We start from the raw sequence: 56,058 nt of genomic DNA, 5'->3' as shown, positions 1-56,058 counted from the left end.
ATCAATCCGGGATCGAATTCCACGGCGACCTCGCGGCCCGCTCCGGCGTTGTGTTGGGAACCGCTGGCGGCGGCGTTTCCACCTGGGATGACAATTACCGTTCCGTTTATGAGGACGGCAAAAACCGGGTGCACCCGTTTGTCGTACCAAAACTGATGAACAACGCGGCGGCCAGTCACGTTTCGATGGAGCATAATCTCAAAGGGCCAAGTTTTACGGTGTCGACAGCCTGTGCCTCGTCCAACCACGCAATGGCGCTGGCGTTCCAGATGGTACGCAGCGGTGCTGCTCCGGCGATGCTGACCGGTGGGTCAGAGTCGATGTTGTGTTTTGGTGGTGTCAAAGCCTGGGAAGGGCTGCGTGTCATGTCCAAGGACGCCTGCCGCCCGTTCAGCGCGAATCGCAATGGCATGGTGCAAGGCGAAGGCGCAGGTGTCTTCGTGTTCGAAGAATACGAGCACGCCCGCGCCCGTGGGGCTGATATCCTGTGTGAGGTCGTGGGTTTTGCGATGTCGTCAGATGCGTCGGACATTGTCATGCCCAGCAAACAGGGCGCTGCGCGTGCCATGTCGGGCGCGCTTGTGGATGCAGGGTTAAGCGCGGACAGTGTTGGATATATCAACGCGCATGGAACCGGCACCGCGGCCAATGATAAGACGGAATGCGCTGCCGTGGCCGGTGTCTTTGGTCCTCATGCGGACGAACTGATGATATCTTCGACCAAGTCGATGCACGGCCACCTTATCGGTGGCACCGGCGCGGTCGAACTGCTGGCCTGTATCATGGCACTGCGGGATGGCGTGATCGCTCCGACCATCGGCTATGAAGAGCCGGACCCCGAATGCGCGCTGGATGTCGTGCCAAACGAAGCCCGCGAGGCGAAAGTGGACGTAGCACTGAGTAACGCCTTTGCATTTGGCGGGCTGAATGCGGTAATTGCCTTAAAACGCATATAAATGCTGATTTCAAACAAAGACGCCGCCGGTAAAACCCGGCGGCGGTCTTAGCTTAGCGAAACCTCAGTTCTGCAGAACTTTCAAGCCTTCAAAACCTGCTGTAAAGCCTGACAGCGATACTTCAAGTTGCAGCAGTTGGTTTGGTGCGAGAACTGACACAAGCGACAAGGTCGCTTTGGTTCCGACCTTCATTGCCTCCACGTCGCCCTCGGTAAAGCCCATCTGCGCGACACAGCCAACGGGGTTACAGTGGTGGTAGTCATAGCGCTTGCCCGGAGCACCATCGATCGAAAGCGCCAGCTGCGCCTGTAGCATCGTTTCCAGCGGGACAACCACAGTTGCTCCGGCAACCGCGGCCACGCCTTCGGGCAGTTTTTCCAGAGTGATTTCCGCTATCGGTTGACCTTGCTCGCCGGTCAGGATCTGACGCATCGCGCAGGGGTCTTCGTCGGCATCGGTCTTGATGCACAGGATCGCCCAGTCGCCTTTTTCTTCCTTGACGTATTGTTCGCCGTTACGCGGACCGGTTTCACCCAGGTCCAGATCGTTGCCGATCTGAGTTTGCGAGGTCTGGGGTTGCTGTTCGGTTTCCTGCGTCGTTTCCTGAGCGTATGCGACTCCGCACCACAAAGAAGCGGTCACCAGGCTGACTGAAAGGGTGTTCTTGATCATGATTGCCTCGGTCTTATGTTGGACTTTTTCACTCGTCTATCACCCTTGTCCCACACTGTCAGGGGCTAAGGTGGGTCATTTCAACATGTGAACGGTTTTTCGCCGGGTTATCGGAAATCTAGCGCGACGGCAAAAAGAACAAAGGGAGCCGGTGGAGCGGCTCCCTTCTAAAAATTTTCTCCCCGTCGGACTGGCCGACTTATTTATGCGCAGACGTTACGAAAGGCAGGGGCATCGGTCAACTGAAAACCTAAAATTTTAATGTAACGGCCATGATTTGTGAAAAAAAACCGCGCCCGAAGGCGCGGTCAGTCGACAGGGAGGAAATATGCCGCCCCGTTACCTTAGCGACGTGGGCAGCAATTAGACTTTCGCAGTTAAAGGTTAACTTTGTATGCTGGCCGCAGATCGGTGGAAATAAGGCCTTACATTCATGGACCAAAACATATTCTTGGGCGGCGGTGGCAACGACTACGGCCAGCCGCAGTCGCTGACGCTGAAATATGCCAACCGCCACGGCATGATCGCGGGGGCGACGGGAACAGGTAAAACGGTGACACTGCAAATTCTGGCCGAGGGGTTTTCCCAGGCCGGTGTTCCGGTATTCCTGTCTGACGTCAAAGGGGACCTGTCCGGTCTGGCCAAGGCGGGGAGCGAAAGCCACAAGCTTCACCAAGCGTTTCAGGATCGCGCCCAGCGGATCGGCTTTGCCGACTATGCGTATGGCGCGTGCCCGGTTACGTTCTGGGATCTGTTCGGGCAACAGGGACATCCCGTTCGTACAACAGTAACCGAGATGGGACCTCTGCTGCTGTCGCGCCTGATGGATCTTAGCGAAGCACAAGAGGGCATTCTGAACATCGCGTTCCGGGTGGCAGACGAAGAGGGCTTACCGCTATTAGACCTCAAAGACCTTCAGTCCTTGCTGGTCTGGATTGGGGAGAATAGGGCTCAGTTGTCTTTGCGCTATGGCAATGTTTCAACCGCTTCGATCGGGGCTATTCAACGTCGCCTGCTGGTTCTGGAAAACCAGGGCGGGACCAAATTGTTCGGGGAACCCGCGCTGGAACTAGCCGATCTGATGCGCGTCGATGAAAACGGTCAGGGCGTTGTGAACATACTTGCCGCCGACAAGCTGATGGGGTCACCGCGTCTATACGCAACATTCCTGCTGTGGCTGCTAAGCGAGCTGTTCGAAGAACTGCCCGAAGTTGGCGACCCGGACAAACCCAAACTGGTGTTCTTCTTCGACGAGGCGCATTTGCTTTTCGATGATGCGCCCAAGGTTCTGGTGGACAAGGTCGAACAGGTCGCCCGCCTCATTCGCTCCAAGGGTGTGGGCGTTTATTTCATTTCGCAGAATCCGGCGGACGTTCCGGAAGACATTCTGGGACAACTTGGCAACCGGGTACAGCATGCCTTGCGCGCATTCACGGCGCGGGATCGAAAAAACCTGCGGCTTGCGGCAGAAACCTATCGGGAAAACCCGGCCTTCGATACCGAGGAGGCGATCCGTGAGGTTGGTGTCGGTGAAGCCGTGACCTCAATGCTTCAGAAAAAAGGCGTGCCAGGGATCGTCGAACGCACTCTGATCCGCCCGCCCGGAACGCAACTGGGGCCAATCACCAAGGCCGAGCGGAAAGCGCTGATGGATGCCTCAGCGATGAACGTGAAATACGGGCAGTTGAAGGACCGGAAATCGGCTTTTGAAATCCTTCAGTCCCGCGCAGATGCAGCAGCGCAAGCGGCGGCAGAGGCCGAGGAACAGTTGGAAACCCAATCCACGGCCGAGCGTGAATTTGCGACAGCAAGACGCTATTCCGGCAGCCGGGTCGGGCGGTCATCCTCTCGCGTGATGCGCAAGAAAGACACGTTCGCAACCGCGATGAGCGAGGCCGTGATCAAGGAACTGAAAGGAACAACCGGACGCCGCATTGTTCGCGGCATTCTGGGCGGTTTGTTCAAAGCCAGATAAGGGTTGTGCCGGGCAGAAACCTTCTACCCGGCGCGCGTTCTGTTACTTCAGACGGCGCTGGCCTTCTTGTTTACAATAGGCGTCCGCTTCGGAGACCGACATTTTGGTGGCAGGGAAGTTGGTCGCCCGATCCCATATCACACGGTCTGGACGATATAGTTGGCAGGTAACTTCACCCTTAGGTGTCTGCACCTTTACCGGGGCCGTTTCCAATTCTTCCGGCGACGGGATACATCCAGCCAGCGTTACGAACAGCGGGACGATTAGGGCAATTTTAGTGAAGGAAGTATTCATGTGCACTCTTCTTATACTCGTATGTTTCCCGAATGATCGCGGGACAAGCATCAATTTAGCGTAAATACTGGCCAAAAAGACGGCTGGATCAAGGCGGTACTGGGATTCGTCTAATCCGTATACCGTATTAAATCAAGAAACCGCACCAGTCAGTTGGTGCGGTTTCAAGAATTGATGGATTGTGAGCTTACTTTTCCGGAATCAAACCCCTAGGGCTGAATCTGAGAACAATCAACAGGATAAGGCCCATGGTGAAAAGACGCATATGCGCGGCGCTGTCGATCAAATGAGATTTGAGCGCGCTGCCATCCGGCATGCTGGATGTGATCAGGCTCATGAACCACAACCCCATTGGTTCGACCTGAACCCACAGGAACCAGATCAGGAATGCGCCCAGAACAGCACCGAAATTGTTGCCTGAACCGCCCACAATGACCATCACCCAGACAAGGAACGTAAACCGCAGCGGATTGTATGTGCCCGGCGTAAGTTGCCCGTCCAGAGTTGTCATCATCGCACCGGCGATGCCACAGATGGCCGAGCCGAGCACGAATATCTGCAGGTGGCGGCGGGTGACATCTTTGCCCATAGCCTCTGCCGCGACCTCATTGTCGCGGATGGCGCGCATCATGCGGCCCCACGGGCTTTTCAACGCCATTTGGGCCATCCACAGCAAAGCAAGCAGAACGATCATGAACAGCAGCGAATAGCCCAGTTTGACCGAAAGCGTCGATGCGATGACGGGGTCCAACCCGAACCAATCGGCGCGCGCGACAAAGCCGGGATCGTTCTGCAGTTCGACCTCGTAGCCTACCACGGGGGCAGGGCGCGGGATGCCGTAGACATTCTTGACGCCCCGGGCCAGCCAGTCTTCGTTCTTCATGATCGCAATGATGATCTCGGCAATGCCAAGCGTTGCAATTGCCAGGTAGTCCGAGCGGAGACCCAGCGCCGTTTTTCCGATCAGCCACGCCGCACCAGCAGCCAACAGACCACCCGCAGGCCAGGCCACAAGGACCGGCAGGTTCAAACCGCCGAGGTTGCCGGCAACTGCCGGATCGATTGCTTCAACACCAGCCACGCTGGGATCGAATACCGCGCGGTAAACAAAGAAGCCTACAATAAGAATGGCGACAATCGTCAAGGTTTGGGCACGGCCCTTCGGCATCCGGGTCGCCACCAGCACCGCCGCCACAACGGTCGCAGCCCCCAAAAGCAAGGAAAGAACGATGCCGTACCCGCCCGAAGACCACGCACCGGGTGTTGGAGCGGTCGATACCAACACAACAGCCAGACCACCCAGCGCCACAAAACCCATGACACCGACATTAAAGAGGCCAGCAAATCCCCACTGCAGGTTCACCCCAATCGCCATGATGGCTGAGATCAACCCCATGTTCAGGATCAGGATCGCGGAGTTCCAGCTTTGTGTGAAACCGGTCAGCAGGATCAAGCCGCCAACGACAACAAAAAGCAGCGTGTTTTTGACAGACTCGGTCATACCGCTTTCCCTTTAAACAGGCCGGTAGGCTTGAACAGAAGCACGATCAGCAAGATGGCAAAGCTGACGGCGAATTTGTAATCGGTGGATAGGAATTGCACTAGTCCCGAAGGCGCCAGGCTTTCTGGCGCGACGTAAGTCAGCACCTTTTTCCACGCATAAGTTACGGTGACCTCGGAAAACGCGATAATGAACCCGCCCGCGATGGCGCCCAGCGGGTTGCCAAGACCGCCGACAATGGCCGAGGCGAAGATCGGCAGCAGAAGTTGGAAATAGACAAACGGCTTAAAGCTTTTATCCAACCCATAAAGAACACCAGCGGTGGTCGCCAATGCTGCCACGATAATCCAGGTGATCATCACAACGCGCTCGGGGTTGATACCCGAGAGCAGTGCCAGATCCTCGTTGTCGGAATAGGCCCGCATCGATTTGCCCGTGCGGGTCTTGTTGAGAAACCAGAACAGCATCGCCACCGCGATAACGGCAACTACCAGAGTGATGCCCTGAGAGGTCTTGATCGCAAGCCCTTCACGTAATCCGGTCATCGCTTTAAAGTCACGGGCGGATATGATAAATCGCGCGCCGTCTGAAAACCTTTGGTCATCCGGTCCGATGACAAAGCGAACAAGCCCGTTCATGATGAACATGACGCCCATCGAGACGATCACAAGGATCACCGGTTTGGCCTTTTGCTCCCGATAGAACCGATAGACCAACCGATCGGTTATCAGAACAAGTACGATACAGCCCAGGATCGCAAAGGGCAGGGCCAGCAGCGCGGTGGGTAGTGGGCCAAAACTCACTCCGGCGGCTTGCAGGCCCCAGGTGGCCAGCACGGCAATCATCGCGCCAAAGGCCATCGTGTCGCCATGGGCAAAATTCGAAAACCGCAGGATGCCGTAGATAAGCGTGACCCCCAGCGCCCCCAGAGCCAACTGGCTGCCGTAAGCAACCGCAGGCACGATCACAAAGTTCGAAAGCGCAACAAGCGCGTTTAGTAAGTCCATCAATTCTTCTCACTGTCCGGGTGCGGCTTTATGGCACGACGCTTATGTCAGACACAACAATTTGCGCTCCCTTTTTTGGGCTGAAAGGGCCGGAATGTGAGAGAGTTATCGCTTTGTCAGCTTACGGGGTCATCGCAAATGCCACGGTCGTTTGCAGTGTGCTGCCCCTTGATGGACATGTCATATTTTAGGTCGTCGAAATCGACGACAAAAGTGACCACGTCTTTGTCCATGATGTGGAGAAACGTCAGCGAGTTAACACCCGATAGAATTTTGGCCTCACCTCGAATTGTGTCCGTTACGATGAAGCCAGTGTCGGTGGCACCCGAACGGGCCAGCGTAACGCTGCCACCATCGGTGTCGGAAACGCAGGTCACGACAAAATCAGCGCCGTCCAGCGGTCCGGAACCAGCAGCCAAACCAAATGAGGGGGTGAGAAGGGCGAGTGTGAGTGCAGTCAGATTTTTCATGGTGTCCCTTGGTGGTTTGCTCCGCCTTCCAGATTGGGGTTTCTGCTGGAATGCGGGTGGTTGAGAATGAAGAGCGAACGGAGATCCGCGACGCCCTCATCTGACCTAGACAATATCATTCGAAAAAAAGAGGAGTGAGCATGTGCTCACATCCTCTTGATATTTATTGAGATATTAACCTCGATAGCCCCGATTTGTTTCGGGGCTCTCTGAGAGAGCACTTAGACTTCTTTACATGTCCCGTGATCGGTACCGGCATGCGGGCCTTTGACTGAAAGATCATAAGACATGTCGTCATAGTGGACGACAAAGGTCATAACATCTTCGCCTTCGATATAGACAAACGTCATGTTGCCAACGCCTTTTAGCACCATGGCATCGCCGGAAATGTTCGCAGTCTCGATGTTGCCCTTGTCTCCCTCCGGTGCCCTGTTGAGGCGCACTTCGCTGCCGTCGCGGTCTGAGACGCAGACAAAGTGGCGCTCTTCCGCCGTTGCGGCGGTTGCGCACAAGGTGGCGACGGCCACACACATCCATTTTTTCATTTATGGGTCCTGAATAGAGTTTTTCATTCAGAAGGTTCGCTTGATTTCACGGAACTAACATTGGGTGGCCGGGAAACCGTTTCCTTCACAAAGCCCGGCGCTAAACTCACAATGTGACCGGATTGTAGCCGACGCGTGGAAATCTTGGGATGGTAGGGGGATTACAGGAAACTTCGGATATTCAAATCAATTGATTTGAAAAAATTTTGGGAACAAGGATGACGTTGGAGAGCGCGACAAAGGCGCTGAGGAATTCCCATAAAACTCCTGCTCACATTTTCCGGAGAATGCGCGTCTTGCCTTGCCGATTTTCGCATAATCGACTTAGCGCATTGGCACCGTGAACAGTGTCACGGCCATTTCGCTGTCTGAGGTTTTCGTCACATGCATGTTTATGTGTTTGTCTTCCTGTGTCCGAGATGCGGTCAGCACGTCGTTTTCCGTGGTGGCGGTCCATTCTTGTCCATTTGATAAACGGATTTTCGAAGTGATTTCGCCCGCCCTTGCGATCTGCCCCACAGAAAAGTCACCAAAGTTGCTTTGAACAAGCTCTGGTGGAGTACCCAAAAGTTCGAGCGTGAGTTCAGCGCCCTCGCAGTCCTCCACATACGCGCAGGTTTCTTGCAAGGCGCAGGGAGATGAAAGCGCTGTACTGCCAATTGCGGTAAACGCGAGCGTCGCCACGGCCTTCAACTCACCCCCCCAAGAAACTCTTTCGCACCTCAGGATCGGCCAACAGTTCCTTGCCTGTACCGGTATAAGCATTTCGACCTTGAACCAGAACGTAACCCTTGTCGGCAATCTCCAGGGCCTGACGAGCATTCTGCTCCACCATCAGGATTGGCAAACCAGTGCGGGAAACCTCGATGATCCGGTCGAACAGCTCGTCCATCACGATGGGCGATACACCTGCGGTTGGTTCGTCCAGCATCAGCACCTTAGGCTGGGTCATCAGCGCGCGGCCGACGGCAACCTGCTGGCGTTGGCCGCCCGAAAGCTCTCCAGCCGGCTGGTTGCGTTTGTCACGCAGGATGGGGAAGAGGTCATAAACCTGCTCCATCGTCTGGCTGATATCGTCCCGGCGAATGAAGGCACCCATCTCAAGGTTTTCTTCGACTGTCATTGACGTGAAGATGTTGGAGGTTTGCGGCACAAAACCCATACCGCGGATTACGCGATCCTGCGGGGTGAGGTTGGTGATATCCTCCCCATCCAGCCGGACAGAGCCCGCACGCACCTCCAGCATCCCAAACACGGCCTTCATGGCGGTCGACTTTCCGGCACCGTTGGGTCCAACGATGACTGCGATCTCACCCTTGTCGACCGCGATAGTACAGTCGTGCAGGATGTCCGGCCCTTTGCCGTAACCGCCGGTCATGGTGTCGCCGATCAGAAAGGGACCGCCTTCAACCTTGGAAACGGGACCGCTTTTCGCATGCGCGGGCGTCATGGTGCCAACGCCGCGAGTATTGGTGATCGAGGCGTCTTTGTTGCCGTGATCGTCCTGATAGGGATTATCGCCTGCACCCGCGGTCATGTTTGGGCCTCCAGCTTGTCTTTGTTCTTGAGGCCGGTCCCCAGATAGGCTTCGATCACGTGCTCATTGGCCTTGATCTCGTCCAGTGTACCCTCAGCCAGAACCTTGCCCTCGGCCATACAGATGACCGGGTCACAGATCTTACCGATGAAATCCATGTCGTGCTCGATGACGACGAAAGTATAGCCGCGTTCCTTGTTCAGGCGCAGAATTGTGTCGGCGATGGTCATGAGAAGGGTGCGGTTCACACCCGCGCCGACCTCGTCCAGAAAAACGATCTTGGCGTCGACCATCATAGTGCGGCCGAGTTCCAGCAGCTTCTTTTGCCCGCCCGAGACCTGACCCGCCTTGTGGTCGGCCAGGTGCTCAATGGTCAGAAACTCCAGAACCTCATCCGCTTTAGCCTTTAGGGCACGTTCTTCGTCGGCGATGCGCTTGCGACCAAACCAGGTGTTCCACAGCGATTCACCAGATTGCGCGCCGGGCACCATCATCAGGTTTTCGCGGCAGGACATCGAAGAGAATTCGTGCGCGATCTGGAAGGTGCGCAGTAAACCCTTGTGAAACAAGTCATGCGGAGGCAGGCCGGTGATCTCTTCGCCGTCCATGAACACTCTGCCGCTTGTCGGAGGCAGAACGCCCGCGATCACGTTGAAAAGGGTGGTCTTTCCCGCCCCGTTTGGCCCGATCAGGCCTGTGATCGAACCTTTTTGGATTTCCAGCGACGCCCCATCCACCGCGTGAAACCCGCCGAAATGCTTGTGCACGTCCTCGACGACGATCATCTTTTCCCCTAGCCACCCTTGTCGGTGTTTCTGCTTCCTCGACCCCAAAAGGTGAGGTGCGGCCTTTTTTCATTGAAACAGCCCGGACACAAGGCCCGGGCTGTTTGATTTTATGACGTTTAAGACCGGTTCAACGGAAGTTGACGGTCTTGTTTTCGCCGTCGGTTACTTCGATCTCGCGATAAGAACCCGCGCTTTCACCGGGGCCGATCAGCTCAACACCCGACGCGCCGACATAGTCGATGTCCTGACCAGCGGCGAGAAGCTCCAGACCTTTGGCCAGTTCACCCGGATAGATCTTCTCACCCGGGGCGTTGGCGACATCCAATATCTTGGCGCCGTACTCAGCAGGGTTAGTGGAACCTGCCGCCTGCATGGCCAGCATGAACAGCGCGGCAGCGTCATAGGATTCAGGCGAATAGGGCGACGAACCGTCAAAGCCTGCGGCTTCAGCCATGGCAAAGTACTTTTCAGCACCTTCACCGCCCGAACCGGCGATCTGACCGAACGAGCCGTTCAGGTCAGGACCGACGTTGGAAGGCAACGAGTCACCGATCATGCCGCCCGGCAGACCGAATGTGTCAAACGCACCGCTGTCCAACGAGGACTGAATGATGCCCAGACCGCCCTGGTCCAGATAGCCTGCGACAACCAGAATATCGCCACCAGCCGATGCCAGCGCACCAACTTCAGCCGAGTAGTCAGCCTTGCCGTCTTCGTGCGCGGCAACGATGGTTACTTCACCACCGGCTGCTTCGAACGAGGATTGGATCGCGTCTGCCAGACCCTTGCCGTAGTCGTTGTTGGTGTAGGTCAGGGCGATCGAGTTGATGCCGCGATCCTTCAGGATGTCAGCCATCACTTCGCCTTCACGTGCATCCGACGGGGCAGTGCGGAAGAACAGACCATTGTCTTCCATGGTCGACAGACCGGGCGACGTTGCCGACGGCGAGATCATGACCATGCCGTTCGGGATCGCAACGTTTTGCAGGATCGCGCCGGTCACACCCGAGCAGTCGCCGCCGACAATACCGGCAACGCCGTCCGCGATCATACGTTCGCCGTTCGAGGTCGCCAGACCGTTGTCGATACAACCGGTGTCAGCGCGCGACGCGGTGACCTTTGAGCCGTCCAGCAGTTTGCCGGATTCGGTGACTTCGGCCATCGCCATTTCAGCGCCGGAACCCATTGCAGGTGCAAGCGATTCAATAGGGCCGGTAAAGCCGAAGAGGACGCCCAAAGTGACGTCTTCGGCCAGTGCCGGACCAGCCAGCAGAGCGGATGCTGCAGTTGCAGTAAGCAGCTTTTTCATATGGTTACTCCCTTATTGGAACGTATTCGTTCTGGGCAAGACCCTAGGCAAGCTGTCTGGAAAAGAAAAGTCCTAACGCAAATGTGTTTTTGCCAATAATAAACCTATTTGTTTTGATGCGCTTGTCACATTTTACCAGAGTTGGAGATTCTCATGTTTAGGGCTGCCGCGATTCTGGTCCTGTCGGTTTTTGCTGGCCCCATCAGCGCCGATACCCTTCAAACCTCTGCCGGGACGGTTCAGGTCACGGCGATGGTTACCGGGCTGGATGCACCTTGGGCCATCGGGCTATTGCCTGGGGGCGGTACATTGGTGACCGAACGGGACGGCGAGCTTTTGTTTGTCTCGCAAGGCAAGGTCAAACGCATTGCCGGGGTGCCCAAGGTGGCTGCGAACGGGCAGGGTGGGTTGCTCGATATCTCCGTGGCACGGGATTTTGCGCAGACCCGCGAGGTGTTTCTGACCTTTTCCAAACCCCAAAGGGGCAGGGCGGGAACGGCGGTGGCCGTGGCGCGCCTGTCGGAAAACGGGGGCCGTTTGGACAACGTGCGGATCATATTCGAAGCGGTTCCCGGAGGTTCGACCGGCCGACATTTTGGTTCGCGCGTGGTCGAGGCGCAGGACGGAACGCTGTTTGTAACGATTGGGGATCGCGGCGACCGTCCGTCAGCGCAGGACAGGTCAAACCACATGGGCACCGTTATTCGCATCAATCGCGATGGCACGGTACCTGCCGACAATCCTTTTGTCGGACAGGCTGGAATTCGCCCTGAGATCTGGTCATTTGGTCATCGCAACCCGCAGGGCGCTGGGTTGGACAGGCAAGGACGCTTGTGGATTTCAGAGCATGGTGCGCAGGGCGGAGATGAAGTGAACCTGATCCAACCGGGGCGGAATTACGGCTGGCCAGTGATCTCCTATGGCGTTCATTACTCGGGCCAAAAAATCGGAGAGGGGACCTCAAAACCGGGTATGGAACAGCCTGAACATTATTGGGATCCGTCCATCGCCCCGTCCGGTTTGCTGGTCTATTCCGGCAAGCTATGGCCAGAGTGGCGGGGCGATATCTTGGCCGGGTCGCTCAAGTTTGACTACATCTCGCGCCTTGAAGGAACACCGCTGCGCGAGGTCGAACAGATCAAGGGACCGGAAACCGAGCGTGTTCGGGACATCGTCGAAGCCCAGGATGGGGCGATCTGGTTCATTTCGGTGGGACAGGGAGCCATCTATCGCATGACCCCCAAATAGGCGCGGATCAGACCGAAAGCCGTCCGCTTTGAGCACCACGCTCACGGTAAGGCGTGGTGTTGTAATGAGCCCGGTAGCATTTTGAAAAATGGCTGGGCGAGGCAAAGCCGCAAGCCAGAGCTACGTTGATCACGCTCATATCTGTCTGCATCAGCAGGTTGCGCGCTTTGTGCAGGCGCAGTTCCATATAGTATCGCTTTGGCGAGCGGCTGAGGTAGCGCCGGAACAGGCGTTCCAGCTGGCGCGTGGACATGCCGACATCCTTGGCCAAAATCGAGGGTGAGATCGGCTCTTCGATGTTCTTTTCCATCATCAGGATGACCTGGCTTAGCTTGGGGTGGCGTACACCAATCCGGGTCGGGGTCGACAGGCGCTGTGTGTCCTGATCGGTGCGGATCGAGGAATAGATCATCTGATCCGCTACGGCATTCGCCAGATCCTCACCATAATCATCGGCAATGATCTTGAGCATCAGGTCGATTGAGGACGTGCCGCCCGCAGTCGTCATCCGATTACCGTCGATCTGAAAAACCGATTTGGTAAGCTCGACCTCATCGAACTCTTCGATAAAACTGTCCGAATTCTCCCAGTGGATCGTGGCGCGTTTGCCGTCCAGCAACCCTGCTTTGGCCAACGTATATGCTGCTGTACACAGTCCGCCGATGCGCAAACCGCGCCGGGCCTCGCGCCGGACCCAATTCAGCACTTTCTTGGTTGTCGCCAATTGAACGTCTACGCCACCGCAGATCAGAATCACGTCGTCGCGTTGCAGTTCGACCAAGTCGGTTTCAACGTTAAAGGTAGTCCCGGCAGAACAGCTGACCGTATCACCACCTTCACCAGCAAGGGTCCACGTGTAGAGTTCTTTGTCTGCCATGCGGTTGGCAATCCGCAGGCTGTCCAGCGCCGAGGCAAAAGACAGCAGGGAAAACTTGTCCAAAAGGATAAATACGAAATGCCGAGGATTGGCCTCAGCGCCTTCCACTGTGACAACTTGGCGTTGCTCTTGCATGGCTTGGTGTCCTTGATTCGGCGCGTTGTTACGTCGCGTCCGGCGTCGTTGTTGCCAGCCACCATGATCAAAGCTTGTTTCCCCCGTCAAGAGGCGCAAATCGTATATGGTCACTCTTCAATGCATTTTGTATAGAGACGACCTGACTACTTCAGCGGAGATCAAAGCTATGACCGAATGGCAAAAAACGAACTGGCGCAACAAGCCCCGGGTTCAGATGCCAGAGTATATCGATGCGGCCGCGTTGGCCAAAGTCGAGGCTCAGCTTTCACAGTATCCCCCGCTGGTCTTTGCTGGCGAAGCACGGCGTCTCAAGCAACATCTGGGTGCGGCCGGTCGCGGCGAGGCTTTCCTGTTGCAGGGCGGGGACTGTGCTGAAAGCTTTGAACAATTCAGCGCGGATGCAATTCGTGACACCTTTAAGGTGATGCTGCAGATGGCGATGGTACTGACCTATGGTGCCAAGGTGCCTGTGGTCAAAGTGGGCCGCATGGCTGGCCAGTTTGCCAAGCCGCGCAGTGCGCCGACCGAAGTTCTGGACGGTGTGGAGCTGCCTAGCTACCGCGGTGACATCATCAACGAACTGGCCTTTACCCCCGAAGCCCGCATCCCGAATCCCAGCAAGATGCTGCAGGCCTACACACAGGCTGCCGCAACCTTGAACCTGTTGCGTGCATTCTCGACCGGCGGATTCGCCGATATGAGCATGGTGCATTCGTGGACATTGGGCTTCACGGATGAACAGGATGTTCAGAAATACTCGGAAATTGCGGACCGTATTCAAGACACGATCGACTTCATGGATGCCGCCGGAATCACGGCGGACACTACGCATGAGTTCTCAACCGTGGAGTTTTACACCAGCCATGAAAGCTTGCTTCTGGAATACGAAGAAGCTCTGACCCGTCTCGATTCGACGTCTGGCAACTGGTTGGCAGGGTCCGGTCACATGATCTGGATCGGCGACCGTACGCGTCAGCCAGACGGTGCGCATGTGGAATTCTGCAGCGGTGTACTGAACCCGATTGGTCTGAAATGTGGCCCGACCACGACAGCCGAGGACCTCAAGGTTCTGATGGCCAAGCTAAACCCGGAAAACGAAGAGGGTCGCCTGACCCTGATCGCAAGGTTTGGCGCAGGCAAGGCAGGCGAACACCTGCCGCGTCTGGTCAAGGCGGTTAAGGAAGAGGGCGCCAATGTCACTTGGGTCTGCGATCCTATGCATGGCAACACGATCAAGTCGGCAACCGGGTACAAAACCCGTCCGTTCGACTCGGTCCTGCGTGAGGTACGCGACTTCTTTGGCGTCCATCAGTCCGAAGGCACGGTTCCTGGCGGTGTGCATTTTGAGATGACCGGTCTGGACGTCACAGAATGCACTGGCGGCGTGCGTGCCGTGACCGAAGAGGACCTGTCAGATCGTTATCACACAGCGTGCGACCCACGCCTGAACGCATCACAGTCCTTGGAACTGGCATTCCTGGTCGCAGAAGAGCTGACCAACCTGCGCCGCGACCGCAAGAACCGCGAAGCCAGTTAAGGTTATAGACAAAAATCGGAAAAGGCGGGCTGCACACAAGGCCCTACAGGTAAATGTTGAAAGAGGCTGAGAGTTCAGCCTCTTTTGCAATTTTATTTTAGATGAGCGGATTTGACACTTTTAGTCCAAGGCAAGCATTGGGTTTTTTAAGTTCAAAAGTCTGCTCCCTGATGAAAGCTCGTTCTTTAGAGTGCACTTCACACCTCAGATTAAATTAGTGCTCCAAGAGCATTTCCTTCGGTCAGTCGGACCTGGAGATCTCAAGAGCTGCCTGCACCAGATTTTTCCAAATTGCCTCTACAGACGACCTCTCATTGTTCATTTTGCGAGCGATGCATATGTTCCAACTTGGAGCTCCTTTGACGTTCACCTGGACTAGCTTGCCAGCCTTGATGGCGTCGGAGAACAAGTCTTTTGTGCCGCCACTCAAGTATCCACCTGACCGAACCAAGTTCTCAATGAGCGAAAAGTCATCTGTCTCTATGGCAGGTATCTCTCTCCATCTTGGATCAATTCCGGCTTTGACCAAGATTGCTTCAAATTCAGATTTCCAGTGTTTGTGTAGGAATGGCGATGCAATGGGATAGTTGAATGCCTCTGCAAATAATACCGGCCCCTTTTTTGTGATGGGGTGTCCAGGGGGCGCCACAACGACCAATTCCTTTGATGATACTTTTACGATTTCTAACCCATCTGTGGACGCTGTATGAGTCAGATCTCCGACAAATATGTCGACACTGCCGCCTGACGACAGTTCCTCAGAGTCCGTATCTGCTGAAACTTTGACAGACACCTGAACTTTTTGGATATCCTCTTCAGCCATCTTTAGCGCCGGTGCAACAAGTGACAGGGTCGTTAAAGGCCCGCATACAATCTCTACGCGATCTACACCGCTTGCCGCCCGCGCGATATTCTTGCGAAACTGATCGTTCGAAATTTTCTGTTGCCTACAAAGTTCGACAACCTTCTGTCCGGCGTTAGTCAGCTCAATCCTTGCACCAGAACGCTTAAATATGACCAGGTCTGCATCCCGTTCGGCCTTCTGTATGAGCCTCGTCAACGTAGGTTGTGACAGGTCAAGTTCTCTTGCGGTGGATTTGAAGTTCAGTGTTCTGGAGAGGCTCAACAGTGCACTTATTGTTCGGTCGTCATACATCTTGCGTCCATTTCACAATTTGCAACAATTGTCAAAAAACTTGAAACGCGCGCAGTTGCCAATGATTTTTTTGCTCAGAACGCTAAGGTTGAAAGGAACGATGGCCAATCAACATCGATTTTATGGGTCGCTGACCACTTTTGCCAACGAAGGGAACATCAGATCATGACACGCTGTATGGCAAAGCTGATGCCACTTATTTTCACTGTGTTTTCAACGCAAATCGTAATGGCGGATGAGCGCCCCAATATTCTATTGATCTTAGGCGATGACATGGGTTTCGCAGATATTGGGCCCTTCGGCTCCGAGATTGAGACACCGACGCTGGATGAACTTGCTTCGGAAGGACTCAAGTTTACTAACTTTCGCGCGACTCCTGTTTGCTCCGTCTCGCGCTCTGAGATCCTGACAGGTGCAAACAACATTCAGGTTGGCTTGGCGGCCTTTGACTATGCCGTTTACCCGGATGCTGAAGGAAAGCCAGGCTATGAAGGCTATTTGACCGACAATGCTGTCACTATCGCTCAATTATTGCAGGACGCAGGATATAACACCTACACCACAGGTAAGTGGCACCTTGGGCATCCCACCCGAAACACCGGCAAAGGTCCGCAATCCTGGGGTTTTGATCGTAGCTACGGGATTTACGTCGGCGGCTCCAATCATTGGAACCAAGAGGTCATGCTTCCTGATGAAAAAGACCCTGCAACAGCAGAAGCAGTAGAGAAGGGGCAAATTCCCAAAATATCTCAAGAGGAATTCCATGAAGACGACCGTTTGGTAACTCGCCCTGACGGGGTGTACTCAAACGACCTATACACTTCAAAAATGATCGAATACTTGGAGGGTGGTCGCGGATCTGGCAAACCTTTCTTTGCCTATATGGCTTTCACAACGGCCCACTTCCCAATCCAAGCACCAGCAGAGCTTATCGATAAATACTACGAAATGTATCTGGAGCTGGGGTACGAAGGATTGAGGGAAAAACGTTATGACTCGCTTATAAAGCATGGCGTGATCTCTCCGTCCTCAAAGTACCATGATGGTAAAGAAGACAATTCTGATAATCTTGTTGTACCTTGGTCATCACTGTCGGATGAGCAGCAAAAATACCAAGCAAAGATCATGGCGACCTACGCCGCAATGATTGACTCGCAGGATCAGCACATCAAGAAACTATTCGATTACCTCGATTCCATCGGCGAGCTCGATAACACCCTGATCATTTACCTTACCGACAATGGACCGGAAGGGACGGACTTCCGCGGCAAGTTAAGCAATCCACTATTGAGCAAGTGGGTAGAAGCAAACTTTGACCAAAGTCTTAAGGCCATAGGATCGGCCGACGCACTTTGGCAAATCGGAACAACGTGGGCGAACTCTACGACGGGTGTTTTGACTTTCTGGAAAGCCTATGTTTCCGAAGGCGGAGTGCGAGTTCCTTTCATGATCAAACCACCTTTGGGCTATGAATTTGCCCACTTAGGTCAGAGCACAAATGCTGTTACGAGCATCAAGGACGTTCCTATGACAATCTTGGATTACGCCGGTGTTCAGGCTGATGGCCCAAGGTACGACGCCCCCAATATGGTGAAACCCTCTGGTGTCTCAATGAGGGACTTCGTTGAAGGCAAACAAAACTATGTTCGAAATGAAGATCAGTGGGTCGCCTTTGAGCTTTTTGGAAACACATATGTAATCAAAGGAAATCATAAAGCAGTTCGCATTCGCACTGGTATGTTTGGATCTGGCGAATGGCATCTTTACGACATCGTCGCTGATCCGGGTGAGACTACACCAATTGAGGAACAGTTTCCAGGAAAGCTCGAACAGTTGAAAAAAATCTATCAAGGCTATGCTGACGAGATGGGTATTGTTCCGGTGGCGGAGGATTGGAACCCGTGGACCGTCGTGGGTAAATAAACTGATTTGTTAGCGACCGCTGTCCTTGACATTGCTTTGGACGGCGGCTTTTTCCACAATGTCTGAGGTGTGCCTTGTCTCTCGCTCAATTACTGCTTCTCATATCGTCCGTCGGTCTAGTCCCTATAGCTCTAAGCTATGGCGCAAAACCCAAACTCACGATGAAGCTCCTGTATGGTGCCGACATTAACGACAATATTGCGCATATACTGCGTGCCGTAATGGGTCTTTATTTTGCGGTTATTGCCTCTTGGATAATAGGTATTGCTAATCCGGCATTCACCGATACGTCCCTGATCATTCTCGTGGTTTTTATGTTCGGTTTGGCCGGCGGGCGGGTGCTAAGCCTATTTGCGGAAGGCCGCGTGCACTTTCTTTTGCATGTCTATATGGCGCTTGAAATATTGATTGGCACCGCGGGCTATTACCTACTTTCAAAGTGAGTTCGGCAAGCGAAATCGGGCTCCCACAATGATGCGGAAATTTGGATTGGAGCTCGTCAATATTGCGGATCAAGGAGCGAAAATTGACAACCGTTGCTAACTTTTTTCATTCAGGATCGGATCCGAGTTGGGTACGCGCTGCTCGAAACTTTGCCAACTTGATCCTGACGCTTGTTGTTTTCGCGACCCTGGGCAATCCGGCTACTGCTCAAGATCAAGATGCCGCATCGTCCGCAGCGCAGGCGAATAATCCGCTTGCCAATTTCAAAGCAGTCAATGTCCAGAATTACTATATCGGCGAAATTACGGGAACACGCGAAACGGGCAATCAATTTTGGTTACGGTATGCGCAGCCGGTTAGTTTAGGTGACACGAACTGGATCTTGCGGGCTTCGTTACCGATAAACTCTTTCCCGAGGCCAGGCGGGAAAACTACGGGCGTTGGAGATCTCAATGTATTTGCGGCATATCTAATTGACATTGGAAATCCGGCGGTGAGCTTCGGTATTGGGCCTCAGTTAACCGCGCCAACTGGCTCTACTGACGGTTCGGGGTCTGAAAAATGGTCGGCAGGTATCGCAAATGTATTGTTCAATGCGTCTTCTCCCAAATTCCAATACGGTTACCTTTTGACTTGGCAAGCCAGTTTTGCCGGTGACAGTAATGCGAGCGACGTAAATACCGGAGCATTCCAACCGTTCCTGTTCTACCAGCTAGGAGGAGGTACTTACCTGAGATCAGCCCCGATCATGACCTACGATTTTGAAGCGGACAGCTTCAATGTGCCAATTGGCTTAGGCATCGGGCAGGTATTCAAGAAGAATGACATAACCTACAACGTCTTTGTCGAACCCCAATACTCAGTTGCGAGCAAGGGACCAGGACAAGCGAAGTGGCAAGTTTTTCTAGGCTTCAATACACAGTTTTGAGGGTGATTGTAGAGAAGTCATTTTGGACAGATTTTCTAAAAGCTAAATAAATCCCGATCATACACAAAGCCCTTTGCAATACCGAGCTTCATAGCTGGGCTCTTGTGTTCTTTTACCATGAGGTCGGTGTAGTTATGGGCAAACCTCAGGATATCCACCAGCTTCATGACCATAACCGGATTGTAGTACTGCTTGTAGTACCACAGGCTTTTGCGGCCCGAGGTTGACAAGCCACGCTCAAATCCCATGACCTTGGTCCGTGCCCGAGCGTGATACATGTCTACCGGATGCGTTCCCGCCCGAACTGCGAACTGGGCCATCTGGGCATAGTCTAATCGTGTCGGGTCAGTGCGGAAAATCACCCGCTTATGCGGCTCATTAATGAAGTGGAACGGATAGTGAATGCCGGCCGTTTCAGACTGACCGGTATGATCCATTAGGAGCTCCCTGATATCGGAGAGTGCCATATTGCCAAAGGAGGCTTCCAAAAGGTACTCCATGGCGCCGTCCTGTGGCCTGGAGACAGCCTGATCACCACCTCCAGGCAAGAACCCTGCCTGACGCATCAAATACTCCACGCGCTCTAATTCCCTGTTACCATCAGCCACAAACCCCAGGCGCCGCGGATGGCTTTCATTCTTTGCCATGGTGACGTCTGCAATCCGCACCACTCTCTTCTGCACTTCATTTTTGAACACAGCCAAAAAGGCTGAAGAGACACCCGTATCGCGGTCAACTGAAAAGTTCAGCAGCCGATACTTCCGACCCATCTTCTTCTTGAGCAGCATGATATGCGCAAACTCGGCCGCGTCTTGTCGAACCCTCGCGGCCATCTCAAGGAGCCTGATATCGTCATCAAGCTCTCTTGGCTTTTTGTTACGGTGCCACCTACTTGATTTTGGGTTGGTCGCCTCGTGTCGTTTGCAAATGTACTCGATGTACTCACTGGCAAACCAAATCCGAGCGTTCTCCCGCATAGAACGAGGCTTGTCTTTGTCACCGACAATGTCCATCGCCCTTTCGACGGCAAGCGGGTGAACGTCGGGATCAACATCTGTTGTAGATGCGATGACATACTTGCTATCACTGTGGACGGTGCACATGTGGCGCACTTCTACAAGTTTACGAATACCTTTGTCGGGCCAATTCACCTGAAGGATTTGTGTGTCCGTGGCGAAGTGAGGACAGTCACCTTCAAAAACTTCGGGCAGTCGCTTCTCCCGATCTGCTGCAAAGGCTTGGCATTGCTCATGGATGAAGTCGATCTTTGAATAGACTTCCGGAAGTGATGTATCGAGTAATCGTGAGATAGCTGAAAGTGTCACGCCATTAACCAGCGATCTAAAGACTTTACCATTTAGATCGCTACGCTTTTGTCGCCTCGTTGAGCGACCAATCGAAAAGGTCTTCTTACACGCTTTGCACTGATATCTTGGATCTCCTTTGGCCGTCGTACCGAACTTTCGATACCGGCTCGGCATGAGCCCAACGGTCGCTCCATGATTGCTACATGCAACACTCGGACAACTTTCACGTTTTGTTCTTCTATTCAGGCGGGAGAGCCTTGCGTATTCTTCCGCCAATGCCTTGTTGGATTTGAGGATGCTAGACCGTCCGCAACTTGGGCAAACATAGGTGCGCTGATCTCCGGATCCGGAGACCTTGCCCCGCGCCAAATTCGAACCAGGAGTAGCTGGTCGGCCGCGCCCATCTCGTGGGTCAGGTAATACGCCGTAAAGGTCACAAAGTGGATTGCGGCAAAAATTGACTGAGAAACCTCCAGGCAGGCGAGGAAGTCGAGTTCTCATTTTGTTCGCAGATTTTTGCGAAGCCTTCTTGGGTTCCGGCACGTCACAAGCTCATATTTCTAAACGAAAACGACCAGCAGCCTAACTGCTGGTCGGTAGCTCGTCAACATTTACCTATAGTGGCTTGGGCTGCACAGGCCCGCCTTTTTTGTTTGTGATTAGTCGTCGCGCGACACAACCAGCCTCAGATGTGAACCGGGACGGTCAAATTTTTGCTGATCTTCGGCGAAGCCAGTCTCGACCGTTTGCGACGGTTTGGGAACCTGCACATCCGAAACCGGGCGCAAGTTGGTTTCTGAGATTGTGAACCGAAGGGGTGTTGCACCGATTGCGCCGTCGCTGACAATCACGCCCAGAATGCGGCTGACATCACCCAGATCACTTTTCAGCGGCAACAGAAGCATGCGGGCCTGCAATTGCACACGCCCCAACCGGCCGGATGAGTCCAGCGTCAGATTCGCGACAGCTGGCTTTGCGAATACCTGTTCCGATACGGTTTTGATCTGGTCCCGCGCGCCGGGTTCAAAGAAAGAGGTCAGCGGCATACCGCGCACTTCCATCCCGGCCAGCTGGTTCAAATGCCTCCCGGCCAGACGGAACCGGGTAATTCCAGGGGCGATGCGTTCCAGAACGAAAGTGTATTCCAAAATGTTTTCAAGCCCGCGCGGGTCGATTTGCGACCGCATGGGAACCCCGTCACCTGTCAAAAGTGCCGTCCAATACGCCTCGGCCTGCCGGATGGGCGAAAGGCTGCGCCCGCTGTCAAAACGATCCATAGCGACGATCTTTCCAAAACTTGACCCGAAACCGTTCCCGAAAAAGGTTTTCACCATTATCACCCTGGCGCCTATCGACCGTCATTTTCCTAAAATGCGAAATACTGGGGACCTCTATCCGAGACCGGTGTTCGCAGGTGTAAGACTGACGCAGGTTGATTCAATTTTGGAGTAAATCTTTAACGAATGGTTAACGACTGGCGGACAAAGACAGAGTCAGCAAACTCTTGCCCTGTACGCGCAGTTCGCATTAGGTGCGCCCAGCAAACTGAAAACAGGCAGCTATGGAAAGGGCAGGAATGATTAAATCCATGACGGGTTTCGCCTCGGGCAAAGGGGCGTTTGGGCCGCATAGCTGGACGTGGGAGTTGCGCAGCGTGAACGGCAAGGGGCTGGACATGCGTCTGCGCGTGCCGGACTGGTTGACCGGGCTTGAGGCTGCGTTGCGCGCCGCCATGTCGAAACAACTCAGCCGGGGCAATGTGACATTGTCTTTGCGCCTCAGCAGAGATGAGACGCAGGCGGACCTGGTCCTGAACGAGACTGCCATGGGTGCCGTTCTTGAGGCTGTGGCGCGCACGCAGGAAATGGCCATTGCGCGGGACGTAACCCTTAGGCCCTCGACAGCCGCGGATCTGATCTCGCTCAAGGGTATGTTGGATGCGGGCAGTGATGGGGATGACCCCGGCCCGTTGGTTGGCCAATTGACGACGGAGTTCAGTGGCCTTTTGGGCGAATTCATAGAAATGCGCCAGTCCGAGGGGCGGGTGCTGGCGACTGTTCTCGAAGATCAACTAGGCCAGGTGGCTTCATTGACGGTCCAGGCAGCAGTGCTAGCAGAGCAGCGCAAGGACAAGATGGCCGAGGCGCTGCGGGATAATCTGGCGCGGGTGATGGACAACGCACAAGGGGCTGACCCGGACCGCGTAGCGCAGGAACTGGCGCTAATCACCGTCAAGGCGGACATCACCGAAGAGATTGATCGCCTGAAAGCGCATGTCGTGGCAGCCCGCGATCTGCTGGCGCAGGACGCGGCGGTCGGGCGCAAGCTGGATTTCCTGATGCAGGAGTTCAACCGCGAGGCCAATACTCTGTGCTCAAAGGCGCAAAGCGCCGATCTGACAGCAGTAGGGCTTGAGTTGAAGGCCGTAATAGATCAGATGCGCGAGCAAGTGCAGAACGTAGAATAACCACAGGAGCACCCAAATGGCGGATCGACGCGGCCTATTAATCATTCTGTCCTCGCCTTCGGGGGCCGGTAAATCGACCCTGGCGAAACGGCTAATGCAGTGGGATTCAGAGCTGGAGTTTTCGGTCTCGGCCACCACCCGCGCGCCACGTTCGGGGGAACAAGAAGGGCGCGAGTATTACTTCCTGAGTGAGGATGCGTTCCGGCAGCAGGTGTCTGAGGGGCAAATGCTGGAACATGCGCACGTGTTCGGGAATTTCTATGGCTCACCTGCGGGTCCGGTGCGCGAGTCCATTAACAGCGGCAAAGACGTTTTGTTTGACGTGGACTGGCAAGGTGAGGTGCAAATCCGCAATTCGGATCTGGGCAAGCACGCTTTGTCGATCTTTATCCTGCCGCCGTCTATCCCCGAATTGCGCCGAAGGCTGGAAAGCCGTGGTCAGGACAGTGAAGACGTGATCGCAAAACGTATGCTGAAAAGCTGGGATGAGATTAGCCACTGGGGCTATTATGACTATGTTCTGATCAATGACGATCTGGATGCCACCGAAGAGAAGCTGAAAACCATCGTCAGCGCCGAACGCATGCGCCGCATCCAGCAGCCGAGCCTGCAGAACCATGTCCGCACGTTGCAAAACGAATTTGAGGGCTTGGCATGACCATTTACGCTTTGGGTGACCACGCGCCGCAAATCCACGAAGACACCTGGGTTGCGCCGGACGCCAACCTGATTGGGAAAGTCGTTCTGGAACAGGGTGCCTCGGTCTGGTTCGGCTGCACGATCCGCGCCGACCACGAAGAGATCCGCGTGGGCGAGGGCAGCAACGTCCAGGAAAACTGCGTAATGCATATCGATGCCGGGTATCCGCTGACCATTGGTAAGAACTGCACCATCGGACACAAGGTCATGCTGCATGGCTGCACGATCGGGGAAAATACGTTGATCGGAATGGGCGCGATTGTCCTGAATGGGGCGAAGATCGGGAAAAACTGCCTGATCGGTGCCGGCGCCCTGATTACGGAAGGTAAAGAGATACCCGATAACTCTCTGGTCATGGGGTCGCCGGGCAAAGTTGTGCGGGAACTGGATGAGGCTGCGGCGCAAAAAATCACCTTCAGTGCGCTGCATTATCAACAGAATATGCGCGCGTTTCGCAAAACTTTGAAACCTGTGTCCTAGGTTGATTCCAAACGCATCAAGAGTGACGGAAATGCCAAACGACCTGCTTGCTGAAATTGTGTCGGCCATTCCGATACCCACGCTTATGGTTGATCAGACCGAGCGCATCATAGCGGCCAACACCGAAGCCAGAACAATGCTGGGTCAGAACATCGAAGGCCGTCATTTCGCGACGATCCTTCGGCAACCACAAGTTATCGACGCGATAGAGCAGAGCCTGCGCAACAAGGGTTCGTCCAAAACGCGCCATTTGTCCAATGATGGTGCCCAAGACACCACTTTCGAAGTGCAATGCCGTTACATGAACGGTGTGGGCGCGGTGGAGGGCGGTGCCGTGATGGTCGTTTTCCAGGACGTCACCTATCTGAAGCAGGCCGGACAAATGAGACGCGACTTCGTGGCAAATGTCAGCCACGAATTGCGCACGCCTCTGACCGCTCTGATGGGCTTTATTGAAACATTGCGTGGTCCAGCGCGAGACGATGCAGCTGCCCGTGAGCGGTTTCTGCAGATCATGACCGACGAAGCCAATCGAATGAACCGGCTGGTCGGCGATCTGCTATCCCTGAACCGGGTCGAGAGCGAAGAGCGGGTTCGCCCCAAAGAGCAGCTAGATCTGACGGGCTTGTTGCAATCAACGCTTACGACACTGCGTCCCCTTGCCGAGGCTGCAAATGTGGACCTGACACTTGATACGTCTTCGGGACCAATCTTGGTGGCCGGAGACAGAGACCAACTGCGCCAAGTGTTTACGAACCTCGTTGAGAACGCCATCAAATATGGTGGCAGCGGCGGTAGTGTTGATGTGCGCATTCAGGCATCCGACCGCGACACCGCCATGCGCGGTCCTGCGGTTCGGGTACAGATCGCAGACAAAGGCCCAGGCATTGATGCCGTACATCTGCCGCGCCTGACCGAGCGATTCTATCGCGCCGATAGTCACAGGTCCCGCGAATTGGGCGGTACAGGGTTGGGCCTGGCGATTGTAAAGCACATCGTCAACCGCCATAGGGGCCGGTTGCGTGTCGAAAGCACCCTGGGCAAAGGTTCTGTATTTACAGTGATTTTGCCACGCTGATCTCGGACTTCCAGCGCAGGTCCATTTCGAACGCGAACGGTGTTCCGTTGGGTCAAGTTAAGAAAACGTAAGAAAATCGTTACGTGTCATAAAACCGTTACGAACTTGTCACAAAAGGCTTACCGACGCCTCTTAGGGGTTCGCCCCAAGATCATCATGGGGGTGATCAGAATTTACCTTTCTCAAGGAGACTGTAATGTCCTTTGTTAAACTGTCGGCTTCGGCTCTCACCATCGCTGCTGTATCGGCCACCACGGCCGCCGCTCGTGATCAGGTTCAGGTTGCAGGGTCGTCGACCGTTCTGCCTTATGCCTCGATCGTGGCTGAAGCCTTCGGTGAAAACTTTGACTTCCCGACGCCAGTTGTTGAATCGGGTGGTTCCTCAGCGGGCCTGAAGCGTTTCTGTGAAGGTGTTGGCGAAAACACCATCGACGTTGCGAACGCCTCGCGCGCGATCCGTGAAAAAGAAATCAAAGCCTGTGCCGAAAACGGCGTGACCGACATCATCGAAGTTCAGATCGGTTATGACGGCATCGTTTTTGCATCCGACATCAACGGCAACTCGTTCGAGTTCACGCCGGAAGACTGGTACAAAGCGCTGGCCGCGAAAATCGTTGTAGACGGTGAAGTTGTCGACAACCCGAATAAAACCTGGGCCGACGTGAACCCGGATTTCCCGGCGCAACCGATCGCAACCTTCATTCCGGGCACCAAGCACGGCACACGTGAAGTGTTTGAAGACAAGGTGATCCTGGCGGGTTGTGAGCACCTGGGCGATTTCGAAGTGTTCAAGGCAGCCGCCGGCGACGACAAGAAAGCAGCTGAAAAGCAGTGCATCGCCATCCGCACCGACGGCGTTTCGGTCGACATCGACGGTGACTACACCGAAACTCTGGCCCGCATCGACAGCAACAAAGACGGCATCGGCGTCTTTGGTCTGGCGTTCTACGAGAACAACACGGACAAGCTGCAAGTCGCAACCATGTCCGACGTTGTTCCTTCGACCGAGTCGATCGCAACCGGCGAATACCCGGTTTCGCGCCCGCTGTTCTTCTACGTGAAGAAAGCCCATATCGGCGTGATCCCCGGCCTGAAAGAATACGCTGAGTTCTTCGTCGCTGACGAGATCGCAGGTCCCGACGGCCCGCTGGCAGAATACGGCCTGGTATCCGACCCTGAGCTGGTCAAGGTACAGGAAGCTGTTGCCAACGAAACCGTTCTGGGCGGCGGTTCCTAATCACACATACGAACGGAACCGGGGCGGTTTTTCTCGCCCCGGTTCTTTTTGACTCCATCTCTGCCATCCCCACGGAGTTCTCATGGCGTTATCCTGGCTGTTGCTTATCCTGCTTGCGCTGGCAGTGATCGGATTTTTTGCGGGTCGGTCCCGCGCTCTGGCAAGTGCGGGTGGTAACGTCCGCGATTTGCATTCTTTACCGTCTTACTACGGTTACAACGTTGCGCTGACGGCTCTGGTTCCTGCAGTTGGGGTGCTGATCGTCTGGCTCCTTGCCCAACCGATGATCGTGAACAGCACGGTATCCGAACTTATTCCCGATCATGCAGTGCCCGAAGGCTCGGATCGCGGCCTGATCATGAGCGAAGTGCGCCGTGTCGCCTACGGCCTGGACGGCGCTGTCGCCAGCGGTGCGATGACCGAAACTCAAGCCCGGAACGGCAATGCGGATATCGAAGCGCTGACCAAAACGCTGAAAGACGCAGGCCAGGTTCTGACTCAGGACATCACACAGCCGATTTTGGTCGCAGCACAAAAGTTCCGCAGCATGACGTCCACAGGGACAGTTGCGATGCAAGTCGTAGTGCTGGCGATGGCTCTGCTTGGCGCGGCGTTTGCCTATGTGCGCACTCACAAGGAATTCCGCGCCCGCAACGTGGTAGAGCAGGGGGTTCTGGCCCTTCTATTGCTGGCCGCGTCAATCGCGATCCTGACAACCATCGGCATTGTTCTGTCGATGCTGTTTGAGACGATGAACTTCTTCCAGCTGCATTCATGGAAGGACTTCTTCTTCGGCAGCACGTGGGCACCGAACTTCCGCGGAGGCAGTGAGCTGTCGATCCTACCGCTGTTGTGGGGCACGCTGTACATCTCTGTGATCGCGCTGCTTGTGGCGGTCCCGATTGGACTGTTCGCCGCGATCTATTTGTCCGAGTATGCCTCGGGTGTGACGCGGTCCATTGCCAAACCACTGCTGGAAATCCTCGCCGGTATTCCAACCATCGTTTACGGTCTGTTTGCTCTGCTGACTGTGGGTCCGGCGTTGGTGTCGATGTTCGGCGACGGTGGCATGCTGGGTGTGGGTTGGATGGCCAGCTCAAATGCGGTTCTGACTGCCGGGTTGGTAATGGGGATCATGCTGATCCCGTTTGTCTCGTCACTGTCGGACGACATTATCAACGCGGTGCCACAAACCATGCGCGACGGCTCGCTGGGTCTGGGTGCGACGCATTCGGAAACCGTGCGCAACGTGATCTTACCGGCCGCGCTGCCTGGTATTGTCGGCGCGATCCTTCTGGCTGCCAGCCGCGCCATTGGTGAAACGATGATCGTTGTTATGGCCGCCGGTGCGATCGCCAAATTCTCGGGCAACCCGTTCGAGGCGATGACAACCATCACCACACGGATTGTCAGCCAGCTGACCGGCGATACCGATTTTGCCAGCCCCGAAACGCTAGTGGCCTTTGCGCTGGGTCTGACCCTGTTCATCATCACGCTGGGGCTGAACATCTTCGCCCTCTACATCGTACGCAAATACCGGGAGCAGTACGAATGACCGATATTTCCCAAACGCCTGACGCTGCTCCGAGCGCGAAGCCCAAAGGAGGGTCGCTGTTCGAAAAGGATGCACGCACCAAGCGGCGCAATGCGGCTGAAAGCCGGTTCAAAATGTACGGCATCGCCGCCATCGGGATCGGCTTGCTGATGCTAATTGTGCTGGTGACCAATATTGTCACAGCCGGAACTGGTGCCTTTCAGCAAAGCTTTCTTGAATTGAATGTCGAGCTTAAGGCCGACAAGCTGGACAAGAAGGGCAACCGAAACATCGAGGATATCAAGAAGGTTTCGACCTTTGGCTATGCCCCTCTGATCGCGTCTGCGCTGGAAAGCGAAGTCGAAAAGCTGGGCATCCAGACAGACTTGAAACCCAAGGAGATGGGCAAGATCCTATCCAAGGCGGCGCAGGCTGAGTTGCGAAACTATGTCATCGCCAATCCCGATGAGATCGGCAAGACCGTCAGCTTCCGCTTTTTGGTCAACAGCCGTGTCGATGGCTACATGAAAGGCCGCGTAACCCGCGAGTCGATTGCCAACGACAAAAGCATTTCGGTCGAACAGTTGGATTTCGTGGATCAACTGCGCGATGCGGGTGTGCTGTACAAAGCCTTCAACCTGGATTTCATTTTCGGTGCGGATGCCTCTGATCAACGGCCCGAAGCGGCTGGGATCGGTGTCTCCATGCTGGGTTCATTGTTCATGATGTTGGTGGTTCTGGCCCTGGCCTTGCCCATCGGTGTAGCGGCTTCGATTTATCTTGAAGAGTTCGCACCGCAAAACCGGTTGACCGATATCATCGAGGTCAACATCTCGAACCTGGCCGCGGTGCCGTCGATCGTGTTCGGTATTCTGGGTCTGGCTGTGTTCATCAACTACATGCACCTCCCGACGTCAGCCCCGCTGGTGGGTGGTCTGGTGCTGACACTGATGACGCTGCCGACGATCATCATCTCGACCCGCGCGTCGCTGAAAGCTGTACCGCCATCGATCCGTGATGCGGCGCTTGGGGTAGGGGCCTCGAAAATGCAGGCCGTGTTCCATCACGTTCTGCCGTTGGCCGCGCCCGGTATTCTGACCGGCACCATCATTGGCCTGGCACAGGCGTTGGGGGAAACCGCACCGCTGCTGCTGATCGGTATGGTGGGCTTTATCGCCTCAAACCCGCCCGACGGAATTGTTGCGGGTTTCCTGTCGCCCAACTCGGCCATGCCGGCGCAGATCTATGAATGGTCCAAACGCGCCGACCCGGCCTTTTATGAACGCGCATGGGGGGGCATCATCATCCTGTTGATCTTCCTCGTTACAATGAACACCATTGCGGTACTTCTGCGCCGCCGCTTTGAACGCCGCTGGTAAATGGGGGCTATTATGAATGATATGACACGAGTGGAGAGAACCGTGGACTCCAAAGCCATCAAGATTGCCGCCAACAATGTTCAAGTTTTTTACGGCGACACGCACGCCATAAAAGACGTGGATGTCCAGATCGAGGACAAGACCGTGACGGCCTTTATCGGCCCATCGGGCTGCGGCAAGTCCACTTTTCTGCGCTGCCTCAACCGGATGAACGACACCATCGACATCTGCCGGGTCGAAGGCGATATCCTGCTGGACGGCGAAGACATTTACGACAAGCGTGTCGACCCGGTGCAACTGCGTGCCAAGGTCGGAATGGTGTTTCAAAAACCCAACCCGTTCCCCAAATCGATCTATGACAACGTGGCCTATGGTCCGCGCATCCATGGTCTTGCCAAGAACAAATCAGAACTCGATGATATTGTTGAGAAATCTCTGCGTCGTGCTGCGATATGGGATGAGGTCAAGGACCGCTTGGACGCCCCCGGTACAGGCCTGTCCGGTGGTCAGCAGCAGCGCCTGTGCATTGCCCGTGCCGTGGCGACGGAACCAGAGGTTTTGCTGATGGATGAGCCATGCTCGGCGTTGGACCCGATTGCCACTGCGCAAGTCGAGGAACTGATTGACGAACTGCGCTCGCGCTATTCGGTGGTAATCGTGACCCACTCGATGCAACAGGCCGCGCGGGTCAGCCAGAAAACGGCGTTCTTCCATTTGGGTAATCTGGTTGAATTCGGCGAAACCGGCCAGATATTTACCAACCCCGAAGACCCCCGCACGGAAAGCTACATCACCGGCCGTATCGGCTGAGGACAGGTATTTGAACATGACCGAACAACATATTGCATCCGCATTCGACCGCGACCTTGAAGCGGTTCAGGCCCATATCATGAAGATGGGCGGTCTGGTCGAGGCCGCGATCATGAACGCCGCGCGCTCGCTTGAAACCCGGGATGTCGAATTGGCCCAAGAGGTGCGTCAGGGCGACAAAGCCATTGATGCGCTTGAGGATCTGATCAACGAAGAAACCGCGCGGGTGATCGCGCTGCGGGCACCCACAGCGAGCGACCTGCGTCTGGTTCTGTCGGTTCTGAAAGTCTCGGCAAACCTGGAACGTATCGGCGATTATTCCAAGAACATTGCTAAACGCACCACGGTTCTTGTCGACGCCGGCGAGATCAACGGCAGTGCCGCAGCCCTGCGCCGTATGGCACGCGAGGTTGAGCGGATGTTGCGCGACGCGTTGGACGCCTATATTCAACGTGACGCCGAATTGGCCGCTGACGTGATCCAGCGGGATGAAGAAGTAGACCAGATGTATAACGGCCTATTCCGCGAGTTTCTGACCTTCATGGCTGAAGATCCCCGCAACATCTCGTCGTGCATGCACCTGCATTTCATCGCAAAGAACATTGAACGGATGGGCGATCACGTTACAGCCATCGCTGAACAGGTGGTTTATCTGGTGACTGGGGAACGGCCGTCGGAAGCACGTCCCAAAGCTGATACCACCTCGCAAACCGCCTAGGAGGCAATGATTATGTCCGCTGATCAGCCTACGGTACTGGTTGTTGAGGATGAACTGGCCCAGCGTGAAGTGCTGGCTTACAACCTCGAAGCAGAAGGGTTTCGTGTATCCAAGGCGGCCAATGGTGACGAGGCGTTGCTATTGGTTGATGAAGACAGCCCCGATATCATCGTTCTGGACTGGATGATGCCCAATCTCAGCGGGATCGAAGTGTGCCGCCGCCTTAAAACGCGCCCGGATACACGATCGATCCCCATCATTATGCTTTCAGCCCGGTCGGAAGAGGTCGACAAGGTGCGCGGGCTGGAAACAGGGGCCGATGACTATGTGGTCAAACCGTATTCGGTTGTCGAGCTTATGGCGCGCGTGCGCACACAGTTGCGCCGTGTTCGCCCGGCGACGGTCGGTATCAAGCTTGAATTTGCGGATATCATTCTGGATTCCGAGACACATAAGGTCAGCCGCAACAGCAAGCCGCTGAAACTGGGCCCGACCGAGTTTCGTCTTCTGAGCACGTTCATGGAAAAACCGGGCCGTGTCTGGAGCCGCGAACAGCTGCTCGACCGTGTCTGGGGGCGCGATATCTACGTCGACACCAGAACAGTTGACGTTCACATCGGCCGCTTGCGCAAAGCGTTGACGCAGCATGGTGGTGAAGATCCCGTGCGTACGGTCCGCGGCGCAGGGTATGCGCTGGGGTAAAAACACGGGGCAGGGCGCACTGCCCTGTTCTATGCGGTTTACTCATGGTTCATTGCGAAACTGTAGCTGTTATTTGCGGTTTCGGCAGGGTATTTTGCGGCAAAGCCGACTAAGCGGAGAACCAAAATGAACGCCCCGAACACCAAACCGACATTGCGCGCCAAAGATGCACCTGACATGGGGGCGTTCTCGTGGGACGATCCATTTCGTCTGGCGGATCAGCTAACAGAAGATGAGCGCATGATCGCCGCGAGTGCACAGGCATATTGTCAGGAAAAGCTGCAACCACGGGTTCTGGAAGCCTTCCAGAACGAGGAAACGGACCCGGAAATCTTCCGCGAAATGGGTGAAATGGGCCTTTTGGGCACCACGATCCCCGAAGAATACGGCGGTCTTGGTGGCGGTTATGTGTCCTACGGACTGGTCGCGCGCGAGGTTGAGCGTGTGGATTCTGGCTATCGCTCAATGATGTCGGTACAAAGCTCATTGGTGATGTACCCGATCTATGCCTATGGCAGCGAAGAACAGCGCCGGAAGTACCTTCCGAAACTGGCCAGCGGCGAATGGATCGGTTGCTTTGGTTTGACAGAACCTGATGCGGGTTCTGACCCGGCCGGCATGAAAACCCGCGCGGAAAAGATCGACGGTGGTTATCGGCTGACCGGCAGCAAGATGTGGATCTCGAATTCACCTATCGCAGACGTCTTTGTGGTGTGGGCCAAGTCCGATGCGCATGACGGCAAGATCCGTGGCTTTGTTTTGGACAAGGGTCTCAAAGGTCTGAGTGCGCCCAAAATTCAGAACAAAATGAGCCTGCGGGCATCAATCACGGGTGAGATCGTTCTGGACGGCGTCGAAGTGGGCGAGGGTGCGTTGCTGCCGCATGTTCAGGGCTTGAAAGGTCCGTTTGGCTGTCTGAACCGCGCCCGGTACGGGATCAGCTGGGGCGTCATGGGCGCTGCTGAAAGCTGCTGGCACGGTGCGCGTCAGTATGGTCTGGACCGCAAGCAGTTCAACAAGCCGCTGGCGCAGACGCAACTGTTCCAACGCAAACTGGCTGATATGCAAACCGAGATCGCTTTGGGCCTGCAAGCCAGCCTTCGCGTTGGCCGTTTGATGGATCAGGCCGAAGCCGCGCCCGAGATGATTTCGATTGTTAAGCGTAATAACTGCGGCAAGGCGTTGGAGATCGCGCGGAATGCCCGCGACATGCACGGCGGCAATGGCATCTCACTGGAATTCCAGGTTATCCGCCACATGGTCAATCTGGAAACTGTGAACACCTATGAGGGCACGCACGACGTTCATGCGTTGATTTTGGGGCGGGCACAGACCGGACTTCAGGCCTTCTACTAAGATAATCTAAATATCGCATAATCGGTATTATGGTAAAACCGCAGCATTGGCAATTTCCGGTTTTCCCAAAATTGCCAATGCCTTACGATGCCTTTCAAAACGTCCAATTCGGAGCCCCTGATGAACTTGAAAGGCAAGACTGTGGTGATCACCGGTGCAGCTAACGGTATCGGTAAAGGTCTGGCAATCCGGTTCGCGCGCGAAGGTGCAACGGTCGTATGCGCAGACATAGACACCGAAGCTGCGCGATCCTTGGCCACAGAAATCAACGGACACGCGGTTACATGCGATGTTTCAGACGAAGCCAGTATCAAAGCGTTGATTGATCACGTCGAAGATGAGATTGGCCCGATTGATCTGTTTTGTGCAAATGCCGGCATCCTGACTCTTGGTGGTCTGGACGTTCCGGATGAAGACTGGAAGCGGATCTGGAAGATCAACGTCATGTCGCATGTCTGGACCGCGCGTCATCTCGTTCCGCATATGATCGCGCGCGGCGGTGGCTACATCATGACAACGGCCTCGGCTGCAGGACTTTTGAACCAGCCTGGCGCTGCACCATACGGCGTTTCCAAACACGCCGCCGTAGGCTTTGCCGAATGGCTGTCGCTGACATACAGCCATAAAGGCCTGCGCGTTTCCGTTCTATGTCCGCAAGCGGTTCGGTCCGAAATGACACGCGGCTTTGAGGATTCGGTAGCGTCAATCGACGGTATGCTAGAGCCTGAAGACGTGGCCCAGGCCTGTGTCGAAGCCATTGATTCGGAACAGTTTCTGGTGCTACCGCATTCGAAAGTGTTGGACTACATTCGGCACAAATCCAGTGATTACGACAGCTGGCTTAGGGGCATGAACAAGTTAAATCAACAGTTTACGGGCGATGATTAAAGTTTCTTCTGGGCTTTGCGCATCAGGCCTTCCTGCGTGACCGAAGCAACCAAAGTGCCGTCTTGTGCATAAATCGACCCTCGGTTGAAGTTGCGCCCTCGCCCACTCCATGGCGAATCCATCGAATACAGATGCCAGTTTTCAAAATGGATCGGCGCGTGGAACCACATGGCGTGATCCAGGCTGGCCCCATTGACCTGACCCGTAAACCAGCTGAGGCCATGCGGTCGCATACCTGATCCCATCAGATACATGTCAGACGCGTAAGTGAGCAGCAATTGCTGAGTGGCAGAATCCGCCCCCACTGCACCGGGCATGCGGAACCAGACCTTATTTCGATCGTCCGATATTTCAGGGTGGAACGGATCAAGATGGCTGGCCTCACGGACCTCGATCGGCCGTTCGCGTGTCAGCTCACCACGCATGTGTTTGGGTACCAAATCCACGTATTTCTTGCGCAGTTCAGTGCGCGACGGATAACTTTCCGGATCCTCCATCTGGGGCATCTCATGGTGATGATCCCAGCCTTCATCCTGAATGTGGAACGAGGCCGATACGTTCAAGATCTGTTTGCCATGCTGGATCGCGACCACGCGTCGTGTGGTAAATGAACCTCCATCCCGGGCTCTATCAACTTGATAAATAACAGGAATAGATGGATCGCCCGGGCGAATAAAATACGCATGCAGCGAATGGCACAGCCGATCATCCACAGTACGGTACGCCGCCGCCAGAGCCTGCGACACCACCTGCCCGCCAAAGATTCGCGTCGGAGTCTCGCCGCCTGACCCGGTGCCTCGGAACAGGTCAACTTCGAGCCTCTCGAGGTTCAAAAGGTCAAGAAGGACACGTTCTGCTTCGGTCATTGGCGACTCTCCGGTTGGCTATGAAAAAGGCGTATCAGCGCCATCCGGGTCAATCAACCAACGCGCCCATTACCAGCGCCTTTAGCTCGGATCGGGACGGGTAAGAACTGGACGGCGACAATTGGGTGAAGAATACGGCCGACAGATCGTTGCTGCGGTCAATCCAGAAGAATGTCGAAGCCATACCGCCCCAACTAAAATCACCTAATGACCCAGGTGTTCGGGTTCTGCCAGGGTTTATGATGACAGACCCGGCCAGACCAAATCCCATGCCTTCCATCGGTTGCTCGGCAAAGCTTTGCGGGCCCATCGAGGCGATATCGCCCGGCAAGTGGTTTTGCAGCATGAAGTCGACTGTCTTTGGACCCAGCAAGCGGTGGCCGTTGCCCTGCCCCCGGTTTCGCATCATCTCGGTGAATTTGACGTAATCGTCGATCGTGCTGACCAGACCGCCACCGCCCGAAAAGGTCGTCGCCTTTTCAAATGGGGATGCGCCTGCCTCGTCCGTCAATCGCAGCGTGTCGTCGCCGGTCTCGGCTGAATTCAGCGCCATCGCGTCCCCGGCCAGCGGCGTATAGAGAGACGCGAACCGATCCCCTGCCCCTTTGGGTACAGAAAATCCGGTCTCGGCCATCTCTAGCGGCTCAAAGATCTCTTGCGCGAAGAACTGATCCAAGGTTTTGCCGGACACAACCTCGACCACGCGGCCCAAAACATCAGTGGAAACTGAATATTCCCAACGGGTTCCGGGCTGGAACGCCAATGGCAGTTGTGCCAGTGCGCCGATCCTGTCCTTCAAAGGCCCTAGATTGGGGCTAAAAATCAGCTTCTGTGCATCCATCGCTGCCGGGAGAACACCGGGATTGAACGGATAACTGAATCCGCTTGTGTGGGTCAGTAGCTGATGCAGTGTCGGGGATGGTGCATCTTCGGTTTGATCCAGCCTCTCCGCCTCGGGAACAAGAGCCTGAACGGAAGCAAATTCAGGCAGAAATTCAGAAAGTTGCGCGTCGAGGTGAAACAACCCACGCTCGGCAAGCATCATGACCGCGACCGAGGTGATGGGTTTCGTCATAGAATAGATCCGCACAAGCGTATCGCGCTGAAACGGCAGGTCCTTCTCGACATTTCTGAGGCCACAGGCGTGAAAAAACGCCTCGGACCCGTGGTGGGTCAATAGTAATGAACTGCCCGCGTATTTGCGCTCATCGACATAGCGCTGCATCCAGTCCCGTATGCGGTTCAGGCGGGCAGGATCAAGGGTGGTTTTGCTGCGCATGGGATTCTCGAACCTCCTCGGCGGTTTCGTTGATCTTGACCGGTGACGCACTGAATTGACAGAGGAATTCCTGATTTCCCACATCGTGACCAACGGCCAGTGCGCGCCAGCCTTCCCGCCTGTACACTGGACGCGTTACAGATTCGTCCGGTGGTTCAGAGTTCATTTCACAGATCGTCGTATCGGAGTTTAGACAATGACGCAGACCATAGATTTCATTTTCGATTTTTGCAGCCCAAACGCATTTTTGGCCCATAAGGTCTTGCCCGAATTGGCGGAACGAAATGGCATGCAGGTAAGCTATGTGCCCGTGTTACTGCCGACGATATTCAAGGCGACGCATAATCAGAACCCGTTCGAGGCATTCTCGGAAAACCGCCAGAAAACGGCCTATCTGACCCATGATCTTCATCGCTTTGCCCGCAGACGCGGATTGAATTTTCATATGAGCCCGCATTTCCCGGTGAACACAAAATTTGCCACGCGCGGCGCTGTATTTGCCTCGGGTAAATCATGGGAATCCAAATACATAAACGCAATATTTGATGCGATTTGGGTGCATGGGCAGAAAGTTGACGAACTGGGTGTGCTGATGGATATCTTGCAGGAAAACAAACTTCCTGCGCGCAAGATCCGCGAGGCTATGACGGGTGCTGAGGTAAAGCAGCGGCTCAAAGAGCAATCCAAAGCCGCCGTAAAGCAAGGTGTATTCGGTGTGCCCACAATGTTTGTGGGCACCGAAATGTTCTTTGGCAAAAACAGCCTTGGCAATATTGAGTTGGAGCTTTCCCGGCCATCAGCCTGACGGAATATCTACGATTTCAGTGCTTCCAGCCCGTGTTTTGCAAACACCGGAACATAAGCCCCAAATACCTGCGCGCGTTTGGGATCAGACGCGTTGCCATCCAGTGCGCGCTTGTACACACCCTGTAGAATTCCGGCCATTCGGAAGAAATTGAACGCCAGGTAGAACCCGAAATTTTTGATTCCGGGTAGGCCGCGACGCTGGCAATATCGCCCGATAAACTCTTGATCTGACGGTATTCCCAGGGCTTGACGGTCGATGCCTGCCAACCCGCGCCCCTCGTTTCCGGGGGGTAATTGCCACTGCATGATGACTGCCGCCAGATCTGCGTATGGGTGCCCAATCGTCGACAGCTCCCAATCCAGAACGCCAATGCAGCGCGAACCGTTTTGCTCGAACATCAGATTATCAATGCGGTAGTCACCATGCACCAAAGTTCGCTGACCGTCATCGTTTGGAATGGCCCCCTCAAGCGCGGAAATAAGCGCGTCCATTTCGGGGATGGTCGTTGTCTCGGATGCGCGATACTGCTTGGTCCAACGGGCAATTTGGCGCTCAAAGTAGTTGCCCGGCGGGCCATAATCGGACAGGCCTACCGCGTCCACATCGACGTCATGCAAATCGGCCAGCACGCGGTTCATTTCGTCGAATATACGACTGCGAGTTGGGTTGTCGGCCTCATCCGTCGTAGGTTCAAGGAATACACGCCCCTGCAACCGTTCCATGACATAAAACGCCGAACCGATGATGTCGTCATCCTCGCAAAGCAGCATCATCCGAGGGACCGGAACCGCGCTATCGGCCAGTGCGCTTTGAACGCGAAACTCGCGTTCCACAGCATGGGCTGATTTCAGCAAAACGCCTGGCGGCTTACGGCGCAGCACGTAAGTCTTGGACGGTGTGCGCAGTTCGAAAGTCGGGTTGGATTGTCCAATGGCGAACTTCGTCGCTTCCAGCGGCCCCATGTAACCGTCCAAATTTGCGCTGAGATAGGTGTCTAGCGCCGTCAGGTCGAGTTGTGATTTATCACGCATTTCCAATAACTATTCCCCCGGCCCTATAGTGCTTCGGCGAAGAGATTACCGGCGGTCACCACGTTCAGGCCCCCAGAAACCGGGATAACGGCTCCGGTCACATAGCTGCCGCCACGCCCGCACAGGAACAACAAACACCCGGCGATATCCTCGTCGCGACCTACACGGCCCAACGGAACTGTCTTGCCAACCTTTTCGCGCTTCCCCTCGTCTGCCGTCGCAAAGGCTGTCATCCGTGATACAAATGGTCCCGGCGCAAGCGCGTTAACAGTGACGTGATAGGGCGACAATTCCTTGGCCAGAATCTTGGTCAAGTGCAGCACCGCAGCTTTGGATGCGGAATAGCTGTAGGCACCGTCGCCCATCGGTACCTCACCCATTACCGATCCAACGTTGACCACGCGCGCCGGATCATCAGGTGTTCCGGACTTCATCAGCATCGGCAACAGACGCTGCGTCAGTTCGAACAGACCAGCGACGTTGACGGAATTGACCTTTTCCCACGCGTGATGGGGAAACTGTCCCAGCGGTGAACCCCAAGAGATGCCCGCATTATTCATCAGGATATCAAGGGTATCCGTGCGATTCTTGACCTCATCGACCATGGCCAGAACGCCTTCTTCCGTTCCGACATCTCCGCTGAAACCTTCGGCGCTTCCGGGCGCGTCCAGAGCATTCATCTCGGCCGCGACGGTTTCACAGGCTTCCCCCTTGCGCGACGCGATCAGCACGCGTGCCCCTGCCCTTACAAGCGATTCCGCAGCCATCCGGCCAATGCCGGTGGCACCGCCTGTAACCAGTGCGGTTTTTCCCTGCAGCGAAAATAGGGTTTCAGGGGTCATGGTCTGCTCCTCGGTTTTGAATTGTGGCACAGGTGGCGATTTTCGGCGAGATTTGCACCCTGCGGAATTCTTGACAACATTCACCGCTGCGCCAAAGGTCCTCTCAACCGAATAACAAGGACAAGACAGTCAATATGCAAGCGTTACTCAGCGTCGCGCCGGGCGGACCGGATACATTGGAACTTACGACCCTGCCCGACCCGGTGCCAGGAAAGGGAGAGTTGCTGGTTGGGGTCAAGGCTGCTGGCGTCAATTTCCCCGATACGTTGATGATCCAGGACCTGTATCAGATTAAACCACCAAGACCATTTGCCCCCGGGGGGGAAATCGCAGGTGAGGTATTGGGCGTTGGAGAAGGCGTGAACGGGTTCGAGGTTGGGGACAGGGTTCTGGCGCTGACCGGATTTGGCGGTTTTACCACGCAATTGACGGTCAAGGCGGCCACAGCAGTGAAATTCCCCGCATCGATGCCATTCGATGACGCGGCATGTTTCATTTTCACCTACGGCACGTCCTACCACGCGCTGAAAGACCGTGCCGCATTGCAGCCTGGTGAAACGCTTTTGGTGCTGGGTGCCGCAGGTGGTGTCGGTAGCGCGGCCATTGAGCTGGGCAAGGCGATGGGGGCGCGTGTCATAGCGGCCGTATCTTCTCAGGAAAAGGCGGATTTTTGCCGTCAAATCGGCGCGGACGACACAATCGTATATTCCCGCCAGATGGATCGTGATGCCCAAAAGGCATTCTCTGGTGAAATCAAGGCCATAGCGGGCGCAAATGGCGTGGATGTCGTCTATGATGCCGTTGGTGGGGATTATGCCGAACCAGCGCTGCGCAGCATGGCGTGGAATGGCCGGTTCCTTGTTGTCGGGTTTCCGGCCGGTATTCCCAAAGTCCCACTCAATCTACCATTGTTGAAGGGCTGCCAGGTCGTTGGCGTGTTCTGGGGGGCTTCGGTCCATCGTGGTCCCAAGGGACATGCCGAAAATGTCAGGGAATTGTTCGACTTATATGCCAAATCTCAGATAAAACCGCAAATCAGCGAACGGTTTCCGTTGGCGGAAGCAAGCGAGGCACTGACATTGCTGAACGACCGCACCGTTCTTGGTAAAGTTGTGATAACGATGCCCGAATCCTGACTGGTTTTCGACGCTCAGTTCAAGATTTGATGGTGTCCGATGCGCGACACTCGCCTGATGAGTGCGCAGGTTGGTGGACATCCATACCTAATCACGTTTATCAACCAGTAATGGGACGGAGAATGAATGCATAAAGTTCTGATTTTGAACGGTCCGAACCTGAACTTGCTGGGCACACGACAACCCGAGGTTTATGGCCGTACAACGCTGAAAATGGTCGAAGAAACCTGTGTAAGCCACGGCGCGTCGATCGGGTTGGACGTATCACACCTGCAATCCAATCACGAAGGTGTGCTGATTGACGCGATCCACGCGGCCAAAGGCAATCAGGACGGGATCGTTCTGAACGCCGGCGCGTATACCCACACCTCGGTCGCCTTGATGGACGCGATATCCTCGGTCGAGTTGCCGGTTGTTGAGGTTCACCTGTCGAACATACATGCGCGCGAGCCCTTCCGGCACAAATCCTATGTGGCGCCGGTTGCGCTGGGACAGATCTGCGGCTTTGGGCTGCAGAGCTATGTGATGGCGCTGGATGGGTTGTCGGCTCATCTGCAGAATGAGGGGTCCGTATGAAGCTGGGTGAGTATCTGAATTTCCTCAGCTACGTCAAAACTCTGGAGGAGCTTTGGGACGCTCATTGTCGCCAGATGGCAAATTTCGGGTTCGACCGTCTGCTATACGGCTATACGCGTTACAGGACCGAAACGTCTTTGGGAGACCCCGAAGACTTCACTATCCTTACAAACCACGACAAAGAGTACATCGATGGTTTCGTGCGCGACGGGCTGTACTTTCATGCGCCAATGCTGAAATGGGCGCTGCACAATGAAGGCGCGGCCAGTTGGAGAATGATTCAAGATATGAATTCTGACGGCACGATGACCGCCCAGGAACGCCAGGTATACGAGTTCAATCGGTCAAAAGGCGTTGTGGCGGGATACACTGTCAGTTTCACCTCGGTGTCGATGCGGTCCAAGGGGGCGATCTCTCTTTCGGCTGGTGGTGACACAAGTCAGGATGAGGTCGACGCTATCTGGGCGGAACATGGCGATGACATCTTGTTGATGAACAATGTCGCGCATCTGAAGATACTTACCCTGCCCTACAACACCCCCAATCGCGCTCTGACGAAACGTCAGCGCGAAGCGCTGGAATGGGTTGGCGATGGGAAGACGACACAGGACATAGCGCTTTTGATGGGGCTGACGTCGGCGACCGTTGAGAAACATTTGAGGCTTGCCCGTGAGTCTCTTTCAGTCGAAACTACAGCGCAAGCCGTGCTCAAAGCATCCCTGCAAAATCAGATGTTCATCATGGAAGCATGATGTGTTCTTTTTGACGCTAAATTGCGTCAATTTACGTAAGGTAAGGAAAACATGACTTCCCAAATCTGAGCCCCAGTTGCAAAGTGATATTGTTCCGTGAGTGGTGGCTTTAGCCTGGGAACGTTTTGATCGGATCTTTGCAATACCAAAGCTCTCCGGTCGCTCTGACATAAAGGCGTCTATTTGTCCGCGTCTCTTAGTCGGAATTTTGGGGGGCCTCGACCATCCCCATCTGCGGGGCCCCTCAATACTTCCAATAGTAGTGTTGTATGATCTGTTCCTACGCCGGAAGGCGCAAAAAAACCGACTACTGGAAAGTAGCCGGTTTATTTCTGTTCAGGTTGAGGCCCCTTTCAGAGCCTCTGCCCGATTTAGCCCTGTACGGCTTTGGCAACTTCAGCTGCGAAGTCTTCTTTTTCGACCACGATGCCTTCGCCAACTTCCAGACGGACGAAACCAGTTATGGTTGCGCCTGCTTCTTTGGCAGCGGCTTCGACGGTCAGGTCAGGGTTCACAACGAACGACTGGTTCAACAGAGTTGATTCCGCGACGAATTTCTTCATACGGCCAACGATCATTTTTTCGATCACCTGCTCCGGCTTGCCGGATTCACGGGCGATGTCCATCTGAACCTGCTTTTCTTTTTCGACAACAGCCGGGTCCATGTCCGCTTCAGACAGGGCCGCCGGGTTCACAGCTGCGATGTGCATCGCAATCTGCTTGCCGATCACTTCGTCACCACCGGACAGTGCAACCAGTACACCGATTTTGCCCATGCCGTTGGTGGCTGCGTTGTGAACGTAGGACACAACAGAGTCGCCTGACAGTTTCGCCATGCGGCGAACTGACATGTTCTCACCAATGGTGGCAATCTTGTCGGTCAAGGTGTCAGCAACGTTCTTGCCGCCCAGATCAGCAGCCAACAGAGCTTCGACATTGTCGACGCCTTCTGCCGCGTAAGCAATCTTGCCAACCATTTCCTGGAACTCGGCGTTCTTCGCGACGAAGTCGGTTTCCGAGTTCACTTCGACAGCAACACCGTTGCCACCGTTGACGTGAACTGCAACCAGACCTTCTGCTGCGGTACGGCCGGATTTCTTGGCCGCTTTGGCAAGACCTTTGGTGCGCAGCCAATCAACGGCTTCGTCCATGTTGCCGCCGGTTTCGGTCAGCGCTTTTTTTGCGTCCATCATGCCTGCGCCGGTCGAGTCGCGCAGTTCTTTAACCATTGCTGCTGTGATTGCCATCTTTTGGCTCTCCTCAATTCAAACGGAATTGGGGCAGGTCTACCCTGCCCCATATGTCATTTACGTGACGGGCAGCTTACGCTTCGGCTTTGGCTTCCGGCGTGGCTTCTTCTGCAACGGGTGCTTCTTCCGCAACGACTTCTTCAACCGGTGCTTCTTCGAATGCGCCCAGGTCAACGCCTGCAGCACCCATCTGAGCGGTCATACCGTCCAGAGCGGCACGAGCAACCAGATCGCAATACAGAGAGATCGCGCGCGCTGCGTCGTCGTTGCCGGGGATGATGTAATCAACACCATCGGGCGAGCAGTTGGTATCGACAATTGCCACAACCGGGATACCCAGCTTGTTGGCTTCGGCGATGGCCAGTGCTTCTTTTTTGACGTCGATGACGAACAGCAGATCAGGAACGCCACCCATCTCGCGGATACCGCCCAGCGATGCCTGCAGTTTGCCCTGGTCACGTTCCATGCCCAGACGCTCTTTCTTGGTCAGGCCTTCGGCGCCCGATTCCATGGCTTCGTCAATCTGGTTCAGACGATTGATCGACTGGGAAACGGTTTTCCAGTTGGTCAGCGTGCCGCCCAGCCAGCGGTGGTTCATGTAGTACTGAGCCGACTTTTCAGCGGCTTCTGCGATCGGCTGAGCTGCCTGACGCTTGGTACCAACGAACAGAACGCGGCCACCTTTTGCAACGGTGTCACGAACGGCCTGCAGAGCCTGGTCCAACATTGGAACGGTCTGGGTCAGGTCCATGATGTGGATGCCATTGCGCGAGCCGTAGATAAACGGGCCCATGCGGGGATTCCAACGCTGTGTCTGGTGACCAAAGTGAACGCCAGCTTCCAGCAGCTGACGCATGGTGAACTCGGGAAGAGCCATGCTATTTTCCTTTTCCGGTTTACGCCTGGGCGGGGGTGAAAGAAGCGGATGCTCCAACCGGCGGGCCAGATAAGGATGTCTCCCTCAAATAGCCCAAACCCCGCCTGCGGGTTTTAATGGCGCGCGTATACGGTAGGATTTCGCCCTGTGCAAGTGCCAAATGGCCTTATTTTTCAAGCCGCGCAATTGCATGCGCGTGGCGCACTGCCTCTTCGCAATGTGCCGCCAACGCCTTGCGGTCGGCAAAATCGCTGACTTTGGCTGGAACGTGGTAAATCAATTCCACCGTCCCCTGCCGACGCGCGCCCAAGGTCTTGAGAAGATGCGGGGCAAAATCCATATCGCCCCACCAGCCATAGAATCTGTCAGGCTGCCCTTTTGGCGCGTGAAAGACTACGGAAACAGGCTGAACATACATGAAGTCCCGCAATTCACCCGAGAAGAACGCGGCAAAAAGCGTTGTTTTAAAGGGCAAAACACGAAGGCCGTCGGTCGAGGTGCCCTCGGGGAAAAACAACAACTTATGGCCGACTTTCAAGCGCTCTTCAAAGATCAAGGTCTGTTCGCGGGCTTTCTTGCGATCTCGTTCGATAAACACCGTGCCCGTGGCGCGGGCTAGCCAGCCGATACCCGGCCATTTGGCCACCTCGGCCTTGGACACGAAGTACACCCGCTTACGGGCGTTCAGCGCAAAGATGTCGAGCCAAGAAGTGTGGTTTGCGACTACAGCGCCGCGTTCGCGCAACAATTCACCGGAACTGCGAAAGCCGATGCCAAGAAGCCGAAGCGCATTGCGGCAGACAAACTGCGCAATGAACGGTGTGACCGGACGCCGTAAACCGAACAGCGGGCGCTCGATCAGGCGAACGGTCAACAAAACGAGCAGCCCGCCAAAAACCAGCAGTGCCAAGGGAAGGCCGCGCAAGATTACCAATGCCCAGCCAAATACGCCCAATTCAATCGGGTCTGGCGCGTCGTCACTGTCCCAAAGCGGATCGTTCACTGGATCAGGCTCCGCCGTAAATACGCCGCTGGCGCTCGTTCATGCGCGCCGTGTCGAGGATCAGGCATACATCTGTTGTGTTGAAAGCGTGGTCGATAAACGCCCCCTCGCCCACAAAGCCACCCAGCCGCAGGTACGCCTTGATCAGCGCGGGCACCTGTACCATCGCCTCACGGCGATCCAGCGCATCCGGCGCGACAAGGTCCATGCTCTGAAACACATCGGGCTGCGCCCTGACCCGCAGATCCGGCGGGGCCAGATGATTGTGGTGCAACATCGACAAAGGCTGGGCCAATTCCTGCACATTGATGCCGTGGAAGCTGGCGACGCCGAACAGCACCTCAATCTCGCGCTCGGCCACATATCCCGCCAGACCATTCCAAAGATGGTACATTGCCGTTCCGCCCCGATAGTCCGGGTGAAGGCAGGAACGCCCAAGCTCTAACAGTTTGCGGCCGCTCTGTTTCAACACGGTCAGGTCGTATTCATCCTCGGAATAAAACTGCCCCAATTCGATCGCTCGTTCGCCCGGTAACAGTCTGTAAACGCCCACAACTTCGCCAGTGGCGTCGTCATAGGCCAGCATGTGATCAAAATAAGGATCGAACTGATCCTGCTCTAACCCTGCCTCGTGGTCCACCATCTTGCCGCCGCCGCCCAATTCGCGGACGAACACATCATATCGCAGCCTCTGGGCTGCGCGCAGTTCGGCCTCGGATTCGGCAAGTTTGACGGTGAAAGAAGGGCCTGCATCCGGCATCGGGTATTCCGCTTTTGTTTGCGCGCTGATACCGCAGTTTTCGGTCAAATGGCAACCGGCGCGGCGGCGGCCCATCATTAACCATTCTTAAACCAGTTTCACGGATCAAAGACGGGCGTCAGGGCGATACGGGTTCCGTCAATCACCACTTTTCCCTGTTCTTGGAAATTCACGGTGATCTTGCCCCCAATGTTGGACTGCACCTGTCCGACGCCCCAGTCGGGGAAATCGGGGTGGCGGACATACATGCCCGGTGCAAGTATGGCATTGAGGTCTGTCATGATCGGGCTCCGGTCCGGCGGCAGATACAACAGGAGAGGTACGCATGGGCGACACCTACGTCAATCTGGCCGAACTGATTGGGTCGCGAATTTGTCACGATCTGATCAGCCCCATTGGCGCAATAATCAACGGGCTGGAACTGCTTGAGATGGTCGGAACCATGCAAGGCCCCGAGATGGAGCTGATCTCGGGCAGCGTAGGAAGTGCCGGAGCGAAGATCAGGTTCTTTCGGGTCGCTTTTGGGTCGGCCAGCGATCAACTGTTGGGCCGGGCCGAAGTCACTGAGTTGTTGAAAGACGTCGAAAGCGTTGGTCGCGTGCGTGTCAACTGGCACGTGACCGATGCCATGCCCCGCAATCAGGTCAAGCTCGCCTTTCTGGCCCTGATGTGTTGCGAAAGCGCCATGCCGATGGGGGGCGATGTCACCGTGGCAAACAACGGCGGCAGTTGGACGGTGACCGGTGTGGCGGACAAGCTGAATATAGAGGCTGATCTTTGGAAGAACCTACCCAAGGACCAATTTGCGAATAAGGTGACACCAGCACAGGTGCAGTTTGCACTGCTGCCCCAGACCGCTGCCTCGATGGGTCGGCGGGTTGCGGCGGAAACCACCTCAACCCGCGTCGCTATCCGGTTTTAGGACCGTACGGTCCCGTTGCCGCGGACAAGGTATTTGAAGCTCGTCAGCTGAGCGGCCCCGACCGGGCCGCGCGCATGCATTTTGCCAGTTGCAATACCGATCTCGGCCCCCATTCCGAACTCGCCACCATCGGCAAACTGGGTTGAGGCATTGTGCATCAGGATCGCACTGTCGAGCCGTTCAAAGAACCGGGCAGCGGCATCAGCATCCTCGGTCATGATGCAATCTGTGTGGTTCGAACCGAACTGGCGAATATGCGCGATTGCCTGATCAATATCAGCCACCGGCTTGGCTGCGATGATGCTGTCGAGGAATTCTTTGCCCCAGTCGTCGCCCGTGGCCGCTATGGTGCCGTCTAGGGCCAACGCGCCTTCGGCATGGATTTCGACGCCCGCCGCAAGCAAGGCGGAGATTATATCCCGGCCGAGTGTTTCAGCCACATCCTGATGGATCAGCAAGCACTCGGCAGCACCACAAATCCCAGTGCGCCGGGTTTTGGCGTTCAGCACGACGTCCAGCGTTTTTTGGGGGTCTGCAGCCTTGTCGACATAGATGTGCACGATACCTTCCAAGTGCGCAAAGACGGGCACGCGTGCCTCGCGCTGAACCAACCCAACCAGACCTTTTCCGCCGCGCGGAACGATGACGTCCACACAATCGGTCATGGTAAGCAGCTCTTGCACTGCGGCGCGGTCTCGCGTGGGCACAAGTTGAATGGCATCTTCTGGCAGGTTTGCAGCCTTTATCCCTTGGACCAGACAGGCGTGAATGGCGGTTGAGGAATGGAAACTTTCCGAGCCGCCGCGCAGGATCACTGCATTGCCCGACTTCAGGCACAATGCGCCTGCATCCGCCGTCACATTTGGACGGCTTTCGTAAATCACTCCGATAACGCCCAGAGGCGTGCGAACACGCTGGATGTTCAGGCCCGAGGCCATGTCCCATTCGGTCAGAACCTCACCCACGGGGTCTGCCTGATCCGCGACCGTGCGCAGCCCGTCAACCATGCCCTGAATGCGCGCATCATCCAGCATCAGCCGGTCCATCATCGCCGGGCTCAGGCCCTTTTCACGCCCAAACTCCAGGTCTTTCTTGTTGGCCTCAATGATATCCGCGCGGTTGGCCCAAACAGCGTCAGCCGCGGCAATCAGGGCGGCATGTTTACGCTCGGCACTTGCAAAGGCCAGATCGGCCGAGGCTGCTTTAGCGCGCTTACCAAGATCGGCCATAAGGGCGGGAATGTTGTCGAAATCCTTCATCTCAGGTGCCTTTCGGTCGGTCATTTGGTTCTATCATCGCGCCATTACAGCGCTAAATCATCTCGATGGATCAGGACAGCGCGGCCTGGATAGCCCAGTGTGGCTTCAATCTCTGAGGACTTCCGACCCTTGATCGCATCCGCCTCTTGCGCGGTATACCGGCTGAGGCCCTGCGCCAAACGCCTAGATTGGTGGTCCATGATCGCAACCGGATCACCGCGTCCGAAATCGCCGGTTACTTCAACGATACCAGCAGGCAGCAGGCTTTTGCCATTACCCAACGCTTTGGCCGCGCCTGCGTCCACTACGATTTCACCGCGCGGTTTCATGGCCGAAATCCAGCGCTTGCGCGCGGCATGCGGGTCCAGCGTCGCTGTAAACCAAGTACAATTGGCGCCATCTTCAAGCGATTTCAGCGGGTTCACAGTCGAACCTTCGGAGATCGCCATGTCACAACCGGCAGCAGTTGCCATCTTAGCGGCCAGCAGCTTGGTCTTCATTCCGCCTTTGGATAGACCGGAACCGGCATCGCCTGCCATTTCCTCGATCTCGGGCGTGATGGTCTCAATAACATCGAAACGCTTGGCGTTTCCGTCTTCACTCGGGTTCCCGGTGTAGAAACCGTCGACATCCGACAACAGGATCAATTGATCGGCCCCAACCGTCACGGCGATCTGCGCCGCCAACCGGTCATTGTCGCCGTAGCGGATCTCATCCGTAGCGACAGTATCGTTTTCATTAACGATCGGAACCACGCCCAAGCTCAGCAAAGTCTCCAGCGTCGCGCGCGAATTCAGATACCGCCGCCGGTCTTCGCTGTCTTCCAGCGTCACCAAAACCTGCGCAGTTGTGATTTTGTGCGGCGTCAAAGCCTCTTCATAAGCCCGCGCCAGCCGAATTTGGCCAACAGCAGCAGCGGCCTGAGATTGTTCCAACGGCAAATCCGCCATGGGCAGGCCCAAAACACCGCGCCCCAACGCAATCGAGCCGGATGAGACCAAAATGACGTCAGTTCCCTGCCCTTTGAGCCAGGCCACGTCTTGGGCCAGCGAGTGCAACCAATCCGACCTCAGCAACCCGGTATCACGGTCCACCAGCAAGGCAGAGCCGATTTTGACGACCAATCGGCGTGCTGCGGTCAGGGTTGCCAAGACTTGGTCTCCTCAACGGGTTTTTGTCGCAGACGGTTTTCGTCGATCTGGGCACGCAAGGCGCGCAACACTTCGGTCACGCCCAGATGCGCGACGCCAGACATGGTCATCACAGGGCCACCAACAGCCTCTTCCAGCTCAGCCCGTTGTAAGGCCAATTCTTCTTCGTCCAGCGCATCGACCTTGTTCAAAACTGTGATCCGGGGCTTTTCAGCCAGTTCACCACCGTAAGCTTCAAGTTCATGAATGATGGTGCGGTAATCCTCGGCGACGGTTTCCGAGGTGCCATCGACCAGATGCAGCAGAACGGCACAACGTTCCACGTGACCAAGGAACCGATCACCGATCCCGCGTCCCTCATGGGCGCCTTCGATCAGGCCGGGAATATCCGCGACGACGAATTCCACATTGTCGACACCGACCACACCAAGATTGGGATGCAGGGTCGTGAACGGATAGTCGGCAATCTTGGGACGCGCGTTCGATGTTGCCGCCAGAAAGGTCGATTTACCAGCATTGGGCATGCCCAACAGGCCCACATCGGCAATCAGCTTCAGCCGCAGCCAGATCGTGCGGTCGATCCCTGCCTGACCTGGATTGGCCCGGCGCGGAGCCTGATTGGTTGCCGATTTGAAGTGCAGGTTGCCAAAGCCACCATTGCCGCCCTTGGCCAGCAGAACACGCTGCCCAACCTCTGTCAGGTCGCAGATGACGGTCTCTTCGTCCTCGTCCAGAATCTCAGTCCCGACAGGCACACGCAGGATGATTTCGTCACCATCCTTGCCCGTGCGCTGCTGACCACGACCGGGTTGACCGTTCTTGGCAAAGAAATGCTGCTGATAGCGGAAGTCGATCAGGGTGTTCAGCCCATCCACAACCTCGGCCCAAACAGACCCGCCCTTACCGCCGTCACCGCCATCGGGACCGCCGTATTCAATGTATTTTTCACGCCGAAAGCTGACGCACCCGCCACCGCCGGCCCCGGACCGGATGTAGACCTTTGCAAGATCGAGAAATTTCATAACTGTCCCCTACTGCAAGGGCCCCATCGGCCACAAGTCAGAGTTTTTTACTATATGTCCAGGTGGGCACATTCGCATCGCGCGCCACCGAGTAACTTTCGGCATCACCCAGATACTGGAACCCACAATGGGTCAGAACCCGGGCCGAGGCAGGATTGTCCTGAAACACGCTGGCAAACAAATTTGAGTTTTCAAGCGGGTTAGCTTTCACCAACATCTCGACGGCCAGTGAGGCTACGCCTGTATTCCAGTAAACAGGCGCCACCCAATAGCCAACTTCGGACTGATTGCGATCCAGCCGTGTAAGCGAAATCAGACCAATCAGTTCCGGCCCACCATCTTTGGTGGCGTCCATCGCCCAGACGTCCTCATCCCGGTCTTCAGCCATTGAACGCGTCACAAACGCCTCGACCGACCCCGGTGGCAGCGGATGCGGGATCGACGTAGTCATACGTGCCACGCGCTCATCGCCTGCATAATGCTCGATGAGACCCATATCCGACCGGCGCAATGGGCGCAGATCGAACCGCTCGGTTTCGAGGACCGGCTGGTTTATTATTGTCTCGAGTTTCATGTGTGCGTTCCTCCTCCGAACAACACAAAAAATACGGACGCAACAGTGAGACTCGCTAACGTCCACATCAGATATTTTTCCACGGGCCGACCTTCAACCACGTGGGCAATTCTATCTCCGGCAAATGTCCAGATCGGGTGTAAAACCGCCTGGCAAAGCAATAAACAGAGAGCGATCGTGAACGTCGCGTTAAAGCTGGGCGTGCCAACCGCAACGAACCCGGTAAAACCGGCTATGATCATGGCCCATGCCTTCGGGTTAAGGGGATGAACGATCAACCCCGCCCAAAAACCGGGCACGTCTCCGACAGTTTCACTGCGTGAAAGACGCAGGTTCGCGATCTTCCAGGCCAGCCAGCAGATATACGCCGCCGAGGCGTACTTCAGGACCGAAAAGACAATCGGTGCCTGATCCGCGAGTTGCAGCAGACCAAAACCAACGGGCCAGATGATCAGCTGTTTGCCAAGGATCACACCGGCCACAAACGGCAGAGCCGCCCGAAACCCGTAGCGTGCACCTGTGCCCAGCAGGACCATATTGGCGGGTCCGGGCGTTCCGACCTGTGAGGCTGCGAAGATCAGGAAACTAGTTGTTGCAACGGTCATTGCATCGCCTCCCAGTCCACACGACGCAGCAAAACGTCCTGAATTATCACATCTTCGTTGGTCGACTGCGCCGTCGCACGATGCTGGCCATTTGGTTTGAACCCAAGTTTTGACAAGACCGCCTTAGACCGTTCGTTGCCGACGTGATAACCCGAGGTGAGTTCCTGCTGATCAGATCGAAAGAACCTCGAAATCATCGCGCGGGAGGCTTCGGTCACATAGCCCTGCCCCCAGAACGCTTTGGCAACCCAATATCCCAGCTGAGATCCGGTCGAGATACAGCCGATGAGGTTCTCTTCCTGAGTGATGGCAAAGGCATCATCTTCGGCTGCCATCGCGTCGACAAATTCGGTTGAATGCGCGGCCTCATAGGGATGCGGTACCACCGTCAACCAGCGCACCACGTCCAGATCGTTCAGAAGAGTGACAAGACGCGACGAGTCCTCACGCCGAAACCGACGTAAGACAAGACGCTCTGTTTTTATCACTTCGATCATGGGACCGCTCCTGAAAACGAGAAAGGGGACCGGCACTTTCTGCCGGTCCCCCATGAAATTTTCTTAAACCTTCTGGGTTTCGGCTTACTCTGCGGCCTCCGCCACTGGCAGGACCGAAATAAAGGTGCGGTTTTTCAGTCCCTTGTGGAACTTCACGGCGCCATCCACGGTTGCAAAGATGGTGTGATCTTTGCCCATGCCTACGCCTTCGCCCGGCCAGAACTTGGTGCCGCGCTGACGCACGATGATGTTGCCTGAAATGGCGGCCTGGCCACCATACAGTTTCACGCCAAGGCGGCGACCAGCTGAGTCGCGACCGTTACGGGAGGAACCGCCAGCTTTTTTATGTGCCATTCTGTCTCTCCTTAGCCTTTAGCCAGATCTTTGGCCTGCTCAACCCATTCGGGTTTCACTTTGACCGTTTCGATAGCAGCAATCTGATCGTCCGACAAGGCGGCCAGAGCGGCAAAGCTCTCGATACCGGCTTCGGCCAGCTTCTTGGCAGCGGCGGGGCCGACACCGGTCAACTGGGTCAGATCGTCAGCGGCAGCAGCAGCGGCAGCGGCAGGTGCCTCTGCTTTGGCTTCAGCTTTCTTGGCAGGCTTTTTTGCCACGGGGGCAGCTTCGCCAGCCGGCGCCGAACCGGTTGCAGCTTTGATGCCCGACTTGTCGGCGCCTGACGCCAAAATGTCGGTGATCTTGACCAGAGTCAGCTTCTGACGGTGGCCAACGGTACGCTTCGAGCTGTGCTTACGACGGCGTTTTACGAAGTTGATGACCTTGTCACCTTTGATCTGTTCGATCACTTCGGCCTGAACGCCTGCGCCTGCGACGAACGGTGCACCAACAACAGGAGCGTCGCCGCCCAGCATCAGAACATCGTTGAATTGAACTGTTTCACCTGCGTCGGCAGCCAATTTTTCAACGCGGAGGATATCGCCCGCTTGAACTTTGTACTGCTTGCCGCCAGTCTTGAGGACCGCAAACATGCGTCTTTCCTTTGTCTAATCGCGTTCTATGGTCCCCGACCGGGCGTTTTTGGCTTTCGCCACCTCGAACAGCGCGCCCTTTTCGGGCTGTGTGACGACCCGTGGGACAAGGTCCTAGGGTCAATAATAACGACACCCGGCGCGGAAAACCGGCCGGGATGCGCGCTTATCCATAGATTGATCGGCAAAGTCAACATCAAATGCGGGGTCAAAGATCCGATGCGCCAAGCGCCCGTGAGACCGCCTGCCCCAGTTGAAAATAGATCTGGTCGTACATCTTGTCGAAACCGTCGAAAAAGGCTTCGTTTACGGCGCGTCCGGTCTCAGTTCGGGAAAAAGCAATGTTCTCCCGCATCTGAGCCTCATTAAGCGGTTGATAGGCCACCAGAAGGAAGGAATACAACCAGATGCGGTTTTCCTCGGCAAGCCTGCCCTTGTCCGACAAGAGCTGCGCCAGAATATCCTCCGAGCTGGTTCCGCCATCCGCGCTGAGACCGCGAAAAAAGTTGTAATCCGAACTAAGCGAGCTTTGGACGTTCTTTTCGATCAGGTCGTTGACGTCGATATACTCGCCGACCAGCCGGTAAAGTTGGGTGCCGCCTGCCCCGTTCAGATAGTTTTCGCGCGCCATGTCCTTGATGGTTTCATCTGCGAAAGCCTTTCTGGCCGAGTTTTCCAGTGTGATAACGGTTTGCCCGACATCACTTTCAAAGAACAGGATCGCGCGATCCATCTGGCTGGCTGTCAGGCTGACCTCAAAGGTCCCAGAAATCTGTTCCTGCATCCACTGTGGATCATAAATCTCGTCCACCTGATCATCGAAGAGCGGCCCGCCGTCACCACCCAAAAACGTGTCGTTCAGGCCTTTCGCCTGTGCCAAACCTTCGTCGCGCAAGATATCTACGACCTGTTCCATTTGAAGCGCCTGCATGAGGCGTTCAACCCGCTCGGACGCTGCCAGTGGCATGGCTGACAGCAAAACGGCAAAACAAGCAGCGATCAGGCGCATCAGATATCCTGAGCCGGGTGCAGTTCCGCCATCCGCGCGGCCAGATCTTCAAACTTCATGGCCATGATTTCGTATTGGATGGCATTCAGCAGCTCATAGACTTCTTGCATCAAAGGCTGCTCCAATGCCTCAGCATAGGCGACGACCTCAGAATCCGAGAAATCCTGATAGGTATAGGCTGCCCCGGCAAGCGCGGACAGCTGCAAAGCTTGCCGCATGCCGGTCTCATTGCGCTTCATCATCTGACGCAGTTCATCCGCGCCCAATTGCAAGTCGATCACCCCCGAGGCGCTGGCAGCAAGTAAAAAGCGTACCTGAATTTCCTGCAGCGCACGCAATGCCGTCCCGCTGGAATCAATAGCATTGTTCATGCGTTTCAAATTTTCGACCCGCTTGGATCCATCCTTGATCAGGTCCGAGACGATTTTCTGCCCTTCCAGTTGCTTGGCATCGTCATCTTCAACCATGTGCGATGCATTCTCGGACTCGACCAGCCGTTGCCCAAGGTCGGATGCATAGAACTCGACCGCATGGGTTAGCGCCTCATCGCTCAGCGTTTGTTCCAGGATAGACACAGCTGTTTCGCGCATGTCCTTGGTGTCAAAGACTTCTTCGGTCAGGCGTGTCCAGTCGGACCCAAACCCGTCAGGATCGATTCCCAACATTTGCGGGGCTGAGGCCGAGGCCAGCGCGATGCTTTCAAGTGCAACGTCGAACCCAGTCGTTGTCAAAAAGGCTTCGATCCGATCTCGTCCGGCAGCAAATGCTTGCTGCGACCCGGAGATCACGAACAGAACGGCGGCGATTAGCGGCAGGATAGTTTGGCGTAAAGGATAAGTCATACCTATGAGCCTAGGGGAAATACCGCGCCAGGCAACGGAAAATCCCGGCTTTGTCATTTTCAGGAATTTTCTGCTTGCACCCCCGCGCGTTCCTCACTAAATCCCCCCCTCACAGACCCCCGCGGAGAGGTGCCGGAGTGGTCGAACGGGGCGGTCTCGAAAACCGTTGTGGGTGCAAGCCCACCCAGGGTTCGAATCCCTGTCTCTCCGCCACTATGCCCCTGGTAAGTAATAAAAGTTATCGCCGACGCGGCGACTCATCAGGTGCCCATGCCAGACCTTACAATCCCGAAACTTGACATACTATGTCACATTTCGAGCTCCGCTTGCGCCGACTATGTCATCGGTCCAATCCAATTTTCACGGCAAATGCGTCCTTCAGACAGCCATTGCTGATCGCAGATCGACAATGGGAAACGGGCCCCGCAGATCTACGAGGCCCGTCTTCAGGTCATGAGCCAGCGAAGACTTACCGGAAGCCGTTGTCCCCATCGGAACTCGCGGCATTTTGCTCTTCCTGGGTCAGATACCGAAAGTAATAGCGCTCGGTCGTCCTCACCGACACATGGCCGATATAGCGGCTGACCCGGTAGATGCTCCAGCCCTCCTGCAAACGTTCGATCGCGAACTTGTGCCGGATATCATGCAGGCGTGAGCCAAATCCAGTTTCTTGCCCGTATTTCCAGAACAGGTTCTAGGCATCCTTGTAGTAGCCGTGAACGCTCCGGTTCCAAAATAAGTAAGGAGACGAATTGGAGCGCGGAATGCGAAGGAGGATGTCGATCGCCGCTTGTCGCAATAATACGACCCGGATTTTGCCCCCCTTGGTTTTCCGATAGGTGACCTTAACGTTGCCTTTAGTCGGATGCTCCAATCCCCTTATGTCGGACCACTTAAGCAACGCAGTTTCGGTGACCCGCCCCCCGGTTTCGTTTAGGAACTCCGAAAAGAACGCCAGTGTTCCTAGTGCTCTGGCCCCCAATTTCCTGATTGCGTCATCGGTTGGAATTTCAATGTCCGGTAAATTGTCTTTCATTCCGTGCCGTTCATAAGACACGACTGGGTTCTCACTAACCCAACCTTGGTTTTTCATCTCAGCCATCAGGTGCCGGAACGCGGTCAGATCGCGGTTGATCGTAGACACAGTGACACCTTTGTCTTTCCTTCGCTCGACGAACTCGGATACCACGGCCGTTGTAATATCCATTGCAAAGAGATCGCGAATATCGCGGCCCTCATCCTCACAAAGCTCATCGAGGATATTGAGTATTTTGCGCAGGCTCGTCTTGTAACGCTTGATGGTTTCGTCCGACCAGGCGGTGCCTCCCTGCCCCATTCCGTCGTAGAACTTGACATGACCGACCTGAAACAACCAATCATCTTCGCCCTTACCCAAATCGGACCTTCGACCAGCCTTCGAGATGCTGCAGTGCGGCTCATCGGAGCGGGCATTCGCTGCTGGCGTGAAACGGAAGGTCACTCGAGGTCGATAGCGCGCAACAAAGTGTGAACTCGTTGTGACTGACACCTACTATTGACGGTGCATACTATCAGCACTCTCTAACTGCCATCACAGCACCAAACGAGATGGACACAATTTAAAAGGCTGATATTAGTTCGGGGAACTAAGTTAATCGCCAAAAATGTTCCGGAAGCTGATGCACCAGAATGGTCAAAAACTCTACGCTTGGTTGTTTGAAATACTCCGCCACCAGGAAACACAACAGGTTAACGAGAAACAAGACTGCGATCCTTTCAATAGATGCAAAAAACTAACGATTTTTCTTACACTACTCCTCCCAAAGTCGAAGATAGAAACCAATCTGATAAACTACCCCCAATCATCAGACGCAAGCCAGAATGTAGAGAAAAAAAGCTCCGGTGTTTCATGCTCTGACAAATGACTCTGAATTTGATCTCGCTAGGCTCCAGACTCATTGATTTACAGCCAGAATAGGACGGTAGCCGCGAGAGCGATGGCCGACAGGAAGACCTTTGGGGATCTATCATAGCGGGTAGCGACACGCCGCCAGTCCTTGAGGCGTCCG

General features: G+C 55.4%; 59 protein-coding genes, 1 tRNA gene and 1 pseudogene (1 of these 61 only partly in view). 25 read left to right on the top strand and 36 right to left on the bottom strand.

The genetic code is table 11. The features are described from left to right. On the top strand, positions 1–956 hold the 3' portion of the coding sequence (locus tag DK510_RS07230; protein WP_109311524.1) for a beta-ketoacyl synthase. The gene continues 253 nt to the left of window position 1, outside the view; the window shows 956 of its 1,209 coding nt (coding positions 254–1,209); its start codon lies off the left edge, out of view; its stop codon occupies positions 954–956. Between the two features lie 63 nt (positions 957–1,019). On the opposite strand, the gene DK510_RS07225 is transcribed toward DK510_RS07230, so the two are convergent. Then, positions 1,020–1,628 (bottom strand): invasion associated locus B family protein, encoded by a 609-nt coding sequence (locus DK510_RS07225; RefSeq protein WP_109311523.1) that lies wholly within the window; start codon positions 1,626–1,628, stop codon positions 1,020–1,022. Between the two features lie 433 nt (positions 1,629–2,061). Between DK510_RS07225 and DK510_RS07220 the strand changes: the two genes are divergently transcribed. Beyond that, complete coding sequence (locus DK510_RS07220; protein ID WP_109311522.1) at positions 2,062–3,603, top strand: helicase HerA-like domain-containing protein; 1,542 nt, start codon at positions 2,062–2,064, stop codon at positions 3,601–3,603. Positions 3,604–3,645: 42 nt separating this feature from the next. On the opposite strand, the gene DK510_RS07215 is transcribed toward DK510_RS07220, so the two are convergent. From DK510_RS07215 to DK510_RS07175, 9 genes are all read right to left on the bottom strand, one after another. Next, positions 3,646–3,897, bottom strand: coding sequence for a hypothetical protein (locus tag DK510_RS07215; protein ID WP_109311521.1), 252 nt, complete (start codon positions 3,895–3,897; stop codon positions 3,646–3,648). 187 nt (positions 3,898–4,084) lie between these two features. Beyond that, positions 4,085–5,398 (bottom strand): branched-chain amino acid ABC transporter permease, encoded by a 1,314-nt coding sequence (locus DK510_RS07210; RefSeq protein WP_109311520.1) that lies wholly within the window; start codon positions 5,396–5,398, stop codon positions 4,085–4,087. Next, a complete protein-coding gene (locus tag DK510_RS07205) occupies positions 5,395–6,405 on the bottom strand; it encodes a branched-chain amino acid ABC transporter permease (protein WP_109311519.1) in 1,011 nt (336 codons plus the stop codon). The genes DK510_RS07210 and DK510_RS07205 overlap by 4 nt, the downstream gene beginning before the upstream one ends. Before the next feature lie 116 nt (positions 6,406–6,521). Next, positions 6,522–6,875: a hypothetical protein gene (locus DK510_RS07200; protein WP_109311518.1), complete on the bottom strand. Its 354-nt coding sequence runs from the start codon at positions 6,873–6,875 to the stop codon at positions 6,522–6,524. Positions 6,876–7,096: 221 nt separating this feature from the next. Further along, a complete protein-coding gene (locus DK510_RS07195) occupies positions 7,097–7,420 on the bottom strand; it encodes a hypothetical protein (protein ID WP_058271611.1) in 324 nt (107 codons plus the stop codon). A 324-nt stretch (positions 7,421–7,744) separates the two neighbouring features. Next, positions 7,745–8,113, bottom strand: coding sequence for a hypothetical protein (locus DK510_RS07190; RefSeq protein WP_109311517.1), 369 nt, complete (start codon positions 8,111–8,113; stop codon positions 7,745–7,747). Between the two features lies 1 nt (position 8,114). After that, entirely contained in the window at positions 8,115–8,957 is an 843-nt protein-coding gene (locus DK510_RS07185) for an ABC transporter ATP-binding protein (protein ID WP_109311516.1), read from the bottom strand. Next, a complete protein-coding gene (locus DK510_RS07180; protein ID WP_109311515.1) occupies positions 8,954–9,742 on the bottom strand; it encodes an ABC transporter ATP-binding protein in 789 nt (262 codons plus the stop codon). Before DK510_RS07180 ends, DK510_RS07185 begins: the two co-directional genes overlap by 4 nt. 130 nt (positions 9,743–9,872) lie before the next feature. Continuing rightward, complete coding sequence (locus DK510_RS07175; RefSeq protein ID WP_108858629.1) at positions 9,873–11,054, bottom strand: ABC transporter substrate-binding protein; 1,182 nt, start codon at positions 11,052–11,054, stop codon at positions 9,873–9,875. Between the two features lie 153 nt (positions 11,055–11,207). On the opposite strand from DK510_RS07175, the gene DK510_RS07170 reads away from it, so the two are divergent. After that, positions 11,208–12,302 (top strand): PQQ-dependent sugar dehydrogenase, encoded by a 1,095-nt coding sequence (locus DK510_RS07170; RefSeq protein WP_109311514.1) that lies wholly within the window; start codon positions 11,208–11,210, stop codon positions 12,300–12,302. Between the two features lie 7 nt (positions 12,303–12,309). Here the strand turns inward: DK510_RS07170 and DK510_RS07165 are convergent, their stop codons facing one another. Continuing rightward, positions 12,310–13,314 carry a GlxA family transcriptional regulator gene (locus DK510_RS07165; RefSeq protein ID WP_109311513.1) on the bottom strand — a complete coding sequence of 335 codons (1,005 nt, stop codon included), beginning with the start codon at positions 13,312–13,314 and terminating at the stop codon, positions 12,310–12,312. A 169-nt stretch (positions 13,315–13,483) separates the two neighbouring features. Here DK510_RS07165 and DK510_RS07160 point away from each other — a divergent pair, with 169 nt between their 5' ends. After that, positions 13,484–14,854, top strand: coding sequence for a class II 3-deoxy-7-phosphoheptulonate synthase (locus DK510_RS07160; RefSeq protein ID WP_109311512.1), 1,371 nt, complete (start codon positions 13,484–13,486; stop codon positions 14,852–14,854). Positions 14,855–15,095: 241 nt separating this feature from the next. On the opposite strand, the gene DK510_RS07155 is transcribed toward DK510_RS07160, so the two are convergent. Further along, entirely contained in the window at positions 15,096–16,010 is a 915-nt protein-coding gene (locus tag DK510_RS07155) for a LysR family transcriptional regulator (protein ID WP_109311511.1), read from the bottom strand. Between the two features lie 177 nt (positions 16,011–16,187). Between DK510_RS07155 and DK510_RS07150 the strand changes: the two genes are divergently transcribed. The 3 genes from DK510_RS07150 to DK510_RS07140 all read left to right on the top strand — a co-directional run bounded on the left by DK510_RS07150 (position 16,188) and on the right by DK510_RS07140 (position 19,305). Then, positions 16,188–17,933 (top strand): arylsulfatase, encoded by a 1,746-nt coding sequence (locus DK510_RS07150; RefSeq protein ID WP_160116481.1) that lies wholly within the window; start codon positions 16,188–16,190, stop codon positions 17,931–17,933. 74 nt (positions 17,934–18,007) lie between these two features. Further along, positions 18,008–18,376: a DUF4345 domain-containing protein gene (locus DK510_RS07145; RefSeq protein ID WP_160116480.1), complete on the top strand. Its 369-nt coding sequence runs from the start codon at positions 18,008–18,010 to the stop codon at positions 18,374–18,376. Positions 18,377–18,459: 83 nt separating this feature from the next. Beyond that, positions 18,460–19,305, top strand: coding sequence for a hypothetical protein (locus DK510_RS07140; RefSeq protein ID WP_234998966.1), 846 nt, complete (start codon positions 18,460–18,462; stop codon positions 19,303–19,305). 35 nt (positions 19,306–19,340) lie between these two features. Here DK510_RS07140 and DK510_RS07135 read toward each other — a convergent pair whose 3' ends face one another. After that, positions 19,341–20,630, bottom strand: coding sequence for a hypothetical protein (locus DK510_RS07135; RefSeq protein WP_160116479.1), 1,290 nt, complete (start codon positions 20,628–20,630; stop codon positions 19,341–19,343). Positions 20,631–21,271: 641 nt separating this feature from the next. Beyond that, the gene (locus DK510_RS07130; protein WP_109311663.1) at positions 21,272–21,889 is read right to left on the bottom strand and encodes a PAS domain-containing protein; all 618 of its coding nucleotides are present in this window, start codon (positions 21,887–21,889) and stop codon (positions 21,272–21,274) included. A 299-nt stretch (positions 21,890–22,188) separates the two neighbouring features. Between DK510_RS07130 and DK510_RS07125 the strand changes: the two genes are divergently transcribed. The 12 genes from DK510_RS07125 to DK510_RS07070 all read left to right on the top strand — a co-directional run bounded on the left by DK510_RS07125 (position 22,189) and on the right by DK510_RS07070 (position 33,960). Further along, positions 22,189–23,079 carry a YicC/YloC family endoribonuclease gene (locus DK510_RS07125; RefSeq protein WP_109311662.1) on the top strand — a complete coding sequence of 297 codons (891 nt, stop codon included), beginning with the start codon at positions 22,189–22,191 and terminating at the stop codon, positions 23,077–23,079. A gap of 16 nt (positions 23,080–23,095) precedes the next feature. After that, positions 23,096–23,737, top strand: a complete 642-nt coding sequence (gene gmk / locus DK510_RS07120) for a guanylate kinase (protein ID WP_109311507.1) — start codon at positions 23,096–23,098, stop codon at positions 23,735–23,737. Next, positions 23,734–24,258, top strand: coding sequence for a gamma carbonic anhydrase family protein (locus DK510_RS07115; RefSeq protein ID WP_109311506.1), 525 nt, complete (start codon positions 23,734–23,736; stop codon positions 24,256–24,258). The genes gmk and DK510_RS07115 overlap by 4 nt, the downstream gene beginning before the upstream one ends. 31 nt (positions 24,259–24,289) lie before the next feature. Next, a complete protein-coding gene (locus tag DK510_RS07110; protein ID WP_109311505.1) occupies positions 24,290–25,336 on the top strand; it encodes an ATP-binding protein in 1,047 nt (348 codons plus the stop codon). 196 nt (positions 25,337–25,532) lie between these two features. After that, positions 25,533–26,573, top strand: coding sequence for a substrate-binding domain-containing protein (locus tag DK510_RS07105; RefSeq protein ID WP_108858624.1), 1,041 nt, complete (start codon positions 25,533–25,535; stop codon positions 26,571–26,573). Between the two features lie 82 nt (positions 26,574–26,655). Then, positions 26,656–28,128 carry a phosphate ABC transporter permease subunit PstC gene (gene pstC / locus DK510_RS07100; protein ID WP_109311504.1) on the top strand — a complete coding sequence of 491 codons (1,473 nt, stop codon included), beginning with the start codon at positions 26,656–26,658 and terminating at the stop codon, positions 28,126–28,128. Beyond that, a complete protein-coding gene (gene pstA / locus DK510_RS07095; protein ID WP_109311503.1) occupies positions 28,125–29,486 on the top strand; it encodes a phosphate ABC transporter permease PstA in 1,362 nt (453 codons plus the stop codon). Before pstC ends, pstA begins: the two co-directional genes overlap by 4 nt. 12 nt (positions 29,487–29,498) lie before the next feature. After that, positions 29,499–30,296, top strand: a complete 798-nt coding sequence (pstB, locus tag DK510_RS07090) for a phosphate ABC transporter ATP-binding protein PstB (protein WP_108859073.1) — start codon at positions 29,499–29,501, stop codon at positions 30,294–30,296. 16 nt (positions 30,297–30,312) lie between these two features. Beyond that, positions 30,313–31,014 carry a phosphate signaling complex protein PhoU gene (gene phoU, locus DK510_RS07085; RefSeq protein WP_058271623.1) on the top strand — a complete coding sequence of 234 codons (702 nt, stop codon included), beginning with the start codon at positions 30,313–30,315 and terminating at the stop codon, positions 31,012–31,014. A gap of 12 nt (positions 31,015–31,026) precedes the next feature. After that, the gene (gene phoB / locus DK510_RS07080; RefSeq protein WP_109311502.1) at positions 31,027–31,716 is read left to right on the top strand and encodes a phosphate regulon transcriptional regulator PhoB; all 690 of its coding nucleotides are present in this window, start codon (positions 31,027–31,029) and stop codon (positions 31,714–31,716) included. A gap of 126 nt (positions 31,717–31,842) precedes the next feature. Further along, complete coding sequence (locus tag DK510_RS07075; protein ID WP_109311501.1) at positions 31,843–33,072, top strand: acyl-CoA dehydrogenase; 1,230 nt, start codon at positions 31,843–31,845, stop codon at positions 33,070–33,072. 120 nt (positions 33,073–33,192) lie between these two features. Then, the gene (locus DK510_RS07070) at positions 33,193–33,960 is read left to right on the top strand and encodes an SDR family oxidoreductase (protein ID WP_109311661.1); all 768 of its coding nucleotides are present in this window, start codon (positions 33,193–33,195) and stop codon (positions 33,958–33,960) included. Here DK510_RS07070 and DK510_RS07065 read toward each other — a convergent pair. Beyond that, positions 33,957–34,826 (bottom strand): acyl-CoA thioesterase II, encoded by an 870-nt coding sequence (locus tag DK510_RS07065; RefSeq protein WP_109311500.1) that lies wholly within the window; start codon positions 34,824–34,826, stop codon positions 33,957–33,959. The two genes, DK510_RS07070 and DK510_RS07065, sit on opposite strands and share 4 nt — an antisense overlap. A gap of 49 nt (positions 34,827–34,875) precedes the next feature. Continuing rightward, positions 34,876–36,105 carry a serine hydrolase gene (locus DK510_RS07060; RefSeq protein WP_109311499.1) on the bottom strand — a complete coding sequence of 410 codons (1,230 nt, stop codon included), beginning with the start codon at positions 36,103–36,105 and terminating at the stop codon, positions 34,876–34,878. Between the two features lie 196 nt (positions 36,106–36,301). Between DK510_RS07060 and DK510_RS07055 the strand changes: the two genes are divergently transcribed. After that, a complete protein-coding gene (locus tag DK510_RS07055) occupies positions 36,302–36,910 on the top strand; it encodes a 2-hydroxychromene-2-carboxylate isomerase (RefSeq protein WP_058271630.1) in 609 nt (202 codons plus the stop codon). 8 nt (positions 36,911–36,918) lie between these two features. Here DK510_RS07055 and DK510_RS07050 read toward each other — a convergent pair whose 3' ends face one another. Both DK510_RS07050 and DK510_RS07045 read right to left on the bottom strand, forming a co-directional pair. After that, the gene (locus tag DK510_RS07050) at positions 36,919–37,944 is read right to left on the bottom strand and encodes a phosphotransferase family protein (protein ID WP_109311498.1); all 1,026 of its coding nucleotides are present in this window, start codon (positions 37,942–37,944) and stop codon (positions 36,919–36,921) included. Between the two features lie 23 nt (positions 37,945–37,967). Beyond that, positions 37,968–38,786: an SDR family oxidoreductase gene (locus tag DK510_RS07045; protein WP_109311660.1), complete on the bottom strand. Its 819-nt coding sequence runs from the start codon at positions 38,784–38,786 to the stop codon at positions 37,968–37,970. A 134-nt stretch (positions 38,787–38,920) separates the two neighbouring features. Between DK510_RS07045 and DK510_RS07040 the strand changes: the two genes are divergently transcribed. The 3 genes from DK510_RS07040 to DK510_RS07030 all read left to right on the top strand — a co-directional run bounded on the left by DK510_RS07040 (position 38,921) and on the right by DK510_RS07030 (position 41,250). Then, positions 38,921–39,922 (top strand): NADPH:quinone oxidoreductase family protein, encoded by a 1,002-nt coding sequence (locus tag DK510_RS07040; RefSeq protein ID WP_109311497.1) that lies wholly within the window; start codon positions 38,921–38,923, stop codon positions 39,920–39,922. A gap of 126 nt (positions 39,923–40,048) precedes the next feature. Then, positions 40,049–40,498 (top strand): type II 3-dehydroquinate dehydratase, encoded by a 450-nt coding sequence (gene aroQ / locus DK510_RS07035; protein ID WP_109311496.1) that lies wholly within the window; start codon positions 40,049–40,051, stop codon positions 40,496–40,498. After that, positions 40,495–41,250 carry a LuxR family transcriptional regulator gene (locus DK510_RS07030; RefSeq protein ID WP_109311495.1) on the top strand — a complete coding sequence of 252 codons (756 nt, stop codon included), beginning with the start codon at positions 40,495–40,497 and terminating at the stop codon, positions 41,248–41,250. Before aroQ ends, DK510_RS07030 begins: the two co-directional genes overlap by 4 nt. 371 nt (positions 41,251–41,621) lie before the next feature. Here the strand turns inward: DK510_RS07030 and tsf are convergent, their stop codons facing one another. The 5 genes from tsf to DK510_RS07005 all read right to left on the bottom strand — a co-directional run bounded on the left by tsf (position 41,622) and on the right by DK510_RS07005 (position 45,421). Beyond that, positions 41,622–42,497 (bottom strand): translation elongation factor Ts, encoded by an 876-nt coding sequence (tsf, locus tag DK510_RS07025; RefSeq protein ID WP_109311494.1) that lies wholly within the window; start codon positions 42,495–42,497, stop codon positions 41,622–41,624. Positions 42,498–42,573: 76 nt separating this feature from the next. After that, the gene (gene rpsB / locus DK510_RS07020; RefSeq protein WP_058271914.1) at positions 42,574–43,377 is read right to left on the bottom strand and encodes a 30S ribosomal protein S2; all 804 of its coding nucleotides are present in this window, start codon (positions 43,375–43,377) and stop codon (positions 42,574–42,576) included. A gap of 166 nt (positions 43,378–43,543) precedes the next feature. Next, the gene (locus DK510_RS07015; RefSeq protein ID WP_109311493.1) at positions 43,544–44,380 is read right to left on the bottom strand and encodes a 1-acyl-sn-glycerol-3-phosphate acyltransferase; all 837 of its coding nucleotides are present in this window, start codon (positions 44,378–44,380) and stop codon (positions 43,544–43,546) included. Positions 44,381–44,384: 4 nt separating this feature from the next. Then, on the bottom strand, positions 44,385–45,140 hold the full coding sequence (locus DK510_RS07010; protein ID WP_109311659.1) for a GNAT family N-acetyltransferase: 756 nt from the start codon (positions 45,138–45,140) through the stop codon (positions 44,385–44,387). 98 nt (positions 45,141–45,238) lie between these two features. Next, on the bottom strand, positions 45,239–45,421 hold the full coding sequence (locus DK510_RS07005) for a DUF3553 domain-containing protein (RefSeq protein WP_058271637.1): 183 nt from the start codon (positions 45,419–45,421) through the stop codon (positions 45,239–45,241). Between the two features lie 44 nt (positions 45,422–45,465). Between DK510_RS07005 and DK510_RS07000 the strand changes: the two genes are divergently transcribed. Then, a complete protein-coding gene (locus DK510_RS07000) occupies positions 45,466–46,062 on the top strand; it encodes a histidine phosphotransferase family protein (RefSeq protein ID WP_109311492.1) in 597 nt (198 codons plus the stop codon). Here DK510_RS07000 and DK510_RS06995 read toward each other — a convergent pair. From DK510_RS06995 to DK510_RS06950, 10 genes are all read right to left on the bottom strand, one after another. Continuing rightward, a complete protein-coding gene (locus tag DK510_RS06995; RefSeq protein ID WP_109311658.1) occupies positions 46,059–47,321 on the bottom strand; it encodes a glutamate-5-semialdehyde dehydrogenase in 1,263 nt (420 codons plus the stop codon). The genes DK510_RS07000 and DK510_RS06995 overlap by 4 nt on opposite strands. A 44-nt stretch (positions 47,322–47,365) precedes the next feature. Next, positions 47,366–48,472 (bottom strand): glutamate 5-kinase, encoded by a 1,107-nt coding sequence (proB, locus tag DK510_RS06990; protein ID WP_109311491.1) that lies wholly within the window; start codon positions 48,470–48,472, stop codon positions 47,366–47,368. Beyond that, positions 48,460–49,494, bottom strand: a complete 1,035-nt coding sequence (gene obgE, locus DK510_RS06985; RefSeq protein WP_109311490.1) for a GTPase ObgE — start codon at positions 49,492–49,494, stop codon at positions 48,460–48,462. Before obgE ends, proB begins: the two co-directional genes overlap by 13 nt. Before the next feature lie 37 nt (positions 49,495–49,531). Then, a complete protein-coding gene (locus DK510_RS06980) occupies positions 49,532–50,068 on the bottom strand; it encodes a GNAT family N-acetyltransferase (RefSeq protein WP_058277925.1) in 537 nt (178 codons plus the stop codon). Continuing rightward, a complete protein-coding gene (locus DK510_RS06975) occupies positions 50,065–50,673 on the bottom strand; it encodes a LysE family translocator (protein WP_109311489.1) in 609 nt (202 codons plus the stop codon). The genes DK510_RS06980 and DK510_RS06975 overlap by 4 nt, the downstream gene beginning before the upstream one ends. Beyond that, positions 50,670–51,170 carry a GNAT family N-acetyltransferase gene (locus DK510_RS06970; RefSeq protein ID WP_160116478.1) on the bottom strand — a complete coding sequence of 167 codons (501 nt, stop codon included), beginning with the start codon at positions 51,168–51,170 and terminating at the stop codon, positions 50,670–50,672. The genes DK510_RS06975 and DK510_RS06970 overlap by 4 nt, the downstream gene beginning before the upstream one ends. Positions 51,171–51,254: 84 nt before the next feature. Next, positions 51,255–51,524 (bottom strand): 50S ribosomal protein L27, encoded by a 270-nt coding sequence (rpmA, locus tag DK510_RS06965; RefSeq protein ID WP_058271644.1) that lies wholly within the window; start codon positions 51,522–51,524, stop codon positions 51,255–51,257. An 11-nt stretch (positions 51,525–51,535) separates the two neighbouring features. Then, a complete protein-coding gene (locus DK510_RS06960) occupies positions 51,536–52,159 on the bottom strand; it encodes a 50S ribosomal protein L21 (RefSeq protein WP_109311487.1) in 624 nt (207 codons plus the stop codon). 208 nt (positions 52,160–52,367) lie between these two features. Beyond that, the gene (locus tag DK510_RS06955) at positions 52,368–53,168 is read right to left on the bottom strand and encodes a DUF2059 domain-containing protein (RefSeq protein WP_109311486.1); all 801 of its coding nucleotides are present in this window, start codon (positions 53,166–53,168) and stop codon (positions 52,368–52,370) included. Beyond that, on the bottom strand, positions 53,168–54,010 hold the full coding sequence (locus tag DK510_RS06950) for a DUF2059 domain-containing protein (RefSeq protein WP_109311485.1): 843 nt from the start codon (positions 54,008–54,010) through the stop codon (positions 53,168–53,170). The genes DK510_RS06955 and DK510_RS06950 overlap by 1 nt, the downstream gene beginning before the upstream one ends. Before the next feature lie 123 nt (positions 54,011–54,133). Here DK510_RS06950 and DK510_RS06945 point away from each other — a divergent pair. Beyond that, positions 54,134–54,223: transfer RNA gene (locus tag DK510_RS06945), tRNA-Ser, on the top strand. 256 nt (positions 54,224–54,479) lie between these two features. On the opposite strand, the gene DK510_RS23610 is transcribed toward DK510_RS06945, so the two are convergent. The 3 genes and pseudogenes from DK510_RS23610 to DK510_RS06925 form a co-directional block, all read right to left on the bottom strand. Then, the gene (locus tag DK510_RS23610; RefSeq protein ID WP_370246253.1) at positions 54,480–54,659 is read right to left on the bottom strand and encodes a tyrosine-type recombinase/integrase; all 180 of its coding nucleotides are present in this window, start codon (positions 54,657–54,659) and stop codon (positions 54,480–54,482) included. Positions 54,660–54,704: 45 nt separating this feature from the next. Next, positions 54,705–55,490, bottom strand: a complete 786-nt coding sequence (locus tag DK510_RS06935; RefSeq protein WP_160116476.1) for a site-specific integrase — start codon at positions 55,488–55,490, stop codon at positions 54,705–54,707. A gap of 462 nt (positions 55,491–55,952) precedes the next feature. After that, positions 55,953–56,058: pseudogene (locus DK510_RS06925) on the bottom strand (IS5/IS1182 family transposase); the annotation flags it as partial.

The sequence above is a fragment of the Ruegeria sp. AU67 genome (genome assembly GCF_900312795.1).
GTDB classification, from domain to species: domain Bacteria; phylum Pseudomonadota; class Alphaproteobacteria; order Rhodobacterales; family Rhodobacteraceae; genus Ruegeria; species Ruegeria atlantica.
Note: the sequence above shows the minus strand (reverse complement) of the source record. Positions and strands in the feature narration are given on the sequence as shown.

Coding starts and splice junctions, on each gene's coding strand:
- pstB (WP_108859073.1), top strand. CDS start 29,499: ATGAATGATATGACACGAGTGGAGAGAACCGTGGACTCCAAAGCCATC.
- DK510_RS07180 (WP_109311515.1), bottom strand. CDS start 9,742: ATGATCGTCGTCGAGGACGTGCACAAGCATTTCGGCGGGTTTCACGCG.
- DK510_RS07205 (WP_109311519.1), bottom strand. CDS start 6,405: ATGGACTTACTAAACGCGCTTGTTGCGCTTTCGAACTTTGTGATCGTG.
- aroQ (WP_109311496.1), top strand. CDS start 40,049: ATGCATAAAGTTCTGATTTTGAACGGTCCGAACCTGAACTTGCTGGGC.
- DK510_RS07105 (WP_108858624.1), top strand. CDS start 25,533: ATGTCCTTTGTTAAACTGTCGGCTTCGGCTCTCACCATCGCTGCTGTA.
- obgE (WP_109311490.1), bottom strand. CDS start 49,494: ATGAAATTTCTCGATCTTGCAAAGGTCTACATCCGGTCCGGGGCCGGC.
- DK510_RS06970 (WP_160116478.1), bottom strand. CDS start 51,170: ATGATCGAAGTGATAAAAACAGAGCGTCTTGTCTTACGTCGGTTTCGG.
- DK510_RS07125 (WP_109311662.1), top strand. CDS start 22,189: ATGATTAAATCCATGACGGGTTTCGCCTCGGGCAAAGGGGCGTTTGGG.
- DK510_RS07005 (WP_058271637.1), bottom strand. CDS start 45,421: ATGACAGACCTCAATGCCATACTTGCACCGGGCATGTATGTCCGCCAC.
- DK510_RS06975 (WP_109311489.1), bottom strand. CDS start 50,673: ATGACCGTTGCAACAACTAGTTTCCTGATCTTCGCAGCCTCACAGGTC.
- DK510_RS07045 (WP_109311660.1), bottom strand. CDS start 38,786: ATGACCCCTGAAACCCTATTTTCGCTGCAGGGAAAAACCGCACTGGTT.
- DK510_RS07225 (WP_109311523.1), bottom strand. CDS start 1,628: ATGATCAAGAACACCCTTTCAGTCAGCCTGGTGACCGCTTCTTTGTGG.
- DK510_RS07065 (WP_109311500.1), bottom strand. CDS start 34,826: ATGACCGAAGCAGAACGTGTCCTTCTTGACCTTTTGAACCTCGAGAGG.
- DK510_RS07050 (WP_109311498.1), bottom strand. CDS start 37,944: ATGCGTGATAAATCACAACTCGACCTGACGGCGCTAGACACCTATCTC.
- DK510_RS07060 (WP_109311499.1), bottom strand. CDS start 36,105: ATGCGCAGCAAAACCACCCTTGATCCTGCCCGCCTGAACCGCATACGG.
- DK510_RS07160 (WP_109311512.1), top strand. CDS start 13,484: ATGACCGAATGGCAAAAAACGAACTGGCGCAACAAGCCCCGGGTTCAG.
- DK510_RS07010 (WP_109311659.1), bottom strand. CDS start 45,140: ATGCCGGATGCAGGCCCTTCTTTCACCGTCAAACTTGCCGAATCCGAG.
- DK510_RS06995 (WP_109311658.1), bottom strand. CDS start 47,321: ATGAAGGATTTCGACAACATTCCCGCCCTTATGGCCGATCTTGGTAAG.
- DK510_RS07170 (WP_109311514.1), top strand. CDS start 11,208: ATGTTTAGGGCTGCCGCGATTCTGGTCCTGTCGGTTTTTGCTGGCCCC.
- DK510_RS07115 (WP_109311506.1), top strand. CDS start 23,734: ATGACCATTTACGCTTTGGGTGACCACGCGCCGCAAATCCACGAAGAC.
- rpmA (WP_058271644.1), bottom strand. CDS start 51,524: ATGGCACATAAAAAAGCTGGCGGTTCCTCCCGTAACGGTCGCGACTCA.
- DK510_RS07075 (WP_109311501.1), top strand. CDS start 31,843: ATGAACGCCCCGAACACCAAACCGACATTGCGCGCCAAAGATGCACCT.
- DK510_RS07070 (WP_109311661.1), top strand. CDS start 33,193: ATGAACTTGAAAGGCAAGACTGTGGTGATCACCGGTGCAGCTAACGGT.
- DK510_RS07150 (WP_160116481.1), top strand. CDS start 16,188: ATGGCAAAGCTGATGCCACTTATTTTCACTGTGTTTTCAACGCAAATC.
- DK510_RS07000 (WP_109311492.1), top strand. CDS start 45,466: ATGGGCGACACCTACGTCAATCTGGCCGAACTGATTGGGTCGCGAATT.
- DK510_RS07215 (WP_109311521.1), bottom strand. CDS start 3,897: ATGAATACTTCCTTCACTAAAATTGCCCTAATCGTCCCGCTGTTCGTA.
- pstC (WP_109311504.1), top strand. CDS start 26,656: ATGGCGTTATCCTGGCTGTTGCTTATCCTGCTTGCGCTGGCAGTGATC.
- DK510_RS06960 (WP_109311487.1), bottom strand. CDS start 52,159: ATGTTTGCGGTCCTCAAGACTGGCGGCAAGCAGTACAAAGTTCAAGCG.
- DK510_RS07030 (WP_109311495.1), top strand. CDS start 40,495: ATGAAGCTGGGTGAGTATCTGAATTTCCTCAGCTACGTCAAAACTCTG.
- rpsB (WP_058271914.1), bottom strand. CDS start 43,377: ATGGCTCTTCCCGAGTTCACCATGCGTCAGCTGCTGGAAGCTGGCGTT.
- gmk (WP_109311507.1), top strand. CDS start 23,096: ATGGCGGATCGACGCGGCCTATTAATCATTCTGTCCTCGCCTTCGGGG.
- DK510_RS07165 (WP_109311513.1), bottom strand. CDS start 13,314: ATGCAAGAGCAACGCCAAGTTGTCACAGTGGAAGGCGCTGAGGCCAAT.
- DK510_RS06955 (WP_109311486.1), bottom strand. CDS start 53,168: ATGCGCCTGATCGCTGCTTGTTTTGCCGTTTTGCTGTCAGCCATGCCA.
- DK510_RS06950 (WP_109311485.1), bottom strand. CDS start 54,010: ATGACTTATCCTTTACGCCAAACTATCCTGCCGCTAATCGCCGCCGTT.
- DK510_RS07040 (WP_109311497.1), top strand. CDS start 38,921: ATGCAAGCGTTACTCAGCGTCGCGCCGGGCGGACCGGATACATTGGAA.
- tsf (WP_109311494.1), bottom strand. CDS start 42,497: ATGGCAATCACAGCAGCAATGGTTAAAGAACTGCGCGACTCGACCGGC.
- DK510_RS07130 (WP_109311663.1), bottom strand. CDS start 21,889: ATGGATCGTTTTGACAGCGGGCGCAGCCTTTCGCCCATCCGGCAGGCC.
- DK510_RS07155 (WP_109311511.1), bottom strand. CDS start 16,010: ATGTATGACGACCGAACAATAAGTGCACTGTTGAGCCTCTCCAGAACA.
- DK510_RS06980 (WP_058277925.1), bottom strand. CDS start 50,068: ATGAAACTCGAGACAATAATAAACCAGCCGGTCCTCGAAACCGAGCGG.
- DK510_RS07210 (WP_109311520.1), bottom strand. CDS start 5,398: ATGACCGAGTCTGTCAAAAACACGCTGCTTTTTGTTGTCGTTGGCGGC.
- phoU (WP_058271623.1), top strand. CDS start 30,313: ATGACCGAACAACATATTGCATCCGCATTCGACCGCGACCTTGAAGCG.
- DK510_RS07055 (WP_058271630.1), top strand. CDS start 36,302: ATGACGCAGACCATAGATTTCATTTTCGATTTTTGCAGCCCAAACGCA.
- DK510_RS07220 (WP_109311522.1), top strand. CDS start 2,062: ATGGACCAAAACATATTCTTGGGCGGCGGTGGCAACGACTACGGCCAG.
- pstA (WP_109311503.1), top strand. CDS start 28,125: ATGACCGATATTTCCCAAACGCCTGACGCTGCTCCGAGCGCGAAGCCC.
- phoB (WP_109311502.1), top strand. CDS start 31,027: ATGTCCGCTGATCAGCCTACGGTACTGGTTGTTGAGGATGAACTGGCC.
- DK510_RS07185 (WP_109311516.1), bottom strand. CDS start 8,957: ATGACCGCGGGTGCAGGCGATAATCCCTATCAGGACGATCACGGCAAC.
- DK510_RS07175 (WP_108858629.1), bottom strand. CDS start 11,054: ATGAAAAAGCTGCTTACTGCAACTGCAGCATCCGCTCTGCTGGCTGGT.
- DK510_RS07110 (WP_109311505.1), top strand. CDS start 24,290: ATGCCAAACGACCTGCTTGCTGAAATTGTGTCGGCCATTCCGATACCC.
- DK510_RS07200 (WP_109311518.1), bottom strand. CDS start 6,875: ATGAAAAATCTGACTGCACTCACACTCGCCCTTCTCACCCCCTCATTT.
- DK510_RS07195 (WP_058271611.1), bottom strand. CDS start 7,420: ATGAAAAAATGGATGTGTGTGGCCGTCGCCACCTTGTGCGCAACCGCC.